Here is a 57671-nt window from a genome sequence, read left to right as displayed (position 1 = left end):
CGAGATGGGAGTGAATATTAAAACCACTTCCGGGCCTGTACTTGAAAAAGCCGGTGACTTAGCCGCGTTACTCACTAACCTTGAACGCAACGATGTGCTTTTTATTGATGAGATACATCGCCTTAGTCCAGTGGTAGAAGAAATCCTTTACCCTGCTATGGAAGACTATCAACTCGATATTATGATAGGTGAGGGGCCTGCCGCCCGCTCTATAAAACTTGATTTGCCGCCATTTACATTGGTTGGAGCCACCACGCGAGCGGGCTCGTTGACATCTCCTCTTCGAGATCGTTTTGGTATTGTTCAGCGCTTAGAGTTTTATTCTGTAAAAGATTTAACCACTATCGTCGCGCGTAGCGCAAACTATCTTAACTTAGACATGAGTGGCGATGGCGCGCAAGAGATTGCCCGTCGTTCACGGGGTACACCTCGTATTGCGAATCGATTGTTACGACGCGTAAGAGATTATGCAGAGATTAAATCTGATGGCACCGTAGGCGCTGATGTGGCGGCTAAGGCGTTAGACATGCTAGATGTCGACCGAGAAGGCTTTGATTACATGGACCGCAAGCTACTGTGTACCATTATTGAAAAGTTTGATGGTGGGCCTGTAGGGCTAGACAACCTGGCTGCTGCTATTGGCGAAGAAAAAGAAACAATTGAAGACGTTATTGAGCCTTTCTTAATCCAGCAGGGTTTTTTACAGCGCACACCCCGAGGCCGAATTGTATCTCAGCGTGCCTACCTTCACTTTGGCTTTACGCCTAAATCATGACCTGATACCACAACATATAGGCCTGATTTTAGAGCCTAATTTACTTCACTTTATTTTAGGCAAAAAAAAGCCCGCTCATTGAGCGGGCAAAACAACAAGTGTTGAAGGAAATAAATCCAGGGAACTCATGTCTAACAGGAGAAAACTCTTGCATAACCGTGCTTCGCACCATCATGCTCTGTATGACTGATGGCGCGTATTATAGGTAGCTTCGAAAAACTTACAATTGAGGAAAATTGTATTTTCACATTAAAAAAACTAATGCGTTAACTGCTTGTTAATTATATATAATGAAATTATTAAGCACAGCGTTTTTAATGTGATTAAAGCCAGTTGTTAGGCTTGTATATCTGTGATTTTAGCGCTTTTATTTTGCCTTATAGATTAATTATATTGAGATAAAAGGAATAGTTATGCATAAACACACAGTGAGAGTGTATTACGAGGATACCGATGCAGGTGGGATTGTATACTACGCAAACTATTTAAAGTTTATGGAAAGAGCCAGAACCGAGTGGTTGAGAGGGCTTGGTTATGAACAAGATATTTTGATGGAACAATCTGTCGCCTTTGTCGTCAAACACGTTGAAATGCATAACTATGCGCCAGCACGGTTTAATCAGCTGTTGAGTATTGAATCGCAGGTTGTAGAATTAGGGGGCGCTAGTTTGGTATTCAAACAAATTATAAAAAATGAGGAAAACGCTACGCTGGTGGCAGCCACCATTAAAGTAGCGTGTGTTAGTCTTGATTCTATGAAGCCTAAAAGGCTACCAAAGACATTGTTAGGGGAAATATCGCGTGTCATCTGATCTTACGTTTATAGGGCTTTTTCTGCAGGCTAGCTTCGTTGTACAGCTTGTCATGTTACTTTTGCTTGGTGTGTCGATAGCATCATGGACATTTATCTTTCAACGAAGCAAGGCGCTCTCTGCTGCGCGCAGTGAAATGCGTCAGTTCGAAGATAAATTCTGGTCTGGTGCGGACCTTAACAGGTTGTATCAAGAACTCTCTGCACGAACCAATTTAGATGGAATGAGTAGTATTTTCTGTGCGGGTTTCAAAGAGTTTGTTCGTTTAAGAAAATCAAACACCAGTACAAACGGCATTGTTGATGGCGCGTATCGTGCGATGAGAGTGTCGATGTCTAGACAGGTTGAAGAGTTAGAAAGCCGTTTACCGTTTCTTGCTACTGCTGGCTCTATTAGTCCGTACATTGGCCTATTTGGCACGGTATGGGGAATAATGAATGCGTTTATCGCATTAGGTGAAGTACAGCAAGCTACGCTTGCGATGGTTGCCCCCGGTATTGCAGAAGCGCTTATTGCGACAGCCATCGGCTTGTTTGCTGCCATTCCGGCAGTAATTGCTTACAACCGCTTCAGCCATCAGGTTGAAAAAGTAGAAAACAGCTATGGCAATTTTATGGAAGAGTTTTCTGCTATTTTACAACGTCAGGCTGCTGCCTCTGTGGCTCAGCAACCCTCTGTGTAATCATACAATTATTACTAACGAGGAAACGTTATGTATGTAAGAAAACGCCGTAGGCCGGTATCAGAAATTAATGTTGTGCCATACATCGATGTAATGTTGGTGCTACTGATCATATTTATGGTAACTGCACCACTTATCTCTCAAGGGGTGAAGGTTGATTTACCTAAAGCCAGTGCTAACCCTATTGAACAGGAAGATAATCCACCGCTTATTGCATCCGTCGATGTAAAAGGGCGGTATTTTCTTAACGTTGGGGACAGTCAAGATAGCCCGATAGAAGCTGATGAGCTTGCCGCTTTGGTTCAGGCGCAGCTGCAAAAAAATGAAAATACGCCAGTTGTGGTGAAAGGCGATGGCCAAGTTCCTTACAACAAGGTTATCCAATTGATGGTGCTATTGCAGCAAGCAGGGGTGCCGTCGGTTGGGTTAATGACAGATCCTGTAGAGCCTAATTAAATGACATCGATGTCGGCATCTGTTTACAAATCGTTAGGTGTACACGCCGCTATTGCACTAGTGTTGCTAATTAGCGTCAGTTTTTCTCATGAACCACTTCCTTCAACGCCGTCTAATGCGCCAGTTATCGAAGCGACCTTCATTGATGCCCAAGCTATTGCCGATACAAAGCGTGCGCAAGCACAAGCTGAGGCACAAGCAAAAGCTCAGGAAGTCGAGCGTCAAAAAAAGGCGGAAGAAGCGGCAGCACAGAAACGCCGCCAAGCCGCAGCAGCAAAGAAGGCAAGAGAAAAGCGTGAAGCTGAAGAAACCAGAATAAAGCAACAGAAAGAATTGGAAAGACTAGCGGCACAAAAAGAAAAAGAACGCAAAGCGCAGGAAGCGAAAGCGAAGGCAGATGCTGAACGTAAGAAAAAAGAAGCGGCCGAGCGTGCCGAAATGGAAAGGATTATGCAAGAGCAGCTTGCGAAAGAACAAGCTGAACAGCAAGCCCGTAGGCGACAACAGGTGCTTACTGAGGTAGAGCGCTACCAAGCGCTAATTAAGCAAACGATTGAACGAAACCTTTTTGCTGACGACAGTTTTAAAGGGAAGGTATGTAGGCTGAATATTAAGTTAGCAACAACCGGTTATGTAACGAGTATACGAGTACTAGGCGGTGATGCAGCACTCTGTCAAGCCGCAGAAAGCGCGGTTCGACGGGTGGAAGAACTACCAATCTCCGATGCGCCAGATGTGTATCAGCAGCTAAAAGATATCAATTTAAATGTGGAACTGTAGTGTAATGAAGAAACTTGGAATATGGATAGCCTTAGCAGCAACAACCGTCATGCTGCTAAGCGCAAACGCGTATGCAACGCTTGAAATTGTTATAACGGAAGGGGTGAACAGCGCAAGACCAATAGGGATTGTACCGTTTAAATGGAAAGGCGAAGGGGTACTACCTGGCGATATTTCAGACGTCATCATGGCCGACCTAACGCGAAGCGGGAAATTTAATCCCATTACACCTAATAGCATGCCGCAGTACCCCGAGTCAGCCGCCGATGTAGATTACAGCGCATGGGCAAACATGGGCGTAGACACAGTACTGGTTGGCACTATTGAACAGGATAGTCCGAATAAATACTTGGTAAGTTATCAACTGGTTGATGTATTGAAAGGCCAGTTAGATGGCGGCCAGTCGCAAGTATTAAAAGATGGCAAACTGGTTACCAGTAACTCGCATGTTATCGTAGCAAGACAGGCCGTGATAAACGACAGCGACTTCAGGCAGTATGCACACAGAATAAGTGACATTGTATATGAAAAGCTTACCGGCGTTCGCGGCGCGTTTTTAACCCGTATTGCTTATGTCATTGTGCGCGACCGAGACACTTATGAGAAACCATACCAGCTAGTGATCGCAGATTACGACGGCGAAAACGAAACGCGTTTATTATCATCGCCCGAGCCTTTGATGTCGCCTGTGTGGTCGCCAGATGGAGAAAAGCTTGCTTACGTAAGTTTTGAGAACAGAAGGCCGCAAATTTTCATTCAAGATATTTATACCAGTGAGCGAACTGCCATTACGGACTTCCCTGGTATTAATGGTAGCCCGTCGTTCTCGCCAGATGGCAAGCAACTTGCAATGGTGTTGTCGAAAGATGGTAACCCTGAGATCTATATTATGGATCTTGCGACGAAAAACTTGCGCAGAATTACGCGTAACAGAGCGATCGATACAGAGCCGTCGTGGCTTACAGATGGTAGTGGTTTAATTTTTAGTTCGGAACGGGGTGGTAAACCCCAGATATATAGCGTAAATTTAAATTCGAGAAAGGTAAGGCGTATTACCTTCGTCGGCGAGCAGAACCTTGGTGCCACATTAACGCCAAACGGTGATGAGATAGTTGTAGTTAATCAAACCAACGGAAACTATCACATTGCCAAGCAGGCGCTTGATGGTAGTTCGCCCCAAGTACTCACACGGACGTACTTGGACGAGTCACCAAGCGTGGCACCGAACGGAAGCATGATAATTTATAGTACCCTTCATGAAGGGAAGCAAGTGTTATCACTCGTTTCCTTAGATGGGCGCTTTAAAGCTAGGTTGCCAGCAGCCAATGGGCAAGTTAAGTCGCCGAGTTGGTCACCATTTTTGTTCTAACAATTTAAAAACAGTAAACAACAAAATTAAGGAATTAGTAGGATGCAAATGAATAAAATTATGAAGAGCTTCATTATTGCCTTACCAGTAGTAACAATGATGGCTTGCTCATCTGGCCCGAGCGAAGAAGAACTAGCGGCAGAACGCAACCGTTTGGCACAAGAACAGGCGCAAGCAGAAGTTGAAGCTGCAGAAGCAGAAGCACAACGCGTTAAAGCAGAAGCGGTCCAGCGCATAAAACGTCAAGAAGAGATGGTTCAGCAGGAAATGGAAGCGCTTAAAAATGAACAAACCGTTTATTTTGATTTTGACCGTGCAAGCATTAAGCCTGAATTCCAGCGTTTACTTGACAAGCACGCGGCGTTTCTTGTTAGCAACCCTAACCAGAACGTGGTAATTGAAGGTCATACTGATAGCCGTGGAACACCAGAGTACAACATTGCGTTGGGTGAGCGTCGTGCACAAGCGGTAGAAACTTACATGATGAATGCGGGCGTGAGCAGCAGCCAAATTTCAGTTGTTTCTTACGGTGAAGAGAAGCCGGCGGTAATGGGTTCTACTGAATACGCTATGGCGCAGAATCGTCGCGGAGTGGTAGTTTACCGATAATGGCTATTACAGCGATATCTATTTATAAAAAAGGCGTCGCTCTTAGCGTCGCCTTCGCCTTTTCAGGCTTTGCCGCAGCTCAAGCGCCCGTTGTTAATGCCAATGGTGGCAGTGAACTAGAACAACGCATTGTTGTGCTTGAGCGTATAGTAAAGAGCCGTACCGAAATGCAACACCGTTTGCAATCTCAGTTAGATGCTATGCAAGGCGAAGTAGATCAACTTCGCGGCGCCGTAGAAGTCAATACTAACGAATTGCAAAAAGTGCTAGAACGACAGCGTGAGCTGTATCTAGAAATAGACAAACGTGTAGAAGCATTGAAACAATCGGGTACGTTAGCATCGACTGATACACCTGTATCGACGAGCCAGCCGAGTACAGCCATGCCGAGCGCAGGTATTACGGCGTCGCAAGTTGGTGAAGACGATGCATATGAAAGCGCCGTTAATCTTATTCTTAAATCTAGAGAATACGATAAAGCGATCCCTGCGTTTCAATCGTTTATTGAACAATTTCCTAACAGTGAGTATGCACCTAATGCCCACTATTGGTTGGGGCAGTTGTTATTCAATAAACAAGAGTGGGCCGATGCGAGCGAGCAGTTTAATGTGGTAGTTAGTCGGTTTACTGACTCAGCCAAGCGTCCAGAAGCACTCGTGAAACTGGGTGTTATTGCGCAACGAACGGGAGACGCAGCACTCGCGAGACAATTGTTTGAGCAAGTGGTGTCTGAATATCCCAACTCTTCGGCACGTCGTTTAGCTGAATCTAGATTAAATAATTAATAAAAAACCTCTTTAAAGAGGTTTTTTTTATTATTTCATACTAGCTTATTACTCACGGTAAAAAATTCTCGCGCAGTATTTGTCGGTAAAAAGTGTTACCCACTTAGTGTCATTACTTCGATGCTAAGGTTAATAACTACACGAATTGGTTTCATTTTAAGCGGTTGAAAGGTTTTTCGCATAAAAATGAAAATAAAAAGTGCTTATGGGTTGCGTCGCCAAAAATTATGAGTATTATATGCCGCCGTTGCCTAGACACAGGCAGCGAAGGAAAGAAGGGTCGTTAGCTCAGCTGGTAGAGCAGTTGACTTTTAATCAATTGGTCGCTGGTTCGAATCCAGCACGACCCACCACTTCTTCCCTAGTTTTAATTGATGGGTCGTTAGCTCAGCTGGTAGAGCAGTTGACTTTTAATCAATTGGTCGCTGGTTCGAATCCAGCACGACCCACCATCAATTAAAACGTACTATCTACAATGTGTCACTTGATGGGTCGTTAGCTCAGCTGGTAGAGCAGTTGACTTTTAATCAATTGGTCGCTGGTTCGAATCCAGCACGACCCACCATCAAGTTTCCTAGCATCATTGGTCATTCTTCAGAACAAGCATCTCAATCAGTAATACGTTTGCGAACCGAAATCCACTTAGGTTTTTCAAGCACATACACACGTACTTGTGATCCGCTTATATTTCAAGCGTGTAAACAGTATCGTTATTATTACGCGTGATACGGAGGTACTCTTCGTTAAGTAATTACATCATCACGCATTAACTTATGTGTAATTTTTATGACAGTTGGGTATAATCCACGCCCTTGTCGAAACAGAGATGTAGGCCAATGTCAGTAGCATTTCGTGTGGAACAGGTAGATTATCCTTTTCCCGCTAAACCACAGCCCTTATCAGACGATCGTAAAGCCGAATTAAAGGCTGAGATCAAGTCATTGCTTAAAGCACGTAATGCCGTGATGGTTGCGCATTACTATACCGACCCTGAAATTCAAGCACTTGCTGAAGAAACGGGTGGGTGCGTTGCAGACTCTCTTGAAATGGCACGTTTTGGACGAGACGCAAAAGAGCAAACGCTTATTGTCGCTGGCGTAAAGTTTATGGGTGAAACTGCTAAAATCCTTAGCCCTGAGAAACAGGTGCTAATGCCAACCCTAGAAGCGACTTGTTCACTTGACCTAGGCTGCCCGATAGATGCATTCAGCGAATTTTGTGATCAGCACCCAGACCATACTGTTGTGGTATATGCTAATACCTCTGCAGCAGTAAAGGCACGTGCTGATTGGGTTGTAACGTCGAGTATTGCACTTGAAATCGTGGAACATCTAGATAGCCAAGGCAAAAAGATTATCTGGGGGCCAGATAGGCACTTAGGCGCTTATATCGCTAAGCAAACCGGTGCAGACATGTTGATGTGGCAGGGCGAGTGCATAGTTCATGATGAATTCTCTGCGCAGAAGCTTAACGATATGAAAAAAGCTTACCCTAACGCAGCAATTCTTGTGCACCCTGAGTCGCCAGCAAGTGTTGTTGAATTAGCGGATGCCGTTGGTTCAACCAGTCAGTTAATCAGCGCATCACAAAAAATGGACAACGACACCTTTATTGTGGCAACAGATAAAGGCATTTTCTACAAGATGCAACAGTTGACCCCAAACAAGACGTTTATCGAGGCTCCAACAGGCGGTAACGGCGCTACGTGTAAAAGTTGTGCTCACTGTCCATGGATGGCAATGAACGGCTTAGAAGCGATTAAGGCGTCTTTACAGAGCAACGCGACCGGCCATGAAATCTTTGTTGATGAACAATTACGAACAGAAGCACTTATACCGCTTGACCGTATGTTAAATTTTTCAGCAGAACTAAAAGCGAAAGGCGGCCTGTAAACCCTGAAGGTTGTTTTATAAGCACTTGCTCACTTATTTTTAGCAAGTTCTTGATAAAGCGCGTGGCTTTACCTACTATACGCGCGCTCAGGAGAAATTGTTGTTAATAGCAATTCCTGAAACAAAATTTGGAGAGGTGGCTGAGTGGCTGAAGGCGCACGCCTGGAAAGTGTGTTTAGGGTTAAACCTAACGAGGGTTCGAATCCCTCTCTCTCCGCCAAATAATGAAAAGCCCCGCTTTTAACAAAAGCGGGGTTTTTTTGTATCTGTACATAAGCCTGACCACAGGCTGTATCTAGTTTATTAATGTATTTGAGCTCATACTATTTGTAAATATAGCAGATTTAATTTTTACGTTACCGGTGTCAACCTAGTCTAGGAAGTTAGCCATATAAGAGCAGGGAGTGCTTATGAAGGAAAAGGAAAAAATTGCATTGTTTATAGATGCTGACAATGCGCCTGCAGCGAAAATAGAAACCATTCTTTCGGAGTTGGCGCGTTACGGAGTGGTTAACATTAGAAAAGCATATGGAAATTGGAAAAGTGCAAATATAAAACCTTGGGAAGACGTACTACATGAATTTGCTATTCAACCAATACAGCAGTTCGATCTAACCAAAGGTAAAAATGCCACGGACATAGCTTTGGTAATTGATGTAATGGATATTCTTTATACGAAAGACGTTGATTCAATATGCCTTGTATCCTCTGATTGTGATTTTACGCCACTCGTAACCCGTGCGCTAGCTGACGGTAAATTTGTTATTGGTTTTGGCGAGCGAAAAGCTCCAGCAGCTTTTGTAAATAGTTGTTCGAAATTCTTATACCTTGATGAAGAAGCGAGTGACGAAAAACCGATTGAAAAGTCTAAGCCAAATATAAAAAGCGACACGAAGTTGATGAACATGTTGCGACAAGCCATTGATGCGTCTGAAGATGATACAGGCTGGGCGAATTTAAGTACCATAGGACACCATATTTCTAATCACGCCTCTTTTGACCCGCGTAATTATGGGTTCAAGAAGCTCAAAGATTTATTTGCAGCCATTGATCTTTTCGAAATAAAAATCAAAAACGGCAGTGGTACCTATATTCGTGATAAGCGTAAACAACACCATAACCATTAAACGCACCGTGACGCGGGGTAGCACACAAGCGAACTGTTTAGCTAAAGGCCGATACTCATAGTGGCTTTTCTACAAACGTAACCTACCACGCTCAATGATGTCGTTAAACGGCGTATCAGCAGGTAATGTACCGTACGCCCACCCGTGTTGTTGTCCTAAACGCGCTTGGCAAAACGCTTCTGCCATTACTGTGTCAGCGGTGTTAAGTAACAGTGATGCTTGTAATGCAAGTGCAATGTGCTCAACCACTAATCGGCTTCGCACTTCTAGTGTATCTTTGTCTTCAAAAGTGGTGACCAGCTTGGCGACATGGTTGTCATAAAACGTATTCTTACCTTTTGCTAAAGCAAGCTCATCGAGTAATGCGTTTTTTGCATCAGGCTCTTTAGAGAGAGTTCTAAGTACATCAAGGCATTGCACATTGGCACTTCCTTCCCAGATAGAGTTGAGTGGCGCTTGGCGGTAGAGCCTAGGCATTATGTTCTCCTCCACATATCCAATACCCCCTAAGCACTCTTGGGCTTCATTGACGAAAGCGGGTGTGCGCTTGCAAACCCAATACTTACCAATAGCGGTGGCAAGGCGAGCAAAAGCGGCTTCATTTTTGTTGTTGTTTGCCCCGTCGACAGCCTTTGCGACGCGCATGGTTAAAAGCAAGCTTGCCATACATTCTAAAGTAAGGTCTGCCAGCACATTACGCATTAAAGGCTGCGCTATTAGTTTGGCACCAAACGCTTCTCGGTTACTTACATGGTATAATGCTTGAACAAGGCTCTGACGCATTAGTGCTGTAGAGCCAATCATACAATCAAGGCGTGTTAACGACACCATATCAATAATCACCGGTACACCGCGCCCTTCCTCACCCACCAGGTAAGCGGTTGCGCCTTGAAACTCTACTTCAGAAGACGCATTACTCCAATCGCCTAGCTTGTCTTTTAAACGTTGAATGCGAACGTGGTTCAATGTGCCATCGGGTAGCAGGCGAGGGAGTAAAAAACAACTTAATCCCGTGTCGGTTTGCGCAAGCACAAGATGTGCGTCGCAAAGCGGTGCCGAATAGAAAAATTTGTGGCCCACAATGTGGTAGCTGCCATCCTGCTGCTTTGTGGCGCGTGTTGTATTACGACGCACGTCTGAGCCGCCCTGTTTTTCCGTCATACCCATGCCAATGGTTAGGCCTTTTTTCTTATCGGCGGGAAGTGAACGCTGATCATATTGGCCAGATACAATTTTAGATAACCAATAGTCTGGCAGTGCCTTTGCATTTTTCAGCGCGGCTACTGATGCATGCGTCATCGTTAATGGGCATGTTGTGCCAGCATCTGCTTGAGCATGCATAAATAAAAGTGCAGCACGAACAACATGTGCGCCTGAGTGTTGTTCATTGCGCCACGAGTAGCTATGCACTTCAGCGTTCATTGCCGCGCTCATAAGCTGGTGATAGGCAGGGTGAAACTCTACGTTGTCTATACGGCGACCGTAGCGATCAAAGGGTTGAAAAATAGGTTTATGTCGATTGGCTAATTCGCCCGCATCCACAAGTAAAAAGCCAGCTTGGTGACCAAAAGCAGCTAATTTATTCCCAGCGCGTGCAATGATATCGTCATTAGCGTAATGCCTGACTGCGTCAGTTAACATTATGTCACACGACCATAGGTTATAAGGGGCAATTATTTCGGGCTGGTTTTCAACGATGTGAGTGTGAAACGTATGAGTGTTGTTCATTTTTTTGTGCTCTTTATAACGAGTCGCATGCCTATATCAATAAACATTACGACATTGATTTATATTCGTCAATATGTGTAATGTTTGCTTTGAGATATGGCGCTGGTCGTTAAAAAGTACGTTTCGCTTCGTGAAGGTAGTTAACTCTTATGGGCATTTGGTTTGCGAGCTGTTTAAGAATTCGGTACATTCCCAAAGACGAGTTTTTGTAAACGTTTTTAGGAGTTGCACTGATATATGCTGGCGATGGAAAATACAGAGAAGCCTACGCCGCGCCGTTTATTGCTTAAGTTATTTAGCTCGCGTAATGGCGTGCAAATGAACGCAAGCAGTGCGGTTCGCGTTGGTGCGCTCTTTGGCATTTCTGAGAATAACATGAGAGTTACCTTAACGCGGTTGCAGTCTGCAAACCTATTGCAGCTTGTTGAGCGCGGGTTTTATGAACTTGGGGCAGAGGGGAAACTACTCGCAAACGAAATTAATGCTTGGCCAACGGTTGAAGCAACGCTTTGTTCTTGGCGTGAAGATTGGATTGCGGTGCTTACCAATACCCTAGAAAAAAGTGATCGTAAAGCCAAGCGAGCGAGAGAACGGGCATTTAAGTTAACTGGCATGCAAGAAGTCTCAAACGACTTTTATATCAGACCTAATAACGTTATAGGGGGTGTTAATGAATTGCGAAAACGATTGTTTAGCCTCGGACTAGATAAACGCGCGATGGTCTTTAATACCTCACAGTTTTCAACGCCACAAGAGGAACTAAACCGACGCCAATGGCAAAGTGAAGCCTTAGAAGAAGGATACCAAAAAGGGTTGCAAGCAATACAGCAGTCACTTGTGCGCCTTAACAGTTTGCCGTTGGAAGAGGCAGCCAAGGAATCTTATCTTGTTGGGGATAACGCGCTGCAGCAGCTGGTATTTGACCCGTTATTGCCCGCACCGCTTGTTGATGTATCATTACGAAAGTTGTATCGCGCTAAGGTCCACGAGTACGACCAAGCAGGTGCCGCCATTTGGCAACAATTTCTGGCGCTTGACGGTTAAGGTAACGTCGATACCACGTAGGTATTTCTTCCCGCATGCTTTGCTTTATATAACGCTTCATCGGCATGCTTAATTAACGTATCAAGAGAGTGACCGCGCATATTACTGACAAAAACCGCGCCAATTGAACAAGATACAAACTGAGAGGGGGCCTCTTCAGCTTGGTGTAATGCCGCCTCTTTCCATTTAGTGAGTGCCTGTTGGCAGCATTGTTCAACGTCCTCTTTAGACTGTCCGCTAACGACAACCATGAATTCTTCCCCGCCATATCGACCTAAAATATCAGCCTTTCGCTGAAATACCGCTCGCATAATATTGGCGTGCGTCACGATGGCTTCGTCGCCTTTCTGATGGCCAAAGGCATCATTAAAATATTTGAAATGGTCCAAATCCATCATAAAGAGGGAGAAAGAGATATGTTGGCGTTCACACAGCGCCGCCATTCGTTCGCTTTCCTTCATCAGCGCTCGCCGGTTTAGTAGGCCGGTTAGTGCATCTTCTCGGCTCAGCGTGTTCAGCTTTTTATTGGTTAAGGTAAGTTGTAAGACCATTTTGTCTAATCGATATTTTGCATAGGCACATATAAACAATGAAGCGGCGACAAACGCTATCGATATCATAACCCTGTCGCCATAGGCAGGAGCCTCAATCATCAGAACGATGAAACCACTAATGCACAATACCGAGGCTACTAAGGCTAACTGATACGCTAGCCCTAGTGCAAACACACAGTAGAAAGCGTAAAGAATGGTTCCTTCATAAGGAAATGCAAAGCCGTAAATATGCCAGTTTAAGTAAATGACGTGATAATTTGCGAAGGTGAGTGCCACCATTATCGAGGCAAAAACCACGTGCTTTATTTTTAAAAAGTAGGGAGTAAATGAAAAAGCGAAAACAACAAGAATGAGGGGAATTTGAATCAAGAAACGGTTTTGTAAATAAGCGCTATGTTGTGACGCAGAAAGAAGATCTAAATCGGTGATAACAAAAAGCGTAATTAATAGTGCGCCAATGATAAGGGCCAATCGTATTCTCAACACTTCTTTTTGTTCGCCCAGCCTTTCCATGTATTCTCCAAAAAGAAAGTAATTCCGCACACCCATTATAGCCCCGTTATCTCATCGGCAAAAAGAATTATGTGGCTCTTGCGTTGTATAGCGTTTTTCATCTACCAATCGATACAATAAAGACTATCTCTCAATCGAAAGATAACGTAACGTAACGCAGCGTAATAGTCGTGTTGTACTTTTACAATACTATCGGTTAGTAACGAGGCCAAATGATGCCATCACTACATTATTGCCGCTTAGGTCAGTCAATCAGGTTTTTATTCAGTGCACTTTGCTTGGTTGCGCTTTCTGGTTGCACTATTAGTTACGACCATGTAACGCAGACAAACACAACGCAGCAACCCTGTGTAGCGGTGTTAACAAAAAAGGTAAACTGTGAAAATACGCCGTTGGCCTTTGATAATATTCAGCCGCATAGTGAAATTTCTCAGCAAATGCTGCCCATTCATCTACGAAACGATGTATTAAAGAGTGAACTAGAAGATTTAATGGATGAACGCTAATAGTAGTTTTTCCATGTTTATTAAAGCCTTAAGTGCAGAATGGCTTTTTTGTCATTGAACAAGCGTGTAAAGTAGTAGTCATTACTTCGCTTATTTAATGGACTAACTGTGAAATTATTTTTCCGCGTTTTCTTTTCATGTTTGTTTGCCTCATCGACAACTTTTGTTAGCCACGCACAAGATAATGAGAGCGCTGGCAATTACACGGTCATCAAAGAAACAGTAATATCAGACGTGTTGTCTGAATCGCGCAATGTTGTTGTGCAATTACCTAAAAGTTATGCCGCTAATCCCAGCAAAAAATTCCCTATTATCTACCGGCTCGATGGGGCGGGTAACCTAGTAATGATGAATGCGGTGCTAGAAAGCTTACAGTCGCAGGGCGCCGCACCAGAAGTCATTATTGTGGCAATAGAAAACACCGAACGCTTGCGGGATTTATATCCTACTGTAAATAACGACCCCAATGGACCAGTAGGCTATGGTGGTGGTGGCGAAAAATTTCTTAGCTTTATCACCAACGAACTGATGCCCATGGTCGAGGGGAAATATCGTGTACATGATTTTCGGATAATTGCAGGTGCATCGGCTGCGGGCGTTTTTTCACTTTACGCCTTACAGAAACAGCCTGAGTTGTTTGATGCGGCACTTTCGTACAGTGCCGCGGTGTGGTGGGCCTATGGCGCGACAGGAAAGTCCACCGTTGAATTTTTAAAAAATACGCCTAAGTTACATCACTATATTTATACCGCTATCGGTAATGAAGGCGCGCCAATGCGAGCTTTCTACGATGAGATGATTGACGGCATTAAAACCCATCAGCCGGAAGGTCTGCGTTGGGTAAACGACTCGTTTAGCAATGTACCCCACAACTTGGTGAGCACTGCCGCAAGGTTCAGGGCTTATCATAATTTGTTTTATTCAGAGGTGATGCCAGTGCAGCATTTTGACGGCACTGTAGAATCAATTGAGGCATATTACCAAGAGGTGTCTGCTCAGCGCGGTCAGAGTATGGAGGCACAAGAGTGGGTAATACGAAACCTTGGCTATCATTTTGTAAATCAACGTGAATTAGCACGTGCGATAACGTTGTTTAAATATGGCGTTAAGCGTTATCCGGATGTTCCAGATGCGTACAACGGTCTAGCTTATGGATACGAACAGGCAGGGCAGCTAGAAGATGCACTCATCGAAGTGAACAAGGCCATAGCACTTGCTAATGAGGAATATCAGGGATATCAGGTTTACCTAGATAGACGCGAGCGCTTACTAACGCAATTGAGCAAGAAAAGCTAAGCAATTCTACCTATGTGGTTATACTACGTATTCAACAATTAAGGTGCACTGCTAATTAAGCCTTCAACGTCTTCAATGAGGTCGTTAACGCTTTCTAATAGGTGCGCTTTTTGTTTTGGCGTCATGGTTTTAGCCAGTTCAGTAGCAAGCTGCAAATACGCTACCCTATTTTCTTCCCGCTTCGCTAAATACTCTGACGATCTATAATTATCAGGGTGTTGCAATAAGTCAGTTAACGCGTGGACAAAAGTAACGTTATCGGTTTTCCTTGCAAATAATTTTCGCGCTTCATTTTGCATAGTAATTCGGTAGGCAAGCCAGTTTGTGCGAGTATTAGTAAAATAACTCACGTTTTCCTTTATTAATGCTTCTTGCTGGTCTGTAAGATCACCTAAGCGATCCTCTACCTGTTCAGAAAATTGGGTTATTAGCTTTTCTCTTTTCTCTTCAGCGCTAAGGGAGTTGTACTCTATAAGGTCTTCACTCTTTTCTTCGTTTTGTTTTCGTATGGCTGCAAATAGATAAATAACCTGGTCGTCGTTTAGACGCGTGGCGAGTTCTGCTAATTCAGGCGCCACTTTTTGCCGCAGCGTAATAATGTGCTCGTTCGCTTGATTTAAGTGTTTCGCAATCGTATCTTTGTTTAGGTTGTCGGTTTCAATATCACGTTTTAATTCGTTTAATTGGCGCAAATAAAGAGCGAGTTGCTCACTTCTATGCCAATCAATCCAACCCGTTAACGTAGTATCAAATACTTTCTCTTGTGGGCCGGTAAGTTCGACGTAGTCGTCCATGTACCAATAAATTAACCAATCTAAATTGTTATAGGCTAGCTTTGATGAACAGCCCGCAAGCAAAAAAACACCTATAAATGCAATGAACTTTTTCATGTGAAACGTGGTTCCAGCGTAGTGTGAATTAAAAGAAGAATGAACATGTTATTGTGTTGATACTTTGGTTTTGCCATTATGGCTTAATTACGCGTAAGGTTTTGAGCTAACTGCACATTATAAGTTCATTGCTGCGTTAAATTATACTTACCTGCCGAAGCCGCTATGGAGTGCGCATGTCTAATCATGAAATGCTGAATTATGTCGAGTTTCCTTCAAATGACCTCAACAAAAGTAAACTCTTCTTTGAACATGTATTTGCCTGGTCATTTACTGATTATGGCCCCCAATACAGTGCCTTTAGTGGAGCCGGTATAGATGGTGGGATGTATGATTCACCTAACCCCATATCAGGCGCTGAGAATGGCGCGTTACTGGTATTTTACAGTAACGATATTCATGCTACCCAAGCAAAAATTGAACAGGCGGGTGGGGAAGTAACACGTTCTATTTTCGCTTTTCCTGGCGGGTGTCGTTTTCATTTCAAAGAGCCTGGCGGAAATGAATTTGCTGTATGGTCAGAGCATCAGTAGTGTACTAATTATATACTTACAAAAAAGCCCGTCTTATAACGGGCTCTCTTAATTACGTCAGGGGTTATTTCCCCAGCACGATACGTAGCATTCTACGAAGTGGTTCTGCCGCGCCCCACAGAAGTTGGTCGCCCACCGTGAAGGCCGAGATATACTCTGGACCCATTGAAAGTTTGCGAATACGGCCAACCGGAATAGACAATGTACCGGTTACTTTCGCCGGAGTAAGCTCCTGCATCGTTATATCACGGTCGTTTGGTATTACTTTTACCCATTCGTTGTGCTCTGCAAGCATGCGCTCTATTTCATCTACAGGTAAGTCTTTTTTGAGTTTTAGCGTTATCGCTTGGCTGTGGCAGCGCATAGCACCAACGCGTACACAGATGCCATCGATTGGAACTGCTTTCTCTTTGATGCCGAGGATCTTATTCGCTTCAGCTTGTGCTTTCCACTCTTCACGACTTTGACCCGAAGGGAGTTGTGAATCGATATAGGGAATTAAGCTGCCAGCAAGCGGTACACCGAACTGTTCACTGGGGTAATCGTTGCTTCGAATAAATTCAGAAACTTGTTGGTCTATTTCTAAAATCGCAGTAGCAGGGTTATCGACTTTCTCTTTTACATTGGCATGAATAGCGCCCATTTGGCTGATAAGCTCGCGCATGTGCTTAGCACCAGAGCCCGATGCTGCCTGATAGGTCATTGGTGATGCCCATTCAACAAGGTCATTTTCAAACAGACCGCCTAATGCAAGCAGCATAAGTGATACTGTACAGTTGCCGCCTACGAATGTTCGAACACCGCGGGCAATACCGCTATCTATCTCTTTGCGGTTAACGGGGTCTAGAATAATCACGGCATCGTCTTCCATGCGAAGTGCTGATGCTGCGTCGATCCAATAGCCGTTCCAGCCTGCTTGGCGCAACTTGGGGTAAACGCTTTTGGTGTAATCGCCGCCTTGGCAGGTAATGATAATGTCTTGTTTTGCTAAAGTATCAATATCGAAAGCATCTTCTAATATACCTGCATTTTCACCTGCAAAATCTAGGGCCGGCAAGCCTTTTTGGGATGTGGTGAAAAACGTGGGGGCGATATGAGAAAAGTCTTGTTCCTCTTGCATACGTTGCATAAGAACCGAGCCAACCATGCCTCGCCATCCTACTAACCCAACTTTTTGTTCAGACATTGAATTTTGAACCCTTTTATTTCTTTATATGAGCAGAACGTTGATAATTACGGTTACCAACCCTAACTCTGTCGCTTTCATTGTTATGCAAGCAGTCTATAAATAATTTGAAAGCCTGGCTATAACGTTTTTATAAATAATTTGTTGGGTATATAAGTTTGAGCGCTTCAAGGGAGTGAGGCGTACCCTGTGCGATATATTGACATTGAACACTTGCCATTTAACACGTCACTTTCTATTCTGAATAAGTGAAAAGGGGAGCGATATGGCAATAACCAGTATTATGTCAACGCGCGTTGTTAGCGTACATATGGACGACAGTTTACAGTCACTTAGAGAACTTTTTTCTGCAACTGGCTTCCATCATTTGGTGGTGGTTCATGATAATACATTGCAAGGTATAATCTCTGATAGAGATTTACTCAAAGCGTCGAGTCCATTTATCGATACGATAAGCGAAAGGGCAAGAGATCGTGCTCTACTAGAGAGAAAAGCGCATCAAATCATGACCAGAGACGTTATCACTCTGTCTCCTACGGACACGATTTATCGTGCTATTGAATTGTTCAACGACAACAAAATATCGTGTTTGCCTGTTGTCGATGCTAATCAGCATCCTGTGGGGATGGTGTCATGGCGAGATGTTATGGCGTATATGCAAGCGCGAGTTTTATCTAAAAAATAGTTTGGCGATGTAACGCAGTTCAAAAAAAAAGAGGTGCCATTAGGCACCTCATTTTCTATTAGCGGTAGCTGACTCGAAACAAAATACTGTAAAGCACTGGAACCGCAATGAGCGTTAAAATGGTGGCAAATGTTAGCCCGCCCATGATGGTTACCGCCATGTCAGCAAAGAATGCGTCAAATAATAATGGTGCCATACCTAATATAGTGGTGATGGCGGCAAGGGCAACAGGCCGCAGGCGGCTGAGTGTCGCTTCCACGATGGCTTTGCTTATTTCAATACCTTCTTCAATCTGTAAGTCGATTTCTTCAATCAATACAATGGCATTTTTGATTAACATGCCAAACAAGCTGAGAAAGCCAAGTAACGACATAAAACCGAAAGGCATATCAGTTAGCAGTAGGCCGCTAACCACGCCCACTATAGCCATGGGGACCACTAGCCAAATAATAAGTGGCTGCCGAGCGTGCCCAAACAAAAGAACTGAAATAATAAACATCACTAGGAAACCGGCGGGTAATCCTTTTCCAAGTGCTTTTTGAGCATCGGATGAGCTTTCAAACTCACCGCCCCATTCAAGGCTATAACCCGGCGGTAGTGGCATATCTTCAATCAGAGGTCTGATACGCGCTAGCGCTTTTGCCGCCGTTTCATTATCTCCTGGCTCTGCTTCAACCGTAATGGTTCTCAGCCTGTCTTTTCGTTGGATGCGTAACTCTTCGGGTAACGACTCTAGGCCCTTTGATACTTGCGCAAACGGGACGTATTGACGTTGCTGCGACGACCATACTTGAGCATCTCTCAATGCCTGTAGTTCACCGTCCGTGCTATTTCCCATTTTAGCAACAATGTCATAAGCATAGTCGCCGTCTTGTACTGTGCCCAATTTCAGCCCGCTGCTAGCATACTGAACGGTTTGACTAAAATCTGAATGCGACACGCCCGCGATGCCGGCGTTGTAGTTATCGTAAAGGGTATTAATGGCAAACCCTTTCTCGCGCCAGTTGTGCCTGATATCTTTAATGTTGCCATCATCAAACAAAATTTGTTTTGCTTGGTCGGCTAAATGGCGTAATACATCTGTATCAGGCCCTGCAAATCTTGCTTCCAATTTTGCCCCTGAACCTGGCCCAAACTGCATACGTTCCATGTAAAAGTTTGCATCTAAATCAATATCTTCCAGCCTATTTGAAAGCTGTTCTTGAACTGCTGAAACATTATCTAGTGTGTTTACTCTTACCATGAAAAACGCGTAGTTTTCATTTGCACTTTTCGGTGCGTAAGTCAGAGTGAATCTGTCTGCGCCTTGCCCGATAAAGGTTGATACGGCGGTGACATTGTCTAACGCCAGTAAGCGCTGTTCTGTCTCTTTGGCTTTTTCCTCAGTAGCGCGAATATCTCTATCTTGCGGGCCCCAATAATGCACAAAAAATAGCGGTGCATTTGAGGGCGGAAAGAAGCCTTGTTTTACTAAACCGAAGCTACCGTAAGCGACGACTGTAATGATAAGTAATCCGGCGATAGTCACCCAACGTAACTTGAGCGCGCCAACAAGAACAGAAGTAAACCAGCGTTGCATAGTCGATGGTTTGTCATCGTCGCTTTGTTTTACGCCCTTCTTATAGAAATAATTACCCAGCACAGGCACCAGTGTTACCGCGAGTACCCAGCTCATGATCAGTGACACCAGCACTACCGCGAATAAGGAATAAAGAAATTCGCCTGTCGCATCGTCAGATAAGCCAATGCCAGAAAAGGCAGCAATACCGATAACAGTTGCCCCTAACAATGGCCACTGCGTGCGTTTCACAATAAAGCTTGCAGAATCTTTTGCTGAATTACCGGTGGCCATACGAAGCATCATGCCCTCGGCAACTACAATGGCATTATCGACCAGCATACCCATAGCAATTACCATTGCGCCAAGCGATATACGCTGAAGTTGAATGTTCATTAACCACATGATCAAAATGGTGCCCATAACCGTCACCAATAAAACCATGCCGACAACGACGCCAGAGCGCCACCCCATGAAAAGACAAAGCGTCAACGTGACTACCGCCACTGACATTACAAGGTTAGCGATAAAACCATCTACCGATTCGTCGACTACCGACGCTTGGTCGTAAATAGGGGTAAGTGTGATACCAACGGGGAGCGTTTTAAGTAGTGCATCAACTTTTGCATTTACTTGATTGCCCACATCAACAATGTTCACATCAGCCAACGCCGATACGGCCAACGTCAACGCTTCAGAGCCATTGTAACGAATTAATACAGGCTGAATATCGGCAGGTTCAAGCTTTAAAGTAGCAACATCTGCAACGCGCAGCGAACGATTGGTTCCGGGTATTACAAGGGAAAGGTTTGATATTTCTTCTAACCTATCGGGCGCACGTTCAACAATAAGTCGCACGTTCTTTTCGTCTATTTTCACGCGCCCACCGTTAAATGGACGTAGATTGTCTTGAAATAGCTGCGCTAAATCAGGAAATGAGATTCCAAGACCTGCTAATTGGTAGGGATTGATGTAGGCAACAATACGCTCTTTTTGAACCCCTGTAACGGTGACTTTCGCCACACCTTGTGTAGTGAGCAACTCGCGACGGATAACGCGAGCAAACTCTCTTAATTCTCGCGTATCGAAGTCAGGCGCACTTAGCGCATAGTAAAGGCCATAAACGTCACCGAAATCATCAAACACCACAGGGTCGCCTGAGCCTATTGGTAGGCTCGTTGCGGCGTCTCTTAGCCGTTTTCTAAGTTCGTCCCATATTTGGGGAAGTTCGTTGCTGTCAAAGTTACTTTTAACTTCAACGGTAATTTCTGATTTACCAGGAGAGGAGGTCGATTTCAGTTTCTTTAACTGCGACATTTGCTGAATAGCAATTTCTAACGGTTCTGTTATCTCTCGTTCAACTTTTTGTGCTCCCGCACCGGGATACGCAGTAAATACTTTTACCTGCTTGATGGTAAAAGCGGGATCTTCAAGGCGGCCAATTTCGGCCATAGCGATGATACCGCCAAGAAGTAAGATAACCACCATAAGCCACACATTGACCGGCTTATCAATTGAGAAGCGAGCAATATCCATAACTTACATCTCTCCTTTGTAAGGAAGTACCTTCATATTAGCTCGCATTTTAGTTGCACCCGCCGCGACCACTTTTTGGCCTACCTCAAGTGAATTATCAACAACTGCGAAGTCGTCTTGAATATGGTTTACGGTAACCGACTGCAATGCTACGGTTTGATTGTTTTCATCATAAACCCAAACAGAGAAGCCCGTATCCTCTTTACCTACTAACGACCTAACCGGCACAATTAGCCCTTCTGGAAACGTCGAACCTTGCAGCGCTACCTTTACTACTGCGCGTGCTCCTGGCGTAAGCGGCAATGCTTCTCGAGGTTCCATTGCAAACACCACTTCATAAGTTTGAGATACTGGGTCTGGTTGTGTCGAATGCTCTACATACTGTACCGGAAACCACTGACTTTGGTCGGTGGCGAGCGATGCACTTGCTTGTTTGATACCTCTGCCAATATTTGCAGTTAGAAGTCGCTCGGGCACGTTAATATTGAAGTAAATTTTAGATACGTCTTGCAGTCGTGCAATAGGGGTTCCTGCCGATACAAAACTATTATTTTCGACTAAGCGCTGAGATACTTTGGCGTCAAAAGGCGCGTAAAGCTCTGTATAGCTTAAGTCTTGTTCCGCTTTTTTCAGGTCGATAACAGCAAGTTCGTAAGAGGTTTTTGCGCTGTCAAAGTTGCTTTGTGCAACCAAATTTTGCGCAAACATTTTTTCGATGCGCGACAACTCACGCTGCGCTTGCTCTAAGCGCGTTTTTGATTCGTCAACACGGCGCTGAAAAGGCTTTCTATCAATCGTCGCCAGCAATTTGTCTTCTTGAATATCGCTGCCAGTGACCAAATCCATTTGCACCAAACGCCCCGATACTTCAAAACTCAAATTTACCGTTTTTACCGCAGAGACCACGGCTGGAAAAGAAAATTCATCAAGGTTAGGTACGTCGGTAACCGTTGCCAGTTTGACATACCGTGGTGCGAGTTCTTTCTCTTCTGCCTGCTGTTCTGTGGTGCAGCCAGATAACCCGACAATCGCTAATGAAAACAATACAATAATATTACGAACACGTGAAAAGGGCATGGTGATCTTGTTCCGTTTAATAGGCAACGCTACGTGAGCGACACAGCATTACGTGATATAAAAGTAAACTCTTCAGTGTATTTTAGTGGCGTTGCGTTGAAAAGTAAACTGTTCAGTGTAAAATGAAAGCAATTGAACATGAATGTGTATTCTTATGCCATCTGCAACACGCTCTAGAAGTGACATAAAACGCGAAGCAATAATTAACGCTGCAACGCAAGCATTCCAAGAATTTGGTGTGAACGGTACCACCATGGATAAGCTTGCTGAACTTGCTAACGTATCTAAACGTACGGTTTACAACCATTTTTCGACCAAAGAAGATTTGGTTATGTTCCTTATTAAAGCGCAGTGGCAAAACGCATTGCTAAATGTAAATGTTGTCTTTGATGAGCATAGTCCATTATTTGAGCAGCTAGAAGCATTACTGCTTGCCGACATCGAGTTTATGAGCGGAGAGTCTCATTTAGAGTTAGCGCGGGTAGCAATAGGTCATTTCTTTTATGAGCCAGAAAAATTGAAGGACGAAGTGCAGCAATTGAAAGCCCAAGAATCATCACTGCATAAATGGTTAAATAGCGCGAAGAAGAGCGCAAGAGTCGACTTTGAAAATGTACAACATGTCGTTGATGAAATTGATAGCTTGGTAAAAGGGCAGTGTTTTTGGCCCCAATTGTTCAAAATTGAGTCACCCTTAAGTCGAGCAGAAAAAAAACGTATAGCAGGTGGTATTGCCCGTTTAATATTGTGCCGCTACGAGTCTGACATCCTATAACGGTGTAGGCGGTAATAAGCAGCACTGTAGATAGCGTTCACCCGTAGTGCTGCGTTAAGCTCAACGCATAGATGCAGTATTAGCCGTTTTTGGCGAAGTTAACGAGCACGTCACCATCCATCCTATAGCCAAGCCATTCACTTTTAGGTTTCGCGCCCAGCGATTCATAAAAATCGATAGCTGGTTTATTCCAATCCAGTACGCTCCATTCAAAGCGCCCGCAGTCGTTCTCAACCGCAATTTGAGCAAGGTGCTTAAGCAGCATTTTACCAGCGCCGTTACCTCGCGACGCTGGAGATACATATAAATCTTCCAAATAAAGACCGTTTCGCCCTTGCCACGTTGAATAGTTGAAGAAATAGACGGCAAACCCGATGGGCTTTCCGTTGTCTTCGCATATTACGCAATGGGCAGTGGCTCCCTCGCCAAATAACGTCTTGTGCAAGTCGCTTTCCGTGGCTTCAACCTCGTGTTCCGCTTTTTCATATATAGCAAGTTCTAACACGAATTGGCGAATTTGGGTGATATCGTCAGGCAGTGCCTTTCTAATGGTTAGCGAACTAGACATTTTATTCCTCTATATAAAAACGGAGTAACATACGGCCTTATTTGCCGTATGTTACTGAAGCTGTGCTGGTTTCTTTCTTTGCCGACGTTCGGGTTAGCTTTTGTTTAATGAACGCAAATGGGCCGGCTAAATCCAATAAAATAAGATACAGGCAAGGAACCAAAATAAGCGTCACGAGGGTCGCGTAAAGTACAGCAAAGCCAAGAGCAACTGCCATGGGTATTACAAACGCAGCTTGTAAGCTGGTTTCAAACATTATCGGCAATACACCAGCAAAAGTGGTAATCGAGGTCAACGTAATGGCTCTGAACCTTGCGCTACCAGCCTCGGTAACCGCCTCTTTAACACTGTAACCTTGGGCGCGTCGTTGATTAACAAAATCGGTCATAACCAAAGAATCGTTTATGACGACCCCTGCAGCGGCAATTAAACCGAAAGTAGACATCATCGACAAGTCCAGGCCCATAAAGAAATGCCCCCAAATGGCACCTGTCAAACTAAAGGGTATGACCGACATAATGATGAGCGGCTGACCATAACTTTTTAGTGGCACCGCTAACAAAATATATACCATTACCATGGCCGCTAAGAAAAACAGAATTTGTTCGTTTTGCTGAGCAAGCTGCTCTTCAATATCACCACCTAACTCGGTCATCACCGATGGGAATTCTTCTTGTAGCTGCACAAGGAGCTTTTCTTCAATCTCTTTAACGATGGTGTTGGGCTCAACTGCTTCTTCATCAATATTTCCCCACACATAAACGCTACGGTACCCACCTTCACGACGGATGTAGCTTATGCCTGGTTTTTCATCGAGCGCTACTACATCGCCAAGCAGCACATCGTTACCCGATGGCGTTTTTATCACACTATATTTTAATGCGGCAAAGCGTTCACGGGTTAATTCTGGGTAGCGCACCATTACACGTACTTCTTCGCCGTTTCGAATAACTCGCTGTGCTTCTCCGCCGTAGAAGCCGGCACCAACCTGGGAAGCAATATCGGCAAGTGTTAAGCCTAAGTCATAGGCAACAGGAAGTAGTGTCATTTGCACTTCTTTACTGGCAGGGTCGATGGTAGAGCTTATATCGAATAAACCTTTTTGTTGTTGAAGCATTTCAATGAACTTCAAGCCAGCTGCATTTAACGTAGCTATGTCTGGCCCAAACAACAAGAATCCAAATTCGCCATCGTCACCGTCGCCATTAACGTCATCGACCACGGTAAACGACTTCACACCCGGAATTTCAGGAATGGCGGCACGCCAGCGTCTAGCCAGTTCGAATGTATCGATAGGGCGCTCGTCTTCATTAACAAGTGGGGTTAATATTCGGCCTTCGGTGCGATCTTCATTGAAAGCAAGCCTGTCTCTAATCATGCCTGTACCGAATTCATCAACAATCGACTTCTCAACCTCTAAAATCGTATTTTCGATAGTTTTTAGCGCTGTGATTGTTGTTTCATCAGACACATTTTCATTCATTTCTATTTTTACGCTAGGGAAATCATGGGGTACCTTGGGGTTTGGCACCATGCGTACGTAGTTGGCGTTAATTAGGCCAAAACTTAGCATTAACATGCCAACGAAAAGCACCAATACAAGCCAGCGCCAGTGAATCGCGCGTTCAACCGTTCTGCGATAAGGGCCATTTACAAAGGCAAAAAAGCGTTTGTTGAAACCCGCGCGCCAGCTATTCTCTTTTACAGGGCTAAAACGTGTGTGTGCTAAATGAGCGGGTAAGATTAATTTAGATTCAACCAGACTAAATGCCAGGCAGAGGATAACCACAACGGCAATGTTATAGAAAAACGCGCCTTCAGGGCCACTGCTAAGGGTGAATGGAGCAAATACCGCTATGGTGGTAAGTACACCGAAGGTCGCGGGAGTGGCGACACGCTTTGCGCCGCGCACCACATTATCGATACCGCCACCTTTGCTTTCAATTTCGGTGTACGCGCTTTCGCCAATAACAATAGCATCGTCAACCACTATGCCCAGCACCATTATAAAGGCGAACAGTGAAAGTATATTAATACTTACACCAAATAATGGCATCAGCATCACAGCACCTAAGAAGCATACTGGTAAGCCAATCATTACCCATACCGCTAACCTAAAACGCAAAAATAATGTCAGCATTAGCGCGACTAAAATTGAGCCTTGGAATAGGTTCGATAGCATCATGTCCAATCGCGCATTAAGGTAGTATGTCATGTCTACCAATACTTCTAAGCTTACACCGTTGGGTAAGCTTTTGTTTTTCTGCTCAATATAAGCCTTAACTGACTCGGCAACCGGTATGGTATTTTGTGTCTTAGTGGCGCTAACCGCCATCCAAATCGCATTTTTGCCGTTGTATTTGAAGTATCGCTCGCCTTCAGTAAAGCCATCTTTTATATCGGCAACATCACCAAGTGTGACTCTAGCGCCTGCATTTCCCATTTTAACTGGGATCTGCGCAAACTCGGCACCATTGTAAAACTGGTTTTCGACACGAACAGAGATAATGCCAGCATTAGTTCGAAGTTGTCCGGCAGAAATGTTTGCTGAATAATTGCTAATTGCTCTGCTTACATCTGCAATAGTTAAATTGTATTTACGGAGTACATCGGGCTTTATTTCAATGGCAATTTCGTCGTCAGGCGCTGACATTTGAACGAGTGAAACGTTGCCTAATTGAAGTAATTCATCTTCAACGTCTTTAGCTAGACGTTTTAAGTCGGAGAGGGGGAGGTCGCCAACTAGCGGCATTTCGATAACTTGCTGTCGAAACTCTATTTGAGAAACATTTACCGGCTCCATTCCTGCGGGGAACGTTGCTATTCCATCAACACGAAGTTTTACTTTGTCGAGTACGTCGGTCAGTTCTTCGCCTTTGTCTATTTCGAGCGTCACCGCGCCACTGCCTCGAAACGCGCGAGACACTACACGATTAATTTCGGTAACATCTTTTAGCGCTTCTTCAATTTTTATGAAGATGCTTTCTTCTATTTCTTGAGGCGAGGCGCCAGGATATTGCGCCTGTATCGTGATGTAATTAATTTCGATGTTGGGGAACATCTGTCGCTGAATAGTGAAGTAACTCGCAACCCCCATAATGATTATGAAAATCATGAGTAAATTCGCGGCAACGGAGTTACGCGCAAACCAAGCAATAATACCGCTTTTCGTGTCGTTTATGTTATCCATGCTTATCCCTTACAGCGATGCAGTGACGGCGTTTTCATCGCCTTTTATCACTTTAACCGCCATCCCTTTTTGAGGATATTCTGGAAGCGACATCACGACTTTTTTAGTATTAAAATCACCTTGGATCAGGAAGTCGCTGCCGTCTTCACGGATAACATTTATTTGCTGTGACACTAAATTGTTGTCTTCATCCAGTGTCCAAAGCATGCTATTGGTTACTAATTCCTGTGGTATTCGGTATACGTCCTGTAGTGTTTTCCCTTTAAATAAAATAGTGCCGTATGCACCAAATTTTATTGCGGCTTTGTCGCTATTAAGGGCGTAAGGGTCGCTTATACGCGCAACGAGATGTGTCATTCGAGTAGCATTATCGATAATGCCTGTGTCGCGATGAATATTGGCTTGAATCTGCGTGCCAGTGCGGTCATCTACAACTAGTGTGGCATTTTTGCCAATAATATCGTCGCCGATGAATGCGCGGTCAAACCCGGCAATAGGAAATGTCACTTCCGCCTGCTCAATATTGTTTATAACTGCTGCAACCGTGCCTTGTAACACATAATCGCCGGTGCTGATATTGCGTGAAACCACCAACGCATCATAGGGCGCTTTGACTTCGCAATTATCTAAATCTCGTCGTGCTATTTTCAATTGCGCTTCTGCCGATTTAACCGCAGCCTTAGCGCTCATAACTTGAGGCTTTCTTAAATAAAGGTCGCTAACGCGGGCGCTAGGCATTGTTTTTGCCTCTCTTGCCGCCACGTCTGCCTGTGCCTCTTCTTGAATCAACGATGCTTTTGCACTTGATAAATTGGCTTCGGCCATCAGCAGTGCTGCCTCATAGCTATCGCGCTCGATTGAAAACAGGGTTTCTCCGCGTCTTACCAAACCGCCACTTACAAACTTAGGGTTCCATGACGAAACCTCGCCAGACACTTGGGCGGCTAAATTGGTTGTTTCAAGTGGAATAATTTCACCATAGGACGAGAGCGTGACAGTAATGTCTTCAGGCAATAATTGCGTAATGGTAACGGTAGGTCTTGTATCAACTTGTTCAGAAATACCGTCGTCTGAAGCTGACGCTTCAATGCCCTTCATCCCGGCATAACTTAGTATTAAGACACCTATCGGCAGTGCAATTCTCATCCATTTCATGTGCAATTCTTTCTTATCAGTCAAACTTGGTTTTATTGTAGCGCTAAACTATTGCAGATGTGCTGCTCAATTGTAACTATTCGTAAGTCAAGATAGTGTAAATTTACGCTGAAGCGCTTCCCGCGCAAACGCAGTTTCTACCTTGATGCTTTGCTGAGTAAAGTGCTTTGTCTGCAATGCTGATTGCGTTTGATAGAGAGGTATCGCCAGTAACTTCGCAAAAACCGAAACTACTGGTAACGTTTAGCGGCACGCCATCGATAACAATAGGGCTATCCGCTAGCGTCTGGCGTAGCGATTCAAGCACTATTAATGCATCTTCTTCTTTTGTTTCTGGGAACACGAATAGAAACTCTTCGCCGCCCCAGCGCGCTACGGCATCGTGCCCTCGAAGTCGGGCAACAAATATATTTGCCACACGTTTTAACACTTCATCACCCAATTCATGACCAAACGTGTCGTTAATAGTCTTGAATTTATCTATATCAGCTATTGCTATGGTGAACGCGGTTTTCGAGCGATGTAAACGGCTTATCTCATTATCTAAAGTAGACTGAATGCCGCGTCTGTTTTTAAGTCGAGTCAGTGGGTCTTGGCTTGCCTGCTTTTCAAATTGCTCGCTAAGATAAAGCGCAGTAACGTAGCTTTGATGGCGACTGTACTCGTAAAAGGCGGATAAAAACGAAACGGTGAGAAACGAGTATAAAAGGCGGGTTTTAAACTCGTATGAATAAGTAACCATGACAAGTGCATCGTTAGGGTAAAACAGCAAGAAAGCGATAATCAGCGTGAACCCCGCCAATGTTACCAACCCGTAAACAAACCCGGCGAAAAACATGGTAACGGGTGGAACAAGATACATCCAAAGGGGCCCAGTTAACGCATTACCCCCAGAAACAACTAAAATGGCGACAAGAAACATTAAGCAGCTAATGAGAAGCGATATAGAGATAAGCCGTGCTCGCTTCGATGCAAACTGTACTTGTACCCGCTGTGAAAGAGCAAAAATAACGCTAGCGGAGAGAAGTGTTGTTGCAAGCGGCATATCCTGCGCGTAAAGCGCTCTTAAACCAAGAATAAAAGTAAGTGACATACCAACCGCTGCAAACAAATTAACGACCATGATTCGTCTATTCGTTTCAGCATCTAGTGATGTACTCGTTCCTTGATTAATATAGCTTTTTATAATGTTATTCATCGAATTAGTTACTAGCTGTTACGTTACTTGAGATATCCGTTACCAGTGTTTGTATGGCTAATCGCATGCTCTCAACACTCGCGGCAAACCCATCGCTTTGAAGTGCTTGTTTAATGTAAAAACGTTTTTCAGTAATCGAAGATACTTCACTAGGATTATTGCTATGTTGCAGCGAATAGGAGCCTCGAAGTACTATGTCACCCTGCCATGTTGCAATAAAGTCATCAACGCGAATCGACAGTTGTACATCGTTTTTGTGCGCTGATACTGGTGGGGACGTCATGTGCATATTCTGCGAATTAAATGCATCTCGCAGTAACTTAGTTAGCCCTTCTTCTACAGGCTCACCCCAAAAATGTTCTGTTGACACGTGGATCCCCGTGTCGCTGGTTTGATAAACCAGCCCAGGTTGTTTCAAATAGTGCGGTAGTTGCAAGTTGTTAAGAACAATAACGGTTTGCGCAATAGCGTTATTTTGAGCGTGTTTTTGATTCGCGCTCATTACTGGCTCATGGGAGACAGTGTGCAATAAATACAAGTTGAGCGACTTATCTGTGCTAGTACAGGCACTTATACCCAATGTACTCATAATAATAAGCGACCAAAACGCAGCGCGGCGCGCTAACCCTGTATGAAAAGTATGATAGTTGCGTTTCATTGTCATCCTTAATCTCTGCGCTGCTTTGCTTTAGGTTGCATATCACTGTCGTTACCGCTGCCAAAAATTAAACTATTTGGCGTTTGATTAAGCTTAAGCAATAACGGTTGCAGGTTTCTCATTGTGTCTTGCATCGCATCTATTGTTTCTTTAATTTCTGCTTGGCTCAAACCGCCTTCGCTGTAGTTCTTTATGAGGTTATCCATACTTAACAGCACTTGGTTGAGGTTGGCGTTCAGTTGCTCTGCGTCTACATCCGCAATAAGCGCGTCAAAATCACTACTAGCCGTTTCAACAGATTGTGCGGCTAATTTCATATCTTCAACCGCTGATTGAACGCCCAACACCATATCATTAAGCGGGAGCTTGTTAATTTTATCCAAGATAGCGTCGGCTTTTTGCGTGATTTGCGTGAATTCATTAGACACAGTGGGAATGACATCAAAGCCGTTTACTACGGTAAGCGTATTTTTGCTATCTGGATTTGCAACATGTTGGAGGTCGACAAATAACCCACCTGTTAACACATTTCCCATGCGCAGTGTGGCGCGAAGATCGTTTTCAAGCCAGTTTCTAAGGGTTTGTTTTATCGCGCGTAAGCCTTCCTGCGTATCTGGCTGTTTCGTTTTACCAGGATAAATTTTAATAAGAACAGGGATGGGGTAGTCACGTTCTAAGATACTCCCTTCCACCGCTGGAAACGGGTTGATAGCGGTAACATTTCCAATTTCGATACCGCGATATTCAACGGGTGCACCTACCGTTAACCCTCTTACGCTTTCATCTATCATAAGCAGGTATTCGGCTGCTAATTTAAATCGCGCATTTGAAGCGGTAGTGACATCCTCATAAATGGCGAACGACGCATTTTCAAGAACTTGCTCACCCGGTGCCACGCCTTCAGGTATTCCGAAGGTAATGCCATTTGCTAGTAACGTTTCTAAGCTACCGGTTTCTACTTTTACGCCGCTTGATTCAAGGACAAATTTAACGCCACTGACATCCCAAAATCGCGTATTTTCAGTGATCAGTTTGTGATATGGCGCTTCTATAAAGGCGTCGTAGTAGATTACACGCTGTTCAATATCGAACACCGCATCTTCGAACTCACCCACCTTGAAACCCTTATAAATTATGGGATCACCAGGTTTGTAAGCAAATTCATCATCGCTTTTTAACGTAACATGAAGGCCTGGCGTACCGGCAGGTGTGACAGGAGGGCGTTCGAGTGCGACAAAATGAAGTTTTCTAGCGCCATCATCATGTGCAGACATCGCAATGTAACTGCCTGAAAGCAATGTATTTAAACCAGATACTTCAGAAAAACTTATGCGTGGTGCCACTACCCACAATTCTGTGTTGGTAGTAAGAAGGTGTGATGCGTTAGCATCAATTCTAGCGGTAACCAATACTCCGTCTAAGTCTGGTTTAAGCGTTATTTTTTTTACCTGACCAATGTCTAAGTCTCTTACCTTAATGGGCGTTTTATTAACTTCAATACCCGTTGCCGAAGGCAATTCAATAGTAATAAGCGGCCCCTGATTTTTCCACTGATAATAAACCATCCAACCACCGACGATAATAACGAGTAGTGGAATAAGCCATATTCGTGACATGGTCGTAGTAGGTTTAACGTGTGCCTCTGTTGTCATGGTAAATGCTTCCACTGCTGCCAAATTAAACGAGAATCAAATGTCATTGCGGCGATCATTGTAAAGAAAACAACCGCACAAAACGCTAACGCTGCTTGCCCGGGATAAATTGATAGGGTATTTCCCATTTGAATAAGGGCGACAAGCACCGCTACCACAAATACGTCTATCATCGACCATCTTCCGATGGCTTCGGTAAGTCGATAATAACGTATTCTTATCTGTGTGGAACCCGATTTCTGATGTTGAACAGAATAGTTTAACCAAGCCAGGATGACTATTTTGGCAACTGGCACTACAACACTTGCGCCTAATATAATTATGGCAACGGGGTAAGAACCCGACTCCCAGAGCGATAATGCTCCGCCGATAATAGTGTTTGGTGTTTTCTGACCAAACATTTGTGTGTGCATGATGGGGAGCACATTAGCAGGGACGTATAAAATAGTCGCAGTAATTAATAGTGCCCATGTGCGCTGAATGCTTTGCGAGGCTTGTTTTTCATCAAGCTTCTTTGGTGCGGGAAGTTTCATGTCGTGCAGCCAAAACGCAAACTGCGTCTTATCATACTGGATCAACGCGCATGTCATAAACGCAGTAAATCCAATAAAGGCGTAAAACGATAAGCCTATTGCCACGTCGGCAAGCTCGGTAATTTTAATCAGGCTGACTAACGTTCCTACTAAGAATATCTCTGCCATACTCCAAGGAAGAAGAACGTTAGTTGCTCGATATATACGCAGCAAAAACGGAGGCCTTTTATTAAAAAGCCGCGCGAATCCAAGCGCGATAAACCCTAACAATACCATTCCGGGAAGCAGAAGGGTGGCTAAGCCAGTAACAATTGCAAGCGACAGGTAGTCATTTTCAATTAATACTGTTAAGCCTTGTGGCAGATCGATGCTGTGTTTTTGTCCGCTTGCCTTAAAGGTTAAAAAATTAAAAGGCAGTGACAGTAGTAAAAAGATTAATGCGCTTATTGAGAATGCGAGTAATCGTTCACTGGCGTTACGACGAAATGTAATAAGTGTATGACCGCACCCCGGACACACTGCTCTTTCCCTATGTTTTAAGGCCGGGAGAGAAACATGCGAGTGGCACTGCTCACATATGATAGTGGTTTTTGAATTATCTATCATATGCATACTAACAGTACATGTTGAGATGGCGTAGTCACACAAGTAAGCCGTTGATTTGCATTGATAACAGAATACCGCATATTATTGTAGTGGAAAAGCAGCTAAATGCTTGATCACAACAATAAGATAAAAAGCATGAAACAACTAGAATACGTACAACGTCGGTTTTCTTTCGCGAAGCGACAGTTACTTCACGCAATATGGCGAAAAATCCCCTCGTATTTACACCGTTGGCGATCATTAAATTTTGCTCAGCGTTGTTATTTTTCTGCAACTTTTCTGTTGATGATTGACGTTTTATTCATTGAATCATCGAATGCGTTATTTCAAGTTGTTATGTTTTCGATGGTTCTTGTTGGGTTATTAAATGAGTTTTGGCCACGTTTCATGTTGGCGTGGGACAGTTTAATTGGCCGGTCGCTGATTTTATTTGCTTACGCGGTGATGGCGAACTTCGCGCTGGCCTCAGCAAGTGGGCTTGTAAATACGGTTACAGGCGTTTCAGCGGTTACCTTACCGTACAGTCATAACTTTGCCATCATTCTTATGCTGCCAAGTTGGTTTTTTGTCACGACGCTTTTTATTCTCGTGTCTTCACAACTACTCATGCCACTTTACTTACTGGTGTTAGTCTTATTAAAGCCTTTTGGGATTCATGGTCTATGGCATGCTCCTGACTACAAATATGTCTTCACAACCGCGCTACTTCGCTATGTATGGACATTCGCTTTGCTCATCAAACTTCTCTCGTTGTCGATGCAAAGTGGTGTTATTGAGTTTTTCAATGAATCGCAAGTAGGCACGCTGTTAGGGTCGGTCATTGAGGTTCAAAATGAGGATAAAGTTCAGGTTGTAGGAGAAGTAGATGTTGATAGTAAACCAAGTGAGCCCGTCATTTCGTCTTCATCCACCGACAGTACCATTGTCGATGCGGTAAAAAATGATACTCAAAATGTTGAAGATGAATTAGAACAAGAAATTAGAGAGGCAATTTTACAAGCCAACGCGAACAGCGAAAAATTTCTGCTAAGGCAACGCAAATTACTCGCGCACTTTATCTATATTTATGAAGCAGACAGTTATTCTCGATGCAACATACCCGACAACAGTCGTGTGGTTGAAATAAATGACTATGAAATACTAACCATTGCTAAAACCGAAGACAACGATTTAGGCTATGTTTATGAAGTCATAGCGTGTAAATCAGCGGCTATTGGGAACACTATTACGCCATAATAGAGCGAAAAGTGAAAATATAAAAAAGCCCGCTAGGAATGCGGGCTTTTTCGTTTTAGCTAGGTATATAACTTAACTACATGTCGTTAGAATGTAGCGCTACCCGGTGTGCGTGGGAACGGAATGACATCACGAACATTTTGCATGCCGGTGACATACGCTACCAATCGCTCAAAACCAAGCCCAAAGCCTGAGTGCGGTACGGTACCGTAGCGGCGCAAATCTCGATACCACGCATAATCTTCTTTCGACAAGCCCATTTCGTCTAAACGTGCATCAAATACATCTAAACGTTCTTCACGCTGAGAGCCACCGATAATTTCGCCAATACCGGGAGCAAGAACGTCCATTGCGGCAACTGTCTTACCATCGTCATTAATACGCATGTAGAACGCTTTAATGTCTTTAGGGTAGTTTTGCATAATGATAGGGGCGCCAACATGCTCTTCAGCAAGATAACGCTCATGTTCAGACGATAAGTCGATACCCCATTCAACTGGGAATTCAAACTCTCTGCCACAATTTTTAAGGATGTCGATAGCATCGGTGTAGTTCATTCTAACAAAGTCAGAACTTACTAACTTCTCTAGGCGCTCAATAGCATCTTTCTTAATTCGCTGTGCAAAGAATGCCATGTCGTCTGGCAGTTCTTCTAGTACGGCTTTACAGACGTACTTCAGCATGTCTTCAGCCAATTGTGCAACGTCACTTAAATCAGCAAAGGCAACTTCAGGTTCAATCATCCAGAATTCGGCTAGATGGCGAGATGTATTGGAGTTTTCAGCACGGAACGTCGGGCCAAAGGTATACACTTTTGACATGGCCGTACAATACGTTTCTACGTTAAGCTGGCCTGATACGGTAAGGTAGGTCTCTTTACCAAAAAAATCTTCGCTGTAATCAACATTACCTTTATCGTCACGAGGGATATTCATCATATCAAGGGTTGATACGCGGAACATTTCGCCTGCGCCTTCTGTATCGCTCGCGGTAAGAATAGGCGTAGAGATCCAGAAGTATCCCTTCTCGTGGAAGAAGCGGTGAATAGCTTGGCTAAGGCAGTTACGAACACGTGTAACAGCACCAATAACGTTAGTACGAGCACGTAAGTGGGCGTGTTCGCGAAGGTATTCAATACTGTGACGTTTTGCCGCCATAGGGTAGGTATCAGGGTTTTCTACCCAGCCAAGAATGTCGACATCGGTAGCATCAAGTTCAAGTGCTTGACCTTGGCCTTGCGATTCTTTTACCGTACCAGTAACCGCTAGTGAGCAGCCTGTAGTTAAACGTTGTATGTCGGCGTAATTTGACAAAGAATTGAGCGCAATTACCTGCACAGGATCGAAGCAGCTTCCATCGTGTAGTGCAATAAAAGACAAGCCTGCTTTTGAGTCGCGGCGTGTTCTTACCCAACCTTTCACAGTTACTGATTCGCCAACGGCGTACTTACCTTTAAGTACGTCAACAACGGGCGCGTGCGTCATGTTTAATTCTCCGTCTTACTGATGGTTTTGATATCTATTCATGAGACTATCAATAACCCCGTGCAATTTGCACCAATAATTTATGCTTGTGGGTGGTTCTTTTGGATTTTGCCGATAAATTGGGCATGTTTTGTAAGCGTTGCCCGAAAATCCTCCACAACAGACAACGTAATATCGATGATATCGTTTTCTTAACGCATGCAAACGGCGTATTGTGGATAGGTGTAGGCGAAATCCAATAGCACGCTAGTATACTCAACCTAATGCTGGATGCCATAGAACAGAGTGACAAATGGGAAATAAATATACATTGCAAGAGCGAGAGGACCGTCGTTCTGTACCGAGAAGTGAAACGGTTTTCTTTAAAATTATGCTAACGCTGAATGTGTTAGGCTGGTCATCACTGGTTGTGGTGTTGGTACTGTTTCATTTTGCCAGACCTGACTTTATCAGCGGCGTACAAGAATATTGGGGTATTCAGGGCCGAGACGCTTGGGTACCTGAATATGTAAGTGCGATGCGCGTTATATTGCAGATATGCTTGTCAGTCAGTTTAGTTAGCATTGTTATGCGTGCACGGCGCTCAAGGCGGCAAGGTGATAATTTAGGCGTTAACCTTATTATACTCATCGTTATTGCGACGATAAGCCTTATCACCTTGCTTACGATGGCGGTTTAAGCAAATGCTACCGTAATTAAATAATAAGTATACAACATATAAACCCCTACGAACGACGCGCCTTCCAGGCGGTTTAGTCGACCTTGTCGTTTAATGCCAATACAGAATATAAATAACGCGACAGTAGACGCTAGCATCACCAGTACATCACGATACAAGAAGTCGGCCTCAATAGTCATTGGTTGGATAGTGCCAGCAATACCTACGACGGCGAGCGTGTTGAACATGTTTGAGCCAATCACGTTACCAAGCGCTAAGTCGTGTTCACCTTTTCTTACTGCGGCAAGTGATGATGCAAGTTCGGGGAGTGACGTACCGATAGCAATAACCGTTAGGCCGATGATGGTATCACTAACGCCAAAGAAAGTAGCAACTTCAACAGCGCCCCATACTAGCATTCGAGAGCTTGCAACAAGCAATAACAAGCCTGCGAGCATCCAAATGACATGGGTCTTTACTGTGCCTTCGCTAGCACTGATTTCATCATTGTATTCTTCAGCAAGGGTATCTTTGTCGCCCTTTACTCCGTGCCATATACTCCACGAGATAAGCAGTACAAATAAACCAAGAAGCGAGAACGCATCATCTTTAGAGACTTCTTGGTCGAGCACTTGCCAACAAGCAAAAAAGGTAATACCTAACAGAACAGGAAGCTCTTTTTTTATGATGTTGCTTTTGACGGCAATAGGACTTATTACCGCGGTCAAGCCAAGGATAAGTAAAATGTTTGCAATGTTAGAGCCATAAGCATTGCCCAACGCAATACCCGAATTACCTTGGATGGCGGCAAAAATAGATACGATAATTTCTGGTGCTGACGTGCCAAACCCAATGATGAGCATGCCGATAAGTAAAGGAGATATACCAAAGTGATTGGCAACTGATGCTGCGCCATCAACAAACTTTCCCGCACTCCATAATAAAACGGGTAACCCAATGGCAATGGCCAAACCGGCTAGTAACATATTTGCTCCTCAATATGATTGCAGTTTTTCATAACGCTGTTTAACAGGTTCGGCAAAGACAAACGCTTTCCCACTTAACGACAATAGCACCTGTTTTCGACGATTTTTACTGCTAAACATTAGTAATGCGCTGCTCAGTAGTATATACCGGAACCACCATAAATAATTAGCTTTATTGGTGGGAAGGGCGTTTTTAATTCATCACAGATAAGAAAATATTGTCTTAAGAATAAAAAAAAGCCGTGCTGAATTTACTATCGTGTTTTGAAGGTTAACGTACACTACAGCAACGGTTACCACGAACGTAATTTGTGACGTACCACACGTATTTTAATTTAAATTTACCAAAGCAGAGACCATGCACAACACCATTATAGTGGCAGACGATGTTAGCCCTTTTATTAATAGCGAACTAACCGTCATCACCTTTGAAAATTACCTTGCTGAATTTCCAAAATTAAATGAAGCCAAAGTTCAGGTGATAAACCTGTGTGACACAACACGCTATTTAAGCGAGGGATATTACTGCTCGTTATTAGCGCAAGCCAGAAGCCATCTGGTTATGCCTACAGTAAGCACCATTAACGACGTACGAGAAGATAAAGCAAATAACCTTGGCCGTATTCCGTTTGCGCTGTCATCTAAGAACGGAGACATTCCGACTGTGCCCTTATTGGTACTTTTTGGTGAAGTAAAAGATCAACGCTTTGCCCGTGTTGCGCGTCAGGCATTTGAAAAATATCCGTGCCCCATTTTGGTATTAACCCTTGCGCTGTCGCCTGCAAGTCAGCCAGCAAAGCCGACTAAAAAAGACGCGGTCACTGGGTTTGCTAGTATCGAATTGCAGGCACTTTCTGCGTTAGACAAGCAACAGCAGCAACAGTGTATTGCGGACTTAGAGCGTTATCAGCAAAAGCAATGGCGCAAGTCAAAACGGGATAAAGGGGCGCGCTGGGATATGGCAATATTGGTTAATCCCGATGAGCCAACACCGCCAAGTAACGATAAAGCCATCAAGAAATTTGTTAAGGCTGCGGAAAAGGTTGGGTTCAGGGCTAATGTAGTGAGCCATTTATCTATAGAAGAATTAGGACAATATGACGCGTTGTTTATCCGTGAGACCACGGCTATTGACCATCACACCTATCGTTTATCTCGCGCTGCGGAGCGCGAAGGTATTGTAGTGATGGACGATACGCAATCTATCTTACGCTGTTGTAATAAGGTGTTTTTGCAGGACGCATTTACTTATCAGAAGATACCGGCCCCGCGCGCGACATTTGTGTCTAGTGCAACTGATGAAATATGCGATTCGCTCATTGCCGAGTTTGGCTTACCGATAGTGCTAAAACTTCCTGAAAGTTCGTTCTCACGGGGTGTGCATAAAGCAGAAAGCAAAGACGCACTTAAAAGCCGATTAGAAGAGATGCTAAAAGCTTCGGCGTTGGTGTTGGTACAAGAATATGTGTTTACTGATTTTGACTGGCGAATTGGAATGCTAGGGGGTAAGCCTATCTATGCCTGTCAGTACTTTATGGCGCGCAATCACTGGCAAATTTATAACCATAATGGCGATAGATTTTCCTCTGGTGGTTTTAACACCATGCCTACGTTTGAAGTACCAAAAGCGGTGCTTCAGGCTGCAACTAAAGCAGCAAAAGTGGTGGGTAATGGGTTATACGGCGTTGATATCAAGCAAGCTGGAAACAAAGTGTATGTTATTGAGGTAAACGACAACCCTAGCATTGATGCGGGTGTTGAAGACAAGTACTTGGGTAAAACCTTATACGAGTTGATCATGCAGGAATTCGCAGACAGATTGGAGCAAAGAGGGCGATGAGTGCAGTAACTGTCGAGCATTGTGACAGGCAGACGCCGATTTATGAAACGCCAAGCATTGTTATTCGAGAAGCAACGCTTAACGATTTAACGACGCTTCAGCATATTGAACAGCGATGTTTTACAAGCGATAGGCTAAGTGCGCGGCGTATTAAGTTTTATATCGAAGCAAAGCATGCCGAGCTTTTTATTGCCTCGTCGATAGATGATAAAGAGGTTTTTGGGTATGGGCTGCTGTTATTGCGCAGAGGAACCCAATTGACTCGCCTCTATTCTCTTGCCGTGTTGCCTGAGGCTCGAGGAAAGGGGGTTGCGCAAACGCTAATCGAAAAACTAGGGGAGCGCGCATTTTCAAGGGGAAAGCGCTATATGCGCCTTGAGGTGTCAGCCGACAATCATGGTGCTATCAACTTATATCGAAAGTTAGGGTTTAAGGATTTTGGCGTATACAGCGATTATTACGAAGACCATTCTGATGCACTGCGTATGCAAAAAGTGTTGGTATCTAAAAATGGCCGTCATGTCGCATCGTATCCTTGGTATCAGCAAACGACAGCGTTCACGTGTGGTCCTTCGGCGCTAATGATGGCGATGCAGTCCCTCGATGACGCTTATGTGATGAAGCAGGAAGAGGAACTGAGTATCTGGCGAATGGCCACGACCATTTTCATGATGGCGGGCCATGGAGGTTGTCATCCTATTGGTCTAGCGCTCGCTGCAAAAGAAAGAGGTTTTAATGCGCACGTTGTGATCAATAATGCCCTGCCGCTATTTACTGATGGCGTAAGAGGTGAGCATAAAAAAAGCGTAGTTAGTTTAGTTGAATCTGAGTTTGCTCTGCAGGCAGAAGCGTCAAATATTCGCGTGGATATTGGCAGTTGGGGAGTGGAGTTGATTGAACAGCAGCTTCTTAAGGGTTGCGCTGTGCTGTGCTTGATAAGTACCTACTCACTTGACAAGAAAAAAGTGCCGCACTGGGTAACCGTGACGGGGTTCGACGAATACTGTTTTTATATTCACGACCCTGATGCGAGTGGCGAAGATATACTGGAATTCCAACACATACCTGTCGCGCGTGAAGATTTCATGCGTTTGGCGAGTTACGGTAAACGTAAATCGAGTGCACTAGTCATTATCGCTGCATTGTAACTACAAATCTATCGTTACAGGGGGTGGAGTTATGCAAGCTCGACACAACCTCGTATTTATCGAGTAGCCGTTACAGCGCCAAGTACGTTCATTAATATACAAGGCGCTGAAACGAACAACGATTGCGCAATAACGAGTGGGCATTAATGTCGCAATGCCTTGTTGCTCACCGCATCATTTAACTCAGTGAGGCGGTCTATGATTTGCGTTAACTCTTTTGTACTACCATCGAAGGCGACATGCTTGCGCATACGTTCGCCTTTTACGGCCTGGTTATAAAGTGCTTCTACCTCAAAGCATTCCGTGCGTGCGCTTAGATGTTGCCATTCTGTTTGAAGCGTTTTGGGAATACTGTGGCGTTTTGCACTTAATTTGTCTTTAATTTGCAACACTTGCCCTATTAGTAACTGCTCGTTATTTCGCATTGTTGTTCACCTTTCTTCTTAACTTTATGTAAAGTAACGTTTTTATTTTATATTAAAAACAAATTTCGCTGCTTCACTTTACCTAATGTTTTATAGGTAGCAGATATAGTGCCAATAATGATGACACTACGTTGCGCAAAGAAACGCTTTAGTGATAAGCGTAAGGGCGGCGGGCTTTTTTTCTTAGGCGACAGTAACAAAAATGCGGCGTCCAAAGCAGCATGTTCACTATCAGCGCGAGAACTAGGCTAAATACAACGGCCGAGGGCGACAATGGAATTGATGGTTTGAAATTGTCTACGACACGAGAGAGTGTTTCAAAATGGGCGGGCGTGAGTAGATAGTACACTTTTTCGAAATAGTGCCCGTGCTTAAGTGTTCTCACTCCTTCTTCTAAGCGCAATAACGTGACGAATGCGGCTTCTTTGCGCAATGCATCATCGCGCACGACGGGAGCGTCGTTTGTCTTTAACTCGTCTAGCATATCACTAACCGACGCATACCCATGGGTATTGGCCAGTTCTGCGGTTGCTTTAGTTTCAGCAAGTGTAGCGTCATAGTAACCACTGAGATATTGCAGGTAGTGGTCCGACAAAATTGGGATCTGCAACGCCAACAAAAAAAGTGCGGCAAACAAAAGTTTGTCTATTATGCGAATAACCATGCTGTTGCCTCACTCTCTTAATGTTGCTTCAGTTAATCATAGCGCTATTGCTGCAAATACGAAAAGATAGCGTGAGTTAACCTAGATAACTGGGTTGGCGTAATTATGTAAGGCGGCATGATATACACTAGTTTCCCGAACGGCCTTATCCATACCCCTGCTTTAACAAAATGGCGTTGTATTGCCGCAACGTCGACCGGACTGATAGTCTCAACGACGCCAATAGCGCCTAATACCCGAACATCAGCAACTTGAGGTAGTGCGGCGCACGGTGCTAATTCAATACGTAATTGCTTTTCGATATTCGCGACTTGCGTTTGCCAATGGTTTTCATTGATCAACGCAAGGCTTGCGCCAGCCACGGCACATGCAAGAGGGTTCCCCATGTAGGTCGGCCCATGCATAAATACACCGGGCGAACCCTGGCACACGCCTAGCGCAACATCTTCTGTGCATAGCGTTGCAGCCATGGTCATGTAACCGCCAGTTAATGCCTTTCCTAGACAAAGAATGTCTGGTGAAATGCCGGCGTGTTCGCATGCAAACAGTTTTCCTGTTCGGCCAAACCCTGTTGCAATTTCATCGCAAATTAACAGTACATCATAGGTATCACATAGTTGGCGGCAGCGTTTTAAATATTCAGGATGGTACATCCGCATCCCACCAGCGCCCTGTACAATCGGTTCAAGTATCAGCGCTGCGATATCGTGATGGTGCTTCTCAAACAATTCTTCAAGAGGGAGAATGTCGTCTTCACTAAAGGTGTGGTCAAACCGGGTTTGAGGGGCTGGGGCAAACAATTGCTTACTCAACACATTTTCAAACAAGCTGTGCATACCATTTACCGGGTCGCACACCGACATTGCTGCAAATGTATCACCATGATAGCCATTTCGAGGCGCGACAATACGAGACTTTTCTGCGCGTCCCTGACACGCCCAATATTGAATAGCCATTTTAATTGCGACTTCAACAGAGACCGACCCTGAATCCGCAAGAAATACCCGTTCAAGCCCTGCCGGAACCATATCAAGTAACGTTCGGCAAAGGTCGATAGCGGGCTGATGCGTGATACCTCCAAACATAACGTGCGAAAACGCGTCAATTTGGTGATGGGCCGCGGCATTTATTTTTGGGTGGTTATAACCGTGGATGGCGGCCCACCAACTCGACATGCCGTCGACAAGCACTTCTCCAGTAGCCAAAGTGAGTTCCGCGCCTTTAGCACCCGTGACCTCGTAGCAAGGTAGTGGGTTAACCGAAGATGTATATGGGTGCCAAATATGCTGTTTATCGAATTCTATATTGTTCAAAATTTAACCGTTAGTAAATCTTTTTAAATGGTCAGAGTTGACAACTTTGCTTTGGTGCATAGACTAAGCCAGCATTCTCAATTAGTAAAGGACAGTCAATGACTCTGGCTACTGCGCTTGACGCACAACATGCAACGATTCGCCAAGATTGGTCGAAGGAAGATGTAGAAGCACTTTTCGCGCTTCCATTTAATGACTTACTTTTCCAAGCGCAGCTGGTACATAGACAGCATTTCAACCCCAATGAAGTGCAAGTGAGTACACTACTGTCGATTAAAACGGGCGCGTGCCCTGAAGACTGTAAATATTGCCCACAAAGCGCAAGGTACGATACTGGGTTAGAAAAAGAGCGTTTGCTAGAAATTGAAAAAGTGATTCAGCGAGCAAAAGAGGCTAAGCAGGCTGGCTCTACGCGATTCTGCATGGGCGCTGCATGGCGCAACCCGCGCGACCGCGATATGCCGTACATCCTCAATATGGTTGAGGAAGTGAAACGTTTAGGTCTTGAAACATGCATGACACTTGGCATGCTAACGCGAGAGCAAGCCATAGCGCTAAAACAGGCAGGACTTGATTATTACAATCATAACCTTGATACCTCTCCGGAATATTACGGCGATATTATTACTACCCGCACTTACCAAGACAGGCTAGACACGTTAGAAAATGTTCGATCAGCAGGCATGAATGTGTGTTCTGGCGGTATTGTCGGCATGGGGGAAACGCAAGGGGACAGAGCCAGCTTATTGATTCAGCTTGCCAACTTACCCGAGCAGCCACAAAGCGTGCCTATTAATATGCTTGTAAAAGTTAAAGGTACACCATTAGATAGCCTAGAAGATTTAGACTACTTCGAGTTTATACGTACTATTGCCGTCGCCCGCATTATGATGCCGAAATCTCACGTCAGGCTTTCTGCTGGTCGCGAAGCCATGAACGAACAAATGCAAGCGTTGTGCTTTATGGCAGGCGCGAACTCTATCTTTTATGGGTGCAAACTATTGACCACCTCAAATCCTGATACCCATGAGGATGTGATGCTGTTCAAAAAGCTGGGCATTAATACAGAGCGTACTCGTGGTTATTCTGATGAAGCGCACGAGCAAGTGCTAGAAGAAGAAATTGCCCAACAACACGCGCCAGATTCGAACGAGTTGTTTTATGACGCCAGTAAAACCAACGCATCAAAACAAGCCGTGGATGCCTAATGGCCTTTAACTGGCTGGACGATAAGCTTGCAGCGCGAGCACAACAGGGTTATTTGCGTCAACGTCACTGCCAGCAGTACGAAAAAGATAACGTCATCTGTATTAATGGTGAGCATTACCTAAATTTTGCAAGTAATGACTACTTAGGTATGCGCCACCATGAGGGCGTCTTGCAAGCATGGGTAGAAGGGCTTGCACAGTTTGGAGCAGGAAGCGGTGCTTCACCGCTGGTCACAGGGCATACACAGGCGCATCTTGCACTTGAAAGCTATATTGCCGATGGGCTCAACCGTGAAGCCGCATTGCTCTTTAATTCAGGTTTTGCCGCTAATCAAGCGTTGTGCATGGCATTGATGGCTGCCGGCGGTGATATTGTTGCAGACAAACTTATGCATGCCTCGTTTCTAGAAGCAGCCACATCTAGCGACGCAAGATTACGGCGTTTTAAACACAACGACATGACGCATTTGGATGCGTTGTTGTCTTCTACCCAAAGTGAAGATGTTCTTATCGCCAGTGAGGGAGTATTTAGTATGGATGGCGATGTTGCTCCAGTTGAAGCAATCGCGCAACGTGCTTTGGCCCATAAAAGTTGGTTTATGCTTGATGATGCGCATGGAATGGGCGTGCTCGGACAGTCAGGCTTCGGGACAATTGAAGCGCATTCGTTATCGCAGGAACAAGTACCCGTAGTCATGGGCACATTCGGCAAAGCGATAGGCACCGCCGGTGCGTTTATAGCAGGAAGCCAAACGCTGATTGATTATTTGGTTAATTATGCTCGTCACTATGTTTACTCAACAGCAATGCCTCCTGCACAAGCAGTAGCAACGCTGTACTCTTTTACTCATATTGCAAACGACAGTGAACGACGAGATGCCCTCAATCATAACGTAGCGCTATTTAAACAGGCTTTTGAAGCGCAGTTTGGCTTGTCATCTCCTTTGACGTTATTGCCCTCTCATTCTGCTATACAGCCCATTATCGTTGGTAGTCCAGAGGCCGCACTTGCGTTGAGTGATGCATTGAAACAGCGGGGAATGTGGATCCCGGCTATACGTTATCCAACAGTACCAAAAGGCCAAGACCGTCTGCGTATTACCTTGTCGTCCACACATCGTGCTCAAGATATCGATGTATTGATCGATGCCTTATCATTAGCCTGTGAGTCAGCATTATGAATGCGCTTTTTAAATCTGTAAGCCAGCCAATACTTGTCGAGCACATTGATAATGTTGACAGTAACGCTGACGTTATTGATGAAAATACACTAGCAAATCGGTTTTCAAAAGCAGCCACTCAGTACGATGCGCAAGCAAAAATACAGCGTAGAATTGCCAATGCTGCGCTCTCAAATTTACCGCCGGAGCTTCATGGGCAGTGGGTAGATATTGGTTGTGGAACAGGGGCGCACACCCAAACATTGTTTCAGCGAGGGGCCGAGATTACCGGAGTTGATATCGCTGCCGGCATGATAGATGAGGCCCAAGCGCGCTACCCTGATGTTCCTTTTATTCAAGGAAGCGCTCTGGCACTGCCGTTTGAAAATAGTCAGATAGACGGGGTGTTTTCTTCTATGGCGCTGCAATGGTGTGCGGACACACAGTGCGTGGCTGACGAATGTGCTCGCGTTTTACGTGTAGGCGGAGAAGCTGAGCTTAGCATTATGGTTGCAGGATCTTTTCAAGAGTTACATTCATCAAGGCTACTGGCTCAATTACCTGAGGCAGTAACACCATTGCCTACCACCGCTTCATGGCTTGCCAGTTTTCATAGTGCTGGATTCAAAGTATCGCGACTGATCACTAAAGATTATGTAGACACTCACGCTGACGTGATGAACTTATTGCGTTCTATCAAAGGCGTTGGCGCAGGTGAGACGGGAAAACGCCATGGAACGCTTTCAAGGCGAGATATCAAAAAACTAGGTATAGCTTATGAAAACCGGTTTGGGGTTGAAGGCAAGCTTCCGCTTACCTATCGCGTTAGCCATTTTAGGTTAGAAAAATCATGAAACAATACTTCATTACGGGTACCGACACCGAGGTGGGGAAAACGTATGTCACGAGCCACCTTCTTAAAAGTGCAGCCATGCTTGGCAAGTCGACATTGGGTTATAAACCTATTGCGGCGGGGTGTGACAATATCGAGGGTAATTGGGTTAACGAGGATGCAGCAAGTTTGCACGCTGCAAGCAGCATAGCGGTATCGATTAAAGAGGTGAATCCTATTGCGTTAGTGCCACCCATTGCACCTCACATTGCCGCAAAAGAGGCGGGCGTTACGTTGACCGCTGAAGCGATAACCGCAGGTCTTCGTCATTTAGAACGATATTCCCCTGATCTATTACTAATGGAAGGAGCGGGTGGATGGCAGCTTCCTCTTAGTGATGATACCTTTTTATCCGATGTCGTCGCGTCATTGGAAATGGACGTAATTTTAGTGGTTGGTATGAAGCTAGGGTGTTTAAATCATGCTCTGCTTACGGCGAAGGTAATGCAGCAGCAAGGCGTAAACCTTGTGGGGTGGATAGCGAATGACATTACTGGGTACATGTCACGTTATGACGAAAACTTAGCGACGCTTAAACACGCAATGCCCGCACCTCTGCTGTTGGAAATCCCTTTCCAACAAGAACCAAGTGCTGAGGCATTACAGCGGGTTATCCAAAAGCTCTGTTAAATCTTGCTGCGGTGTTATGGCGGTTTTTTCTTTGCCTAAAAAGATAAAGCCACCTTTATCGCCTAGTAGGGTCAATGCATTATTTGATAACCGTAATGCTGTGCCTTCCCTTATTCCCACCACCGGCATGGCAGGGTAGAGCGTAGTAAATTCCGTTAAGCGCTGGTCACGAGTTTCACCGTTGTGACCAGGGGGATGGAAGTCACTGTAATGCGGGTTTAGCTGAAAGGGAACAACACCGAGCGCTTCAAAGCTAGGAGGGGCAATGATTGGCATATCATTGGTTGTGCTAATGGTCATTCCGCAAATATTAGACCCAGCACTCCAGCCGATGTATGGCGTACCGTCTGCTATTGCATGCTTTATTGGCACCATTAAGGCAGTGTTGTATAGCGTATACAGCAAATGGAATGTATTTCCTCCGCCCACCACAATTGCCTGATTATTTTTCTTGGCAGACTGTATTGCGGCCACAGGGTTGTCTACGGTATGCAATCCGATGACATTACATTGAGGTAACGCGTTCGCAACGGCATGCACATAGGCATCGTAACTTTGGGTTACGGCGGCGTAGGGAATAAAGATGATGTCGCGAACATCACCTAAGTGTGCAAGAATATGCGCGCTCGCATGTTCCAGATAGGGTTCATTGCCTTGGCGTGAACTACTTAACATTAATACATGTGCGGTCATAACAGTTCCACATTTTTTCTGACGGCGTATCATACGTGATTGAATTAAAAAAGTTTAGTCATACCCGTTTATAGCCACAATAGGATTGTTCAAATGAGTCAAAAAACCTCTGTTCTTTTCGTATGCTTGGGCAATATTTGTCGCTCGCCAACCGCAGAGGCGGTCTTCAAACATAAAGCAGCCAATGCGGGGTTAGACCTTGTTATCGACTCGGCAGGTACCCATGGCTATCATATCGGCAAATCGCCAGATAAGCGCTCTCAAGCAGCGGGGGTCGAGAGAGGCTACAGCTTTAAGGGGCTTAAATGTCGCCGCGTTGATGAAAGCGATTTTGAAAAGTTCGATTATATTTTGGCTATGGATGAAAGTAACTTATCTAACCTTCGCGGAATGTCGCCGTCGCAACACCATAATAAGGTGCATTTGTTTTTAGCGTTTGCTGATAGTGAAGATAAAGAAGTACCAGACCCTTACTACGGTGGCAAAAAAGGGTTTGACCTTGTACTTGATCTTATCGAGGAAGCGTCAGATGGCTTAATTGCTCACATAAAACAGAATCAATAATGTCACAGCGCGTGCCAAAAACACTTGTCATAGGGCTGCTTGTTTCGGCGCTTATGGTATTTGTAGTAGGCATAATGTGGAATGTATGGTTTGAGCAAGCGCCGATTGCGTTAAAGCAACATATATTCACCCATGTTCAGTTGCCTCTGGTGGTGACTGCTTTACTCGTTGGCGCTGCGCTTGCGACAAGTGGAGCCACGCTGCAAGTCGTGCTTCGAAACCCCTTAGCCGACCCTGGGATCATTGGGATCACTAGTGGAGCAAGTTTGGTTGCTGCATTTATGTTGTTAGCAACACCCGCTTGGGCTGAGCCTTTTCTTTATGTCATTCTGCCAGCCAGTTGCTTTGCGGGTGCACTGTTTACCACCTTTCTTATTTACCGTCTTGCGAGACGCCTACAGGGCTCTGTAACCGCCGTAATCTTATCGGGTATTGCTGTATCTACGTTAAGTGGTGCGGTGGTGGGGTGGCTGTATTTATTTAGTGATGCGCAGTCGCTAAGAAACCTTACCTTTTGGCTAATGGGCAGTTTATACCAAACTACTTGGCCCATTTTATGGGTAAGTGGCCCGGTTATTATTGTGAGTGTGGTGTATCAAATAAGACAAGGGACATCGCTAAATAAGTTGTATGCGGGAGATATTGCAGCCATTAGCAGTGGGGTAAACGTGCAACAACTCACAGAGCGCACGTTACTAGCAAGTGCCATTGCAGTTGGCGCTGCGGTGTCTATTGCCGGTGCCATTGCATTCGTTGGATTGTTAATTCCACACGTTCTGCGCCTATTGCTAGGGCACGACAACCGCTTACTGCTTCCTTTGTCAGCACTGGCGGGAGGCGTGTTGTTGTTATTGGTAGCGTGCGCGTCTGAGTTAACTAGCGTGATAACGCTTCCGGTGTCGATGATAACGGCTACCCTTGGAGGGCCATTATTGGTCTATGCGCTTTTTAAAGGGCATGTGCGATGACGAACGTGGTGTTATTAACATCAATCGATGTAGATAAACGGTTGGCCGATATTACCGGTCAGATAAATCAGGGCGATTGTGTGCACCTTGTTGGTCCAAATGGAGCGGGGAAATCTACGCTATTAAATGTTATCGCGGGGATTACCCCTATCGATGAAGGATCATGTACGCTGTTAGGTAACGCCATAGCAACGTGGCCGCTTTCAAGCTTAGCAGGCATAAGGTGCATGCTGGGCCAGCAAAATTATTCAGCCTTTCCATTGCAAGTGTCAGAATATTTGTCTTTTTACTCTACTTATAAGGCAAATGGCAACGATGTGCCTGATATTGTCGAAGCCGCACTAGAAGTACAGCAATTTGCTAGTAAGTCATTAAATACACTGTCAGGCGGAGAACGTCAGCGCGTAGAGCTATGTCGCGTTCTACTTCAAGTATGGCCAGCAGTCACGAAGGGGGCAGCAATTATATTGCTCGATGAACCACTTCAGGGGCTAGATATTCGTCATCAGTATGCACTGGTCTCGTTACTTCAAACCCTTTGCGCGCGAGGAAATACGGTAGTAATGAGTTCTCATGACCTTGCTTTAAGTGCCAATTACAGTTCGCATGTGTGGTTGTTAAAGCAGGGGAGCATGATAGACAGCGGTATTCCACGACAGGTTGTAACAAAAGATAATCTTGAAACGACGTTTAACTGTCATTTTGCTATAAGCAAGCACGATAACTTTCTAGAAATTCAAGCATGCGCCCCTATTTCCTTTCACCAGATATGGTAAAGTGCTAGACCAGTTACGATTCTTACAACCAGCGCGGCATTGTGGTTTGTCGTTGGTGCATTCATATTTTCGGGAGAACCTCATTGAGCAATTGGCAAGTAGACAGCTGGAGAAGCAAACCTATTCTTCAGCAACCTCATTACGACGATCAAGTGCGCTTGCATGAAGTAGAGCAGACGCTAAGTACTTATCCACCGTTGGTTTTTGCTGCAGAAGCGCGCGAACTTAGACGCCAGCTTGGTGAAGTGAGTTTAGGTAAAGGCTTCTTACTTCAAGGTGGCGATTGCGCAGAATCGTTTGATGAGTTCAACGCGCCTAAAATTAGAGATACGTTCAAAGTTCTTTTACAAATGGCTATCGTGCTGACGTTTGCTGGTCGTTGCCCCGTTACTAAGGTAGCGCGTATGGCTGGGCAGTATGCTAAGCCTCGTTCATCAGACATGGAAACGATTAACGGCGTAACATTACCTAGTTACCGTGGTGATATTATTAATAGCTTTGAATTTACCGAGGCATCACGCCGACCTGATCCAGAGCGTCTTCTAGAAGCCTATCATCGAAGTGCATCAACGCTAAACTTGCTGCGTGCATTTGCACAAGGTGGGCTTGCCGATTTACATGAAGTGAATCGCTGGAACATGGCGTTTGTAGAAAATAACCCGTTAAAAGAGCGCTATCATGATATGGCGCTTCGTATTCAAGACACGCTAGCGTTTATGGATGTGATTGGTATTAATGCTAAAACCAGCACGACGTTACACGAAACGTCACTGTTTACCTCGCATGAGGCCTTGCTATTAAACTATGAGCAAGCACTTACACGTATCGATACCCTAACTGGTAAGCCTTATGATTGCTCGGCACATATGGTGTGGATTGGTGAAAGAACGCGTCAGTTAGACCATGCGCATATTGAGTTTTTCCGCGGCATTCATAACCCCATCGGTGTGAAAGTGGGCCCGAGCATGCAGGAAGACGATCTAATTCGTTTGATTGATGCGCTTAACCCGAATAACGATCCGGGTAGATTAACGTTAATTACACGTATGGGGGCAGATAATTTGGCAGATAATTTGCCACGACTGCTTAGAAGAGTAAAAGCGGAAGGGCGCCACGTGGTGTGGAGTTCAGACCCAATGCACGGCAATACGTTTAAAGCGTCAAGTGGTTATAAAACAAGAAATTTCGATGCTATTTTGAAAGAAATTAAACAGTTTTTCCAAGCCCATAACGCGGAAGGTACGCACGCAGGTGGTATTCACTTAGAAATGACAGGTCAGCATGTAACAGAGTGTACGGGTGGCGCTTATGCAATAAGTGACGACGACTTAGCTCAAGCCTATAAAACGCAATGTGACCCGCGATTAAATGCAGACCAAGTGTTAGAAATGGCATTCTTGGTTGCCGACCATCTAAAGCACGCATAATATAGGTAGTAAGAGGAGAGATAATCTCCTCTTACTCATTTATTGACGCCAACACATCGCGCCTTTCTTCTTCGGTTAATATTCCCGTTAATATAGTTTCTCTTCGCAAGTTTGCTGTACGCGTATCGTCAGCAAGCACCAGCGACCTGAATAGTTCAGGTGTGTCGATGGTTTCTAAAATACTAGACCACAACATATAACTGCCGTACCGCATGAGTTTTGCTTTATAGCGCATTTCAAGCGTGTTCTTTATCGGCTCAAGCAAGGTGGGGTGTGCAAGGATTTTATCTACCATTTTTTGGTGAAGCGCTAAGATACGTTGATTGACCCTGTCATCTTTGCGTCGTTTAGTGTGTGCTTTCATTCTTCACTAGCAGTATGTAGATAGAAATTAGTCATCGTCAAGTAAAGGCGCTACCACAGATTCTAAGCCGTTGAGCTTTATTTCATAGATAAGCGCGAGCTGTTGGCCGAGTTCATTGTCAGGAAACCCCTTGCTATGAAACCACACTAAATAGGGCTCGGGCAGGTGAAATAACCTACGACCTGCGTATTTTCCAAAAGGCATCACACTGTTGATAGCGTGTTTAACTAATTCTGCGTTCATCGAAACCCACAAGATAACTTCATTGCGTATACGGTAAAGGAAACTGTCAAAAAAGTTAACAGTCGGCGTTCAGCTAGTTTGTAAGTCTCTGATAGTATTGTGTTAAATTTTAGGCTCAAATTTTGCTTAGTTAATATTGCTCTTATACTTTTGTCTTAACCTAATTTCGAGGCCTTAATGAGATTATTGTCGTTACTTTTCCTTCTCGCTTTTTCATCATGTTCAAGTGCAGCGTTTATTACGTTTACCGGCACCTTTACTGATGACGATGAGCGTTTTTATATGCCTTTTACCGTGACGGATACCACCGAGGTAACGATTACGTCGTTTGGCTACTCAGGTGGCGACTTACTTGATACCACGTTTATTCCCGAAGGCGGCTTTGATACCGTGTTGTTTCTCTTCTCGTCGATAGGCGAATTTATTAAAGACAATGATGACAGAAGTTTAACGAGTTTTGACGCAGAGATCATTGAGACGCTGACTGCAGGTAGCTATGTAGCGGTGCTTGTGCAATACAACAATTTCTTAAATGGCGCAGTACAGGGTGGAGTAATCGATTTCAACGACGATAGCCTATGGGCGGGCTCTGGGGCAATAAACTTTGAAGATATTAATGGTGATAGTCGTACCGGAGATTACGCAATTCAAATTTCAAGCGACCGCCTAGTGACCGATGACGCTGCAAAGGTCAGCGCCCCCTCAACCTTGTTACTGTTTAGTCTGCTTCTATTGTTGCCAGCGTTAAGACGCAAGTTGTAAGCAACGAGCGCGCTACTCCTGTTGCGCGCGCCACAAATTGGCGTATTCACCCTGTAAAGAGAGGAGCTCGTTATGCGTACCTCTCTCAATGATCACACCGTTTTTCAGTACTAATATCATATCGGCGTCAATCACTGTCGAAAGGCGGTGCGCAATGACTAAACTGGTGTGGCCTTTCGCTGCGTTGCGAAGCGCACCAAGAATCGCTTGCTCAGAGCCGCTATCGAGTGACGAGGTGGCCTCATCGAAAATCATGATAGGCGTACCTTTGAGCAGGGCTCGTGCAATGGCAACTCGCTGCTTTTCTCCGCCAGACAATTTTAGCCCGCGTTCGCCTACCGTGGTATCTAACCCGTCAGGCAGTTTTTCGATAAATGCAGTTAAATGCGCCAGCGCTACTACGTGCTTCACTTCATCAAGTGACGCGTCGGGTTTTGCATACCGTATGTTTTCAAGTAACGTGGTGTTAAATAACACGGTATCTTGCGGCACAATCCCAATATTGGTACGCAGGCTCTCTTGAGTAACTTCCCTTATTGACTGTCCATTAATCTCAATGTCGCCTGAGGTAGTGTCATAAAAGCGGAAGAGCAATTTCATCAACGTAGATTTCCCAGCACCGCTTTCTCCTACCACCGCCACTTTTGCGCCAGCAGGAACGTCAAAGCTAACGCCTTTTAAAATGGGCCGTGCTTCTTGGTAATGAAAATGAATGTTGTTGAAGCGGATGCTTGGGTTGGAAGCCCTCAACGTAGTGGCGTGTGGTGCATCTTTAATAAGCGGCGTTTGTTCGAGTAACGCAAATAACTTGTCGATATTAGCGAGTGAACCACGAATCTCACGGTACACAAACCCAAGAAAATTGAGCGGCATGAAAATCTGCATTGTGAAGGCATTTATCAATACAAAGTCGCCTATCGTCATGGTGCCGTCCATTACACCAAATGCAGCATTGGCCATCATAGCTGTCATGGCAAGTGCAATTATACTTGCTTGCCCCCCGTTGAGCGCGAATAGGGATAATCGGTTTTTTCGTCGTGCAACTTCCCAGTTTGCTAAATCATCATCATATCGATTGGCTTCAAAACGCTCATTGTTAAAATATTTTACGGTTTCAAAATTAAGTAAGCTGTCTACGGCACGGGAGTTAGTCGTTGAATCAGCTTCATTCATTTGAGTAACAAAACGCGTTCGCCAGTGCGTTGCTTTCATTGAAAAGGTTACGTAGGTGACAACACTTACCACAATAATAGTGGCAAAAGACCACCCAAACTGTATCAATAGTAGCCCGACAACTAAGCTGATTTCTAGCAGCGTGGGAACGATATTAAACACCATAAAGCGCATTAAAAAGCCAATGCCGGTGGTTCCACGTTCAATGTCTCTCGATAGCCCGCCTGTCCTACGATTTAAATGGAAAGTGAGGTCTAAATTATGGAGGTGTTTGAAAACTTTAAGCCCAAGTCGGCGCATGGCGCGTTCGGTGACACGGCCAAATAGGGTGTCACGCACTTCACCTAACAACACGTTCGTTAGCCTCAATGCCCCGTAAGCAATAATCAGGCTGATAGGGACGGCCACAGCTAACGTGGTGAGGTCGCCATTCAGGCTATCGACAGTATACTTCAATACATAAGGCAACCCGATGCTAGCGACCTTTGCTGCAATAAGACAAAGTAGCGCTAGGCCGACTCTATGTTTGAATTCTAATAAGTATGGCCACAGTTGGGTTAATACTCGCCATTTTACGGGTTCGTTGTCGTCTATTGGAAATCGATTTCGTCGCATGATTACAAAGTGCCGAGGTAGAATGGGTCAATGGTATAACGGATATTGGTTAAAGCGTAATAATTACACGCATTTACTGTATAAGGTTCAGCGAAATTCGTTGGTTTCTCTGTATTATGAATAGTATTTGAGAAATTGAGGGTCCTATCTGTATCGCTTACCGTAAATGTTAGCGATTAGATCAAGTCTGCTTAGTCTACAGCGCATAGGTTGTGCTCGGAATTATGCGTGTTATTTGTTATGTTAGGTGTTGTTTTTAGCCTCTTTAGGAAATCGTTTGTTAGAAGATAGTTTTGGCCGTCAATTTCACTATTTACGCTTATCGGTGACAGAGGCGTGTAACTTTCGATGTCAGTATTGTCTACCCGATGGTTACCAAGGCCCTTCAAATGATCATTTCTTATCTCTCTATGAAATAGACACGTTGCTCCGTGCTTTTTCAGGTTTGGGGACGTCAAAGGTACGCCTGACAGGGGGAGAGCCAACCCTTAGAAGAGATTTTCTCGATATTCTTTCTCTTACTGCATCTACGCCAGGTATTGAGCGCGTGGCAATGACAACGCACGGCGCACGTTTAAATAGTGGGGCAGTAGCGTGGAAAAGCGCGGGCTTAGATCAAGTAAATGTTAGTATTGATAGCTTAGACCCACGACAATTTGCAGCGATAACCGGCCAAGATAAACTAAACGTAATATTGAAGGGGCTAGATAAGGCAGTAGAGGTCGGCCTTGATGTTAAAGTTAATACCGTTCTTCTTAACGACTTCTCAGAATCTCGCTTTAATCGTTTCTTAGCGTGGATTAAAACCATGCCTATTACGCTTAGGTTTATCGAGTTAATGGAAACGGGCGACACCACCTCATTTTTTGCTCAGCAACACCAAAGCGGTATTCCACTTAAAAATAAATTGTTGGCGACGGGCTGGCAGCGCGTTCAAAGAAGACAAGACGCCGGGCCGGCACAAGAGTTTACTCACCCTGATTACAAAGGGAAAATAGGCCTGATACTGCCTTACAGTAAAGACTTCTGTAACACATGCAACCGTTTGCGAGTAGCTGCAAATGGGAATTTACACCTGTGTTTGTTCAGTGAGAACGGTATTAGTTTACGCCCGTATTTGCGCGATGGTGATGTTGAAGGAACGCAAGCGTTTTTAAAAGCCTGTTTGGGTGGTAAACATAAAACACACTACCTTCATGAAGGGAATACTGGTGCAACAAAGCACCTTGCGATGCTGGGTGGGTAGCGCTTACATTAAGTTTTGGCTATGTGTATAAAATAGACTATATTGCTAAAAAGACATGCAACTAAAACAATAATTAAAAAGGACGTTTATGCATATAGGCGATAGTGAGCGGCTGTCATATCACTATGTAACGGAATCTGATAGCGAGTTTCTATGGGATCTTGACCAAGACGAACGCGTAATGCGCTTTATCAATGGGGGAAGAAAATCGACCCGCGAAGAAATTGAGCAAGTGTTTGTTCCGCGTTTTCAAGCGTATTCTAACCATCCATTAGGGTGGGGGCTATGGCGTATAAGGGTTATAGACACTAAACAAGATATAGGATGGATCCTCGTTCGGCCTTTCGGATTTTTTACTCAACACCCAGAAACAAACAATATAGAGCTTGGATGGCGATTTCGTTACGACAGTTGGGGAAATGGGTATGCCACAGAGGCCGCTAGGCACGTAAAAGAAGCGCTTTATCTAACCGGTATTGATAAGTTTTCAGCTATTGCAAACCCAGACAACATCGCTTCTATCAATATCATGAAAAAGTTAGGTATGACGTTTAGTCATGAATTTGAATACAAAGATAGCGTTTATCAAGAGACCGTAGTGGTTTATGCAACCTGACGAAGAATAAGTTTAATATTTTCATAGCGAGAACGTTGTTCTTCGGTTAATTTTGCATTTTCTAACGTTTCACGACATTGCTTTATTAATCGTTCGTCACCTTGCGAGTCTCCGCTTTTTCGCTTTTTCCTCATTACGGTTGCTTGCAGCAAATTAAGGGCGATAGCAGCGTTTTTTGGCATAACCTTAAAGGCCTGCTCAAAAGTCGCAAACGACTTAGCCATTTCACCTTTTTGATAATGCAGCACTGCAGCATTGTTGAGGTTTTTAGGGCTTATTGAAATAGACGCTTTCTCAGCTTTCTCCTGCTTTACATATTCACACAGTAATGCACTAGCGGTATCGTCGCTTTCTAACTTTTTTTCTAACGTGTCGAGTATTTGCAATGCACTTTTCTTCAAGCCAACGTCGTTAAAGGCTTTCGCAGCATCGATAAGCGCTTCGGGTGATTGCTCGCTAAGGGCTTCAGCATCAATGGTATTTAGCAGTGCTTTCGCGCTTTCCATGTCGTCTTTCAAGTACAACACGCGGGCATTGATGACATTAACTTCATGTTGTACCTCAGCCTTGGCGTGAGTTGCTTTCAACTGCGCGAGGTAGTCACTGCTTTGCTTTACAATATGTCGAGTTAGTTCAGGTTCCGCTGTCATTGCGTAATCGACGCCAGCTCTGGCTGCACTCAAATAGATATCGGGTGTGTCATGAATAGAGTTTCGAGCGAATCGCACCACTTTTTTAGCGCTATTATACTGGGTCTCATAATCGTGTGTAAGTCGAGAAAGTTCGACTGCCTTTTGATGACGCGCAATGCTCCTCGGTGATATGTCGGTAGCAACATCAATACATTCTAGCGCTTCTTCAAATGCATTTTGCTTAATCTGTAATTCGGCGAGCATATCGTAAGCAACTAACATACGCTTGTTTTGCAGGGCTAAATGAATGAGTGTTTTTTCTGCTATGTCGAATTCGTTTTGCTGAATGTAACACTGCACCAAACCAAGTGTGGCCCACGAGAAGGGCTGTACATTGATGATTGATTCAAAAAACGCGAGCGCTTCGTTGTAGCGCTCGCACAATAATAGTAAGTCACCCTTAATCTTTAGTGCCAAAGGATAGTAATGTGCGTGCTTTGGCTCAAGTAAAAAGCGCTCTACTGCGTCAAGTGCATCAGAAAATTCACCTGAATCCATGCACGCATACACGGGCGCTAGCGCTTGCTTTCTGGCAATAACGCGACCTAAACGTTTATCTAGTTCATTAACAGAAAACGGTTTTGCGATAAATTCATCGGGTTGTAGCTCGATAATCGCGTGGACGGTTGCGCTTGATGTGTCGGCGCTAGTAAAGACAAATGCCGATGTTAATGGCAACAGTGACTCTGCATGAAGGCGTTCGTATAAATAGAAACCTGCTTGCTCTTCTTTCAAATCGTAAGCACATATAACAACATCATATTGTTTGTTGCTAATGGCATTGAATGCATCAGAGGCTCTATCTACGTAGTCTATGTGCTGAAACCCTAATTGCTCCAAAGCATATTTAATATGACTTTTTGCTAATACGTGGTCTTCAGCCACAAGCATTTTTACTTGCTTTGCGGTTTGCAGCTTCATCGTTACCTTCGCGTGTTTAAAGCGAGTGAATACACACTGTTTGGATATTTAGAGATTAACACCAATATAACAAATATGTAAGAAGGGCGGTTTGTGGTGATTATCAACGATAAAGAACGGCCGGTTAGCAACGAAGTTATTGAATCATTGAGTCTTATGAACTACTGAATTATTTAGAGGAGATGGTGGACGCTGCTGCTGGCTCGCAACGATGTTGTTGAACCATTGAGTCTTATGAA

54 protein-coding genes and 4 tRNA genes (1 of these 58 running past the window's edge) are annotated in these 57671 nt (G+C 44.5%); 35 read left to right on the top strand and 23 right to left on the bottom strand.

The window, feature by feature from the left end; translation table 11 throughout:
- From ruvB to AC27EZ_RS00225, 14 genes are all read left to right on the top strand, one after another.
- A protein-coding gene (ruvB, locus tag AC27EZ_RS00290; RefSeq protein ID WP_487133410.1) for a Holliday junction branch migration DNA helicase RuvB crosses the window boundary here: on the top strand, positions 1 to 775 show its 3' portion. The gene continues 230 nt to the left of window position 1, outside the view; only the last 775 of its 1005 coding nucleotides appear in the window; its start codon lies beyond the left edge, outside the window; its stop codon occupies positions 773 to 775.
- A gap of 413 nt (positions 776 to 1188) precedes the next feature.
- The gene (gene ybgC / locus AC27EZ_RS00285; protein ID WP_487133409.1) at positions 1189 to 1587 is read left to right on the top strand and encodes a tol-pal system-associated acyl-CoA thioesterase; all 399 of its coding nucleotides are present in this window, start codon (positions 1189 to 1191) and stop codon (positions 1585 to 1587) included.
- On the top strand, positions 1577 to 2269 hold the full coding sequence (gene tolQ, locus AC27EZ_RS00280) for a protein TolQ (protein WP_421134114.1): 693 nt from the start codon (positions 1577 to 1579) through the stop codon (positions 2267 to 2269). Before ybgC ends, tolQ begins: the two co-directional genes overlap by 11 nt.
- Positions 2270 to 2299: 30 nt before the next feature.
- Complete coding sequence (gene tolR, locus AC27EZ_RS00275) at positions 2300 to 2725, top strand: protein TolR (protein ID WP_421134115.1); 426 nt, start codon at positions 2300 to 2302, stop codon at positions 2723 to 2725.
- Positions 2726 to 3505 carry a cell envelope integrity protein TolA gene (gene tolA, locus AC27EZ_RS00270; RefSeq protein ID WP_487133408.1) on the top strand — a complete coding sequence of 260 codons (780 nt, stop codon included), beginning with the start codon at positions 2726 to 2728 and terminating at the stop codon, positions 3503 to 3505.
- 49 nt (positions 3506 to 3554) lie between these two features.
- Positions 3555 to 4874, top strand: a complete 1320-nt coding sequence (tolB, locus tag AC27EZ_RS00265; RefSeq protein ID WP_487133976.1) for a Tol-Pal system beta propeller repeat protein TolB — start codon at positions 3555 to 3557, stop codon at positions 4872 to 4874.
- 42 nt (positions 4875 to 4916) lie between these two features.
- Positions 4917 to 5483: a peptidoglycan-associated lipoprotein Pal gene (pal, locus tag AC27EZ_RS00260; protein WP_487133407.1), complete on the top strand. Its 567-nt coding sequence runs from the start codon at positions 4917 to 4919 to the stop codon at positions 5481 to 5483.
- A complete protein-coding gene (gene ybgF, locus AC27EZ_RS00255) occupies positions 5483 to 6268 on the top strand; it encodes a tol-pal system protein YbgF (RefSeq protein WP_487133406.1) in 786 nt (261 codons plus the stop codon). Before pal ends, ybgF begins: the two co-directional genes overlap by 1 nt.
- Positions 6269 to 6545: 277 nt before the next feature.
- Positions 6546 to 6621: transfer RNA gene (locus AC27EZ_RS00250), tRNA-Lys, on the top strand.
- A 23-nt stretch (positions 6622 to 6644) separates the two neighbouring features.
- Positions 6645 to 6720 (top strand) — tRNA-Lys (locus AC27EZ_RS00245).
- A 37-nt stretch (positions 6721 to 6757) separates the two neighbouring features.
- Positions 6758 to 6833: transfer RNA gene (locus tag AC27EZ_RS00240), tRNA-Lys, on the top strand.
- A 271-nt stretch (positions 6834 to 7104) separates the two neighbouring features.
- Positions 7105 to 8160, top strand: a complete 1056-nt coding sequence (nadA, locus tag AC27EZ_RS00235; RefSeq protein WP_487133405.1) for a quinolinate synthase NadA — start codon at positions 7105 to 7107, stop codon at positions 8158 to 8160.
- 130 nt (positions 8161 to 8290) lie between these two features.
- Positions 8291 to 8380, top strand: a tRNA-Ser gene (locus AC27EZ_RS00230).
- A 190-nt stretch (positions 8381 to 8570) separates the two neighbouring features.
- Positions 8571 to 9287 (top strand): NYN domain-containing protein, encoded by a 717-nt coding sequence (locus tag AC27EZ_RS00225; protein ID WP_487133404.1) that lies wholly within the window; start codon positions 8571 to 8573, stop codon positions 9285 to 9287.
- A 69-nt stretch (positions 9288 to 9356) separates the two neighbouring features.
- Here AC27EZ_RS00225 and AC27EZ_RS00220 read toward each other — a convergent pair whose 3' ends face one another.
- Entirely contained in the window at positions 9357 to 11015 is a 1659-nt protein-coding gene (locus AC27EZ_RS00220; RefSeq protein ID WP_487133403.1) for an isovaleryl-CoA dehydrogenase, read from the bottom strand.
- A gap of 237 nt (positions 11016 to 11252) precedes the next feature.
- Between AC27EZ_RS00220 and AC27EZ_RS00215 the strand changes: the two genes are divergently transcribed.
- Positions 11253 to 12059 carry a PaaX family transcriptional regulator gene (locus AC27EZ_RS00215; RefSeq protein WP_487133402.1) on the top strand — a complete coding sequence of 269 codons (807 nt, stop codon included), beginning with the start codon at positions 11253 to 11255 and terminating at the stop codon, positions 12057 to 12059.
- On the opposite strand, the gene AC27EZ_RS00210 is transcribed toward AC27EZ_RS00215, so the two are convergent.
- The gene (locus AC27EZ_RS00210) at positions 12056 to 13126 is read right to left on the bottom strand and encodes a GGDEF domain-containing protein (RefSeq protein ID WP_487133401.1); all 1071 of its coding nucleotides are present in this window, start codon (positions 13124 to 13126) and stop codon (positions 12056 to 12058) included. The two genes, AC27EZ_RS00215 and AC27EZ_RS00210, sit on opposite strands and share 4 nt — an antisense overlap.
- Positions 13127 to 13338: 212 nt before the next feature.
- Here AC27EZ_RS00210 and AC27EZ_RS00205 point away from each other — a divergent pair, with 212 nt between their 5' ends.
- The gene (locus AC27EZ_RS00205) at positions 13339 to 13632 is read left to right on the top strand and encodes a hypothetical protein (protein WP_487133400.1); all 294 of its coding nucleotides are present in this window, start codon (positions 13339 to 13341) and stop codon (positions 13630 to 13632) included.
- A 108-nt stretch (positions 13633 to 13740) separates the two neighbouring features.
- Complete coding sequence (locus tag AC27EZ_RS00200) at positions 13741 to 14928, top strand: alpha/beta hydrolase-fold protein (protein WP_487133399.1); 1188 nt, start codon at positions 13741 to 13743, stop codon at positions 14926 to 14928.
- Positions 14929 to 14966: 38 nt separating this feature from the next.
- On the opposite strand, the gene AC27EZ_RS00195 is transcribed toward AC27EZ_RS00200, so the two are convergent.
- Positions 14967 to 15818 (bottom strand): DUF6279 family lipoprotein, encoded by an 852-nt coding sequence (locus tag AC27EZ_RS00195; protein WP_487133398.1) that lies wholly within the window; start codon positions 15816 to 15818, stop codon positions 14967 to 14969.
- A 176-nt stretch (positions 15819 to 15994) separates the two neighbouring features.
- Here AC27EZ_RS00195 and AC27EZ_RS00190 point away from each other — a divergent pair, with 176 nt between their 5' ends.
- Positions 15995 to 16351, top strand: coding sequence for a VOC family protein (locus tag AC27EZ_RS00190; protein ID WP_487133397.1), 357 nt, complete (start codon positions 15995 to 15997; stop codon positions 16349 to 16351).
- A gap of 64 nt (positions 16352 to 16415) precedes the next feature.
- Here AC27EZ_RS00190 and asd read toward each other — a convergent pair whose 3' ends face one another.
- A complete protein-coding gene (gene asd / locus AC27EZ_RS00185) occupies positions 16416 to 17537 on the bottom strand; it encodes an aspartate-semialdehyde dehydrogenase (RefSeq protein WP_487133396.1) in 1122 nt (373 codons plus the stop codon).
- A gap of 265 nt (positions 17538 to 17802) precedes the next feature.
- Here asd and AC27EZ_RS00180 point away from each other — a divergent pair, with 265 nt between their 5' ends.
- Positions 17803 to 18222 (top strand): CBS domain-containing protein, encoded by a 420-nt coding sequence (locus tag AC27EZ_RS00180; protein ID WP_487133395.1) that lies wholly within the window; start codon positions 17803 to 17805, stop codon positions 18220 to 18222.
- 58 nt (positions 18223 to 18280) lie between these two features.
- Here the strand turns inward: AC27EZ_RS00180 and AC27EZ_RS00175 are convergent, their stop codons facing one another.
- Together AC27EZ_RS00175 and AC27EZ_RS00170 are read right to left on the bottom strand one after the other, a co-directional pair.
- Positions 18281 to 21316, bottom strand: a complete 3036-nt coding sequence (locus AC27EZ_RS00175) for an efflux RND transporter permease subunit (protein ID WP_487133394.1) — start codon at positions 21314 to 21316, stop codon at positions 18281 to 18283.
- A gap of 3 nt (positions 21317 to 21319) precedes the next feature.
- Positions 21320 to 22393, bottom strand: a complete 1074-nt coding sequence (locus tag AC27EZ_RS00170) for an efflux RND transporter periplasmic adaptor subunit (protein ID WP_487133393.1) — start codon at positions 22391 to 22393, stop codon at positions 21320 to 21322.
- A 154-nt stretch (positions 22394 to 22547) separates the two neighbouring features.
- Between AC27EZ_RS00170 and AC27EZ_RS00165 the strand changes: the two genes are divergently transcribed.
- Positions 22548 to 23168 carry a TetR/AcrR family transcriptional regulator gene (locus AC27EZ_RS00165; protein WP_487133392.1) on the top strand — a complete coding sequence of 207 codons (621 nt, stop codon included), beginning with the start codon at positions 22548 to 22550 and terminating at the stop codon, positions 23166 to 23168.
- 79 nt (positions 23169 to 23247) lie between these two features.
- Here AC27EZ_RS00165 and AC27EZ_RS00160 read toward each other — a convergent pair whose 3' ends face one another.
- The 7 genes from AC27EZ_RS00160 to AC27EZ_RS00130 form a co-directional block, all read right to left on the bottom strand.
- A complete protein-coding gene (locus tag AC27EZ_RS00160; protein WP_487133391.1) occupies positions 23248 to 23736 on the bottom strand; it encodes a GNAT family N-acetyltransferase in 489 nt (162 codons plus the stop codon).
- Between the two features lie 37 nt (positions 23737 to 23773).
- Complete coding sequence (locus AC27EZ_RS00155; protein ID WP_487133390.1) at positions 23774 to 26926, bottom strand: efflux RND transporter permease subunit; 3153 nt, start codon at positions 26924 to 26926, stop codon at positions 23774 to 23776.
- A 9-nt stretch (positions 26927 to 26935) separates the two neighbouring features.
- Complete coding sequence (locus AC27EZ_RS00150) at positions 26936 to 28081, bottom strand: efflux RND transporter periplasmic adaptor subunit (RefSeq protein WP_487133389.1); 1146 nt, start codon at positions 28079 to 28081, stop codon at positions 26936 to 26938.
- Positions 28082 to 28184: 103 nt separating this feature from the next.
- Positions 28185 to 29279, bottom strand: a complete 1095-nt coding sequence (locus AC27EZ_RS00145; RefSeq protein ID WP_487133388.1) for a GGDEF domain-containing protein — start codon at positions 29277 to 29279, stop codon at positions 28185 to 28187.
- Positions 29280 to 29283: 4 nt separating this feature from the next.
- On the bottom strand, positions 29284 to 29937 hold the full coding sequence (locus AC27EZ_RS00140; RefSeq protein ID WP_487133387.1) for a PqiC family protein: 654 nt from the start codon (positions 29935 to 29937) through the stop codon (positions 29284 to 29286).
- 8 nt (positions 29938 to 29945) lie between these two features.
- A complete protein-coding gene (pqiB, locus tag AC27EZ_RS00135) occupies positions 29946 to 31589 on the bottom strand; it encodes an intermembrane transport protein PqiB (RefSeq protein WP_487133386.1) in 1644 nt (547 codons plus the stop codon).
- The gene (locus AC27EZ_RS00130) at positions 31586 to 32641 is read right to left on the bottom strand and encodes a paraquat-inducible protein A (protein ID WP_487133385.1); all 1056 of its coding nucleotides are present in this window, start codon (positions 32639 to 32641) and stop codon (positions 31586 to 31588) included. The genes pqiB and AC27EZ_RS00130 overlap by 4 nt, the downstream gene beginning before the upstream one ends.
- A 222-nt stretch (positions 32642 to 32863) precedes the next feature.
- Here AC27EZ_RS00130 and AC27EZ_RS00125 point away from each other — a divergent pair, with 222 nt between their 5' ends.
- A complete protein-coding gene (locus AC27EZ_RS00125; protein ID WP_487133384.1) occupies positions 32864 to 33964 on the top strand; it encodes a hypothetical protein in 1101 nt (366 codons plus the stop codon).
- 86 nt (positions 33965 to 34050) lie between these two features.
- On the opposite strand, the gene asnS is transcribed toward AC27EZ_RS00125, so the two are convergent.
- Positions 34051 to 35448 (bottom strand): asparagine--tRNA ligase, encoded by a 1398-nt coding sequence (asnS, locus tag AC27EZ_RS00120; RefSeq protein ID WP_487133383.1) that lies wholly within the window; start codon positions 35446 to 35448, stop codon positions 34051 to 34053.
- Positions 35449 to 35740: 292 nt separating this feature from the next.
- Here asnS and AC27EZ_RS00115 point away from each other — a divergent pair, with 292 nt between their 5' ends.
- Positions 35741 to 36127 carry a hypothetical protein gene (locus AC27EZ_RS00115; protein WP_487133382.1) on the top strand — a complete coding sequence of 129 codons (387 nt, stop codon included), beginning with the start codon at positions 35741 to 35743 and terminating at the stop codon, positions 36125 to 36127.
- On the opposite strand, the gene AC27EZ_RS00110 is transcribed toward AC27EZ_RS00115, so the two are convergent.
- A complete protein-coding gene (locus tag AC27EZ_RS00110) occupies positions 36124 to 37092 on the bottom strand; it encodes a calcium/sodium antiporter (RefSeq protein WP_487133381.1) in 969 nt (322 codons plus the stop codon). The two genes, AC27EZ_RS00115 and AC27EZ_RS00110, sit on opposite strands and share 4 nt — an antisense overlap.
- A 358-nt stretch (positions 37093 to 37450) precedes the next feature.
- On the opposite strand from AC27EZ_RS00110, the gene AC27EZ_RS00105 reads away from it, so the two are divergent.
- Together AC27EZ_RS00105 and AC27EZ_RS00100 are read left to right on the top strand one after the other, a co-directional pair.
- Complete coding sequence (locus AC27EZ_RS00105; RefSeq protein ID WP_487133380.1) at positions 37451 to 38932, top strand: RimK family protein; 1482 nt, start codon at positions 37451 to 37453, stop codon at positions 38930 to 38932.
- On the top strand, positions 38929 to 40080 hold the full coding sequence (locus AC27EZ_RS00100) for a GNAT family N-acetyltransferase/peptidase C39 family protein (protein ID WP_487133379.1): 1152 nt from the start codon (positions 38929 to 38931) through the stop codon (positions 40078 to 40080). Before AC27EZ_RS00105 ends, AC27EZ_RS00100 begins: the two co-directional genes overlap by 4 nt.
- A gap of 143 nt (positions 40081 to 40223) precedes the next feature.
- On the opposite strand, the gene AC27EZ_RS00095 is transcribed toward AC27EZ_RS00100, so the two are convergent.
- From AC27EZ_RS00095 to bioA, 3 genes are all read right to left on the bottom strand, one after another.
- Positions 40224 to 40505 (bottom strand): hypothetical protein, encoded by a 282-nt coding sequence (locus tag AC27EZ_RS00095; protein ID WP_487133378.1) that lies wholly within the window; start codon positions 40503 to 40505, stop codon positions 40224 to 40226.
- Between the two features lie 148 nt (positions 40506 to 40653).
- Positions 40654 to 41169, bottom strand: coding sequence for a DUF2937 family protein (locus tag AC27EZ_RS00090; protein ID WP_487133377.1), 516 nt, complete (start codon positions 41167 to 41169; stop codon positions 40654 to 40656).
- Positions 41170 to 41213: 44 nt separating this feature from the next.
- Positions 41214 to 42482 carry an adenosylmethionine--8-amino-7-oxononanoate transaminase gene (gene bioA / locus AC27EZ_RS00085; protein WP_487133376.1) on the bottom strand — a complete coding sequence of 423 codons (1269 nt, stop codon included), beginning with the start codon at positions 42480 to 42482 and terminating at the stop codon, positions 41214 to 41216.
- A 98-nt stretch (positions 42483 to 42580) separates the two neighbouring features.
- Between bioA and bioB the strand changes: the two genes are divergently transcribed.
- Genes bioB through bioD form a run of 4 tightly spaced genes read left to right on the top strand, consistent with a single transcriptional unit; the run spans position 42581 to position 46372 of the window.
- Positions 42581 to 43690, top strand: coding sequence for a biotin synthase BioB (bioB, locus tag AC27EZ_RS00080; protein WP_487133375.1), 1110 nt, complete (start codon positions 42581 to 42583; stop codon positions 43688 to 43690).
- Complete coding sequence (gene bioF / locus AC27EZ_RS00075) at positions 43690 to 44871, top strand: 8-amino-7-oxononanoate synthase (protein WP_487133374.1); 1182 nt, start codon at positions 43690 to 43692, stop codon at positions 44869 to 44871. The genes bioB and bioF overlap by 1 nt, the downstream gene beginning before the upstream one ends.
- The gene (locus tag AC27EZ_RS00070) at positions 44868 to 45704 is read left to right on the top strand and encodes a methyltransferase domain-containing protein (protein WP_487133373.1); all 837 of its coding nucleotides are present in this window, start codon (positions 44868 to 44870) and stop codon (positions 45702 to 45704) included. The genes bioF and AC27EZ_RS00070 overlap by 4 nt, the downstream gene beginning before the upstream one ends.
- A complete protein-coding gene (gene bioD / locus AC27EZ_RS00065) occupies positions 45701 to 46372 on the top strand; it encodes a dethiobiotin synthase (protein ID WP_487133372.1) in 672 nt (223 codons plus the stop codon). Before AC27EZ_RS00070 ends, bioD begins: the two co-directional genes overlap by 4 nt.
- On the opposite strand, the gene pepE is transcribed toward bioD, so the two are convergent.
- Entirely contained in the window at positions 46343 to 47065 is a 723-nt protein-coding gene (gene pepE, locus AC27EZ_RS00060; protein ID WP_487133371.1) for a dipeptidase PepE, read from the bottom strand. The genes bioD and pepE overlap by 30 nt on opposite strands.
- A gap of 93 nt (positions 47066 to 47158) precedes the next feature.
- Here pepE and AC27EZ_RS00055 point away from each other — a divergent pair, with 93 nt between their 5' ends.
- The 4 genes from AC27EZ_RS00055 to AC27EZ_RS00040 all read left to right on the top strand — a co-directional run bounded on the left by AC27EZ_RS00055 (position 47159) and on the right by AC27EZ_RS00040 (position 50800).
- The gene (locus tag AC27EZ_RS00055) at positions 47159 to 47629 is read left to right on the top strand and encodes a low molecular weight protein-tyrosine-phosphatase (RefSeq protein WP_487133370.1); all 471 of its coding nucleotides are present in this window, start codon (positions 47159 to 47161) and stop codon (positions 47627 to 47629) included.
- Positions 47629 to 48597, top strand: coding sequence for a FecCD family ABC transporter permease (locus AC27EZ_RS00050; RefSeq protein WP_487133369.1), 969 nt, complete (start codon positions 47629 to 47631; stop codon positions 48595 to 48597). The genes AC27EZ_RS00055 and AC27EZ_RS00050 overlap by 1 nt, the downstream gene beginning before the upstream one ends.
- A complete protein-coding gene (locus tag AC27EZ_RS00045) occupies positions 48594 to 49373 on the top strand; it encodes an ATP-binding cassette domain-containing protein (RefSeq protein WP_487133368.1) in 780 nt (259 codons plus the stop codon). Before AC27EZ_RS00050 ends, AC27EZ_RS00045 begins: the two co-directional genes overlap by 4 nt.
- Before the next feature lie 83 nt (positions 49374 to 49456).
- Complete coding sequence (locus AC27EZ_RS00040) at positions 49457 to 50800, top strand: class II 3-deoxy-7-phosphoheptulonate synthase (RefSeq protein ID WP_487133367.1); 1344 nt, start codon at positions 49457 to 49459, stop codon at positions 50798 to 50800.
- A 31-nt stretch (positions 50801 to 50831) separates the two neighbouring features.
- Here the strand turns inward: AC27EZ_RS00040 and AC27EZ_RS00035 are convergent, their stop codons facing one another.
- Both AC27EZ_RS00035 and AC27EZ_RS00030 read right to left on the bottom strand, forming a co-directional pair.
- Complete coding sequence (locus tag AC27EZ_RS00035; protein WP_487133366.1) at positions 50832 to 51164, bottom strand: hypothetical protein; 333 nt, start codon at positions 51162 to 51164, stop codon at positions 50832 to 50834.
- Positions 51165 to 51191: 27 nt separating this feature from the next.
- Positions 51192 to 51407, bottom strand: a complete 216-nt coding sequence (locus tag AC27EZ_RS00030; RefSeq protein ID WP_487133365.1) for a DUF3820 family protein — start codon at positions 51405 to 51407, stop codon at positions 51192 to 51194.
- Positions 51408 to 51584: 177 nt separating this feature from the next.
- On the opposite strand from AC27EZ_RS00030, the gene AC27EZ_RS00025 reads away from it, so the two are divergent.
- Positions 51585 to 52169 carry a DVUA0089 family protein gene (locus AC27EZ_RS00025; protein ID WP_487133364.1) on the top strand — a complete coding sequence of 195 codons (585 nt, stop codon included), beginning with the start codon at positions 51585 to 51587 and terminating at the stop codon, positions 52167 to 52169.
- A gap of 12 nt (positions 52170 to 52181) precedes the next feature.
- Here the strand turns inward: AC27EZ_RS00025 and AC27EZ_RS00020 are convergent, their stop codons facing one another.
- On the bottom strand, positions 52182 to 53957 hold the full coding sequence (locus AC27EZ_RS00020) for an ABCB family ABC transporter ATP-binding protein/permease (protein ID WP_487133363.1): 1776 nt from the start codon (positions 53955 to 53957) through the stop codon (positions 52182 to 52184).
- Positions 53958 to 54234: 277 nt separating this feature from the next.
- Here AC27EZ_RS00020 and moaA point away from each other — a divergent pair, with 277 nt between their 5' ends.
- Positions 54235 to 55203 (top strand): GTP 3',8-cyclase MoaA, encoded by a 969-nt coding sequence (moaA, locus tag AC27EZ_RS00015; protein ID WP_487133362.1) that lies wholly within the window; start codon positions 54235 to 54237, stop codon positions 55201 to 55203.
- 88 nt (positions 55204 to 55291) lie between these two features.
- Positions 55292 to 55819 (top strand): GNAT family N-acetyltransferase, encoded by a 528-nt coding sequence (locus tag AC27EZ_RS00010; protein ID WP_487133361.1) that lies wholly within the window; start codon positions 55292 to 55294, stop codon positions 55817 to 55819.
- On the opposite strand, the gene AC27EZ_RS00005 is transcribed toward AC27EZ_RS00010, so the two are convergent.
- A complete protein-coding gene (locus AC27EZ_RS00005) occupies positions 55807 to 57432 on the bottom strand; it encodes a response regulator (RefSeq protein ID WP_487133360.1) in 1626 nt (541 codons plus the stop codon). The two genes, AC27EZ_RS00010 and AC27EZ_RS00005, sit on opposite strands and share 13 nt — an antisense overlap.
- Between the last annotated feature and the right edge of the window lie 239 nt (positions 57433 to 57671).

This window comes from Alteromonas sp. 4NH20-0056, assembly GCF_057539655.1.
Note: the sequence above shows the minus strand (reverse complement) of the source record. Positions and strands in the feature narration are given on the sequence as shown.

Bases quoted from the DNA above. Each gene is read 5' to 3' on its own strand.
- ybgC (WP_487133409.1), top strand. From the start codon at position 1,189: ATGCATAAACACACAGTGAGAGTGTATTACGAGGATACCGATGCAGGT.
- tolR (WP_421134115.1), top strand. From the start codon at position 2,300: ATGTATGTAAGAAAACGCCGTAGGCCGGTATCAGAAATTAATGTTGTG.
- tolA (WP_487133408.1), top strand. From the start codon at position 2,726: ATGACATCGATGTCGGCATCTGTTTACAAATCGTTAGGTGTACACGCC.
- tolB (WP_487133976.1), top strand. From the start codon at position 3,555: ATGCTGCTAAGCGCAAACGCGTATGCAACGCTTGAAATTGTTATAACG.
- pal (WP_487133407.1), top strand. From the start codon at position 4,917: ATGCAAATGAATAAAATTATGAAGAGCTTCATTATTGCCTTACCAGTA.
- ybgF (WP_487133406.1), top strand. From the start codon at position 5,483: ATGGCTATTACAGCGATATCTATTTATAAAAAAGGCGTCGCTCTTAGC.
- nadA (WP_487133405.1), top strand. From the start codon at position 7,105: ATGTCAGTAGCATTTCGTGTGGAACAGGTAGATTATCCTTTTCCCGCT.
- AC27EZ_RS00225 (WP_487133404.1), top strand. From the start codon at position 8,571: ATGAAGGAAAAGGAAAAAATTGCATTGTTTATAGATGCTGACAATGCG.
- AC27EZ_RS00220 (WP_487133403.1), bottom strand. From the start codon at position 11,015: ATGAACAACACTCATACGTTTCACACTCACATCGTTGAAAACCAGCCC.
- AC27EZ_RS00215 (WP_487133402.1), top strand. From the start codon at position 11,253: ATGCTGGCGATGGAAAATACAGAGAAGCCTACGCCGCGCCGTTTATTG.
- AC27EZ_RS00210 (WP_487133401.1), bottom strand. From the start codon at position 13,126: ATGGAAAGGCTGGGCGAACAAAAAGAAGTGTTGAGAATACGATTGGCC.
- AC27EZ_RS00205 (WP_487133400.1), top strand. From the start codon at position 13,339: ATGATGCCATCACTACATTATTGCCGCTTAGGTCAGTCAATCAGGTTT.
- AC27EZ_RS00195 (WP_487133398.1), bottom strand. From the start codon at position 15,818: ATGAAAAAGTTCATTGCATTTATAGGTGTTTTTTTGCTTGCGGGCTGT.
- AC27EZ_RS00190 (WP_487133397.1), top strand. From the start codon at position 15,995: ATGTCTAATCATGAAATGCTGAATTATGTCGAGTTTCCTTCAAATGAC.
- asd (WP_487133396.1), bottom strand. From the start codon at position 17,537: ATGTCTGAACAAAAAGTTGGGTTAGTAGGATGGCGAGGCATGGTTGGC.
- AC27EZ_RS00180 (WP_487133395.1), top strand. From the start codon at position 17,803: ATGGCAATAACCAGTATTATGTCAACGCGCGTTGTTAGCGTACATATG.
- AC27EZ_RS00175 (WP_487133394.1), bottom strand. From the start codon at position 21,316: ATGGATATTGCTCGCTTCTCAATTGATAAGCCGGTCAATGTGTGGCTT.
- AC27EZ_RS00170 (WP_487133393.1), bottom strand. From the start codon at position 22,393: ATGCCCTTTTCACGTGTTCGTAATATTATTGTATTGTTTTCATTAGCG.
- AC27EZ_RS00165 (WP_487133392.1), top strand. From the start codon at position 22,548: ATGCCATCTGCAACACGCTCTAGAAGTGACATAAAACGCGAAGCAATA.
- AC27EZ_RS00160 (WP_487133391.1), bottom strand. From the start codon at position 23,736: ATGTCTAGTTCGCTAACCATTAGAAAGGCACTGCCTGACGATATCACC.
- AC27EZ_RS00155 (WP_487133390.1), bottom strand. From the start codon at position 26,926: ATGGATAACATAAACGACACGAAAAGCGGTATTATTGCTTGGTTTGCG.
- AC27EZ_RS00150 (WP_487133389.1), bottom strand. From the start codon at position 28,081: ATGAAATGGATGAGAATTGCACTGCCGATAGGTGTCTTAATACTAAGT.
- AC27EZ_RS00145 (WP_487133388.1), bottom strand. From the start codon at position 29,279: ATGAATAACATTATAAAAAGCTATATTAATCAAGGAACGAGTACATCA.
- AC27EZ_RS00140 (WP_487133387.1), bottom strand. From the start codon at position 29,937: ATGAAACGCAACTATCATACTTTTCATACAGGGTTAGCGCGCCGCGCT.
- pqiB (WP_487133386.1), bottom strand. From the start codon at position 31,589: ATGACAACAGAGGCACACGTTAAACCTACTACGACCATGTCACGAATA.
- AC27EZ_RS00125 (WP_487133384.1), top strand. From the start codon at position 32,864: ATGAAACAACTAGAATACGTACAACGTCGGTTTTCTTTCGCGAAGCGA.
- asnS (WP_487133383.1), bottom strand. From the start codon at position 35,448: ATGACGCACGCGCCCGTTGTTGACGTACTTAAAGGTAAGTACGCCGTT.
- AC27EZ_RS00115 (WP_487133382.1), top strand. From the start codon at position 35,741: ATGGGAAATAAATATACATTGCAAGAGCGAGAGGACCGTCGTTCTGTA.
- AC27EZ_RS00110 (WP_487133381.1), bottom strand. From the start codon at position 37,092: ATGTTACTAGCCGGTTTGGCCATTGCCATTGGGTTACCCGTTTTATTA.
- AC27EZ_RS00105 (WP_487133380.1), top strand. From the start codon at position 37,451: ATGCACAACACCATTATAGTGGCAGACGATGTTAGCCCTTTTATTAAT.
- AC27EZ_RS00100 (WP_487133379.1), top strand. From the start codon at position 38,929: ATGAGTGCAGTAACTGTCGAGCATTGTGACAGGCAGACGCCGATTTAT.
- AC27EZ_RS00095 (WP_487133378.1), bottom strand. From the start codon at position 40,505: ATGCGAAATAACGAGCAGTTACTAATAGGGCAAGTGTTGCAAATTAAA.
- AC27EZ_RS00090 (WP_487133377.1), bottom strand. From the start codon at position 41,169: ATGGTTATTCGCATAATAGACAAACTTTTGTTTGCCGCACTTTTTTTG.
- bioB (WP_487133375.1), top strand. From the start codon at position 42,581: ATGACTCTGGCTACTGCGCTTGACGCACAACATGCAACGATTCGCCAA.
- bioF (WP_487133374.1), top strand. From the start codon at position 43,690: ATGGCCTTTAACTGGCTGGACGATAAGCTTGCAGCGCGAGCACAACAG.
- AC27EZ_RS00070 (WP_487133373.1), top strand. From the start codon at position 44,868: ATGAATGCGCTTTTTAAATCTGTAAGCCAGCCAATACTTGTCGAGCAC.
- bioD (WP_487133372.1), top strand. From the start codon at position 45,701: ATGAAACAATACTTCATTACGGGTACCGACACCGAGGTGGGGAAAACG.
- pepE (WP_487133371.1), bottom strand. From the start codon at position 47,065: ATGACCGCACATGTATTAATGTTAAGTAGTTCACGCCAAGGCAATGAA.
- AC27EZ_RS00055 (WP_487133370.1), top strand. From the start codon at position 47,159: ATGAGTCAAAAAACCTCTGTTCTTTTCGTATGCTTGGGCAATATTTGT.
- AC27EZ_RS00050 (WP_487133369.1), top strand. From the start codon at position 47,629: ATGTCACAGCGCGTGCCAAAAACACTTGTCATAGGGCTGCTTGTTTCG.
- AC27EZ_RS00045 (WP_487133368.1), top strand. From the start codon at position 48,594: ATGACGAACGTGGTGTTATTAACATCAATCGATGTAGATAAACGGTTG.
- AC27EZ_RS00035 (WP_487133366.1), bottom strand. From the start codon at position 51,164: ATGAAAGCACACACTAAACGACGCAAAGATGACAGGGTCAATCAACGT.
- AC27EZ_RS00030 (WP_487133365.1), bottom strand. From the start codon at position 51,407: ATGAACGCAGAATTAGTTAAACACGCTATCAACAGTGTGATGCCTTTT.
- AC27EZ_RS00025 (WP_487133364.1), top strand. From the start codon at position 51,585: ATGAGATTATTGTCGTTACTTTTCCTTCTCGCTTTTTCATCATGTTCA.
- AC27EZ_RS00020 (WP_487133363.1), bottom strand. From the start codon at position 53,957: ATGCGACGAAATCGATTTCCAATAGACGACAACGAACCCGTAAAATGG.
- AC27EZ_RS00010 (WP_487133361.1), top strand. From the start codon at position 55,292: ATGCATATAGGCGATAGTGAGCGGCTGTCATATCACTATGTAACGGAA.
- AC27EZ_RS00005 (WP_487133360.1), bottom strand. From the start codon at position 57,432: ATGAAGCTGCAAACCGCAAAGCAAGTAAAAATGCTTGTGGCTGAAGAC.